Origin of the sequence: Kitasatospora sp. NPDC057738 (assembly GCF_042798815.1) — a bacterium.
Lineage (GTDB): Bacteria > Actinomycetota > Actinomycetes > Streptomycetales > Streptomycetaceae > Kitasatospora > Kitasatospora lactacystinica.
Genome location: NZ_JBHVJT010000067.1, coordinates 1 through 55,651, shown reverse-complemented (window position 1 = coordinate 55,651; position 55,651 = coordinate 1). Strand labels below are relative to the sequence as shown.

The 55,651-nt window shown below is 72.8% G+C and carries 54 protein-coding genes and 2 riboswitches; of the genes, 30 read left to right on the top strand and 24 right to left on the bottom strand.

What is annotated here, in order from left to right; translation table 11 throughout:
- The 6 genes from ACFVGO_RS30085 to cobU all read right to left on the bottom strand — a co-directional run.
- On the bottom strand, positions 1–330 hold a 330-nt coding region (locus ACFVGO_RS30085; protein ID WP_380635143.1), incomplete at its 3' end, for a biotin/lipoyl-containing protein.
- An 80-nt stretch (positions 331–410) separates the two neighbouring features.
- A complete protein-coding gene (lpdA, locus tag ACFVGO_RS30080; RefSeq protein WP_359897017.1) occupies positions 411–1,817 on the bottom strand; it encodes a dihydrolipoyl dehydrogenase in 1,407 nt (468 codons plus the stop codon).
- A gap of 429 nt (positions 1,818–2,246) precedes the next feature.
- Positions 2,247–3,749, bottom strand: a complete 1,503-nt coding sequence (locus ACFVGO_RS30075) for a leucyl aminopeptidase (RefSeq protein ID WP_359897019.1) — start codon at positions 3,747–3,749, stop codon at positions 2,247–2,249.
- Positions 3,750–4,007: 258 nt separating this feature from the next.
- A complete protein-coding gene (locus ACFVGO_RS30070) occupies positions 4,008–4,799 on the bottom strand; it encodes an adenosylcobinamide-GDP ribazoletransferase (protein WP_380635140.1) in 792 nt (263 codons plus the stop codon).
- 86 nt (positions 4,800–4,885) lie between these two features.
- Positions 4,886–6,010 carry a nicotinate-nucleotide--dimethylbenzimidazole phosphoribosyltransferase gene (locus ACFVGO_RS30065; RefSeq protein ID WP_359897022.1) on the bottom strand — a complete coding sequence of 375 codons (1,125 nt, stop codon included), beginning with the start codon at positions 6,008–6,010 and terminating at the stop codon, positions 4,886–4,888.
- Between the two features lie 28 nt (positions 6,011–6,038).
- Positions 6,039–6,626, bottom strand: coding sequence for a bifunctional adenosylcobinamide kinase/adenosylcobinamide-phosphate guanylyltransferase (gene cobU / locus ACFVGO_RS30060; protein ID WP_380353207.1), 588 nt, complete (start codon positions 6,624–6,626; stop codon positions 6,039–6,041).
- Between the two features lie 122 nt (positions 6,627–6,748).
- Here cobU and ACFVGO_RS30055 point away from each other — a divergent pair, with 122 nt between their 5' ends.
- Positions 6,749–6,949 (top strand): hypothetical protein, encoded by a 201-nt coding sequence (locus ACFVGO_RS30055; protein WP_359897024.1) that lies wholly within the window; start codon positions 6,749–6,751, stop codon positions 6,947–6,949.
- A gap of 82 nt (positions 6,950–7,031) precedes the next feature.
- Here ACFVGO_RS30055 and ACFVGO_RS30050 read toward each other — a convergent pair whose 3' ends face one another.
- Both ACFVGO_RS30050 and ACFVGO_RS30045 read right to left on the bottom strand, forming a co-directional pair.
- The gene (locus tag ACFVGO_RS30050) at positions 7,032–7,772 is read right to left on the bottom strand and encodes a methyltransferase domain-containing protein (RefSeq protein ID WP_359897136.1); all 741 of its coding nucleotides are present in this window, start codon (positions 7,770–7,772) and stop codon (positions 7,032–7,034) included.
- A gap of 158 nt (positions 7,773–7,930) precedes the next feature.
- On the bottom strand, positions 7,931–8,530 hold the full coding sequence (locus tag ACFVGO_RS30045; RefSeq protein WP_359897026.1) for a DUF3043 domain-containing protein: 600 nt from the start codon (positions 8,528–8,530) through the stop codon (positions 7,931–7,933).
- A 316-nt stretch (positions 8,531–8,846) separates the two neighbouring features.
- On the opposite strand from ACFVGO_RS30045, the gene ACFVGO_RS30040 reads away from it, so the two are divergent.
- Together ACFVGO_RS30040 and ACFVGO_RS30035 are read left to right on the top strand one after the other, a co-directional pair.
- Entirely contained in the window at positions 8,847–9,635 is a 789-nt protein-coding gene (locus tag ACFVGO_RS30040; RefSeq protein WP_359897138.1) for a PspA/IM30 family protein, read from the top strand.
- Positions 9,636–9,671: 36 nt separating this feature from the next.
- Complete coding sequence (locus ACFVGO_RS30035; protein WP_359897028.1) at positions 9,672–9,965, top strand: hypothetical protein; 294 nt, start codon at positions 9,672–9,674, stop codon at positions 9,963–9,965.
- 82 nt (positions 9,966–10,047) lie between these two features.
- On the opposite strand, the gene nadA is transcribed toward ACFVGO_RS30035, so the two are convergent.
- The gene (nadA, locus tag ACFVGO_RS30030; protein ID WP_380353208.1) at positions 10,048–11,232 is read right to left on the bottom strand and encodes a quinolinate synthase NadA; all 1,185 of its coding nucleotides are present in this window, start codon (positions 11,230–11,232) and stop codon (positions 10,048–10,050) included.
- 219 nt (positions 11,233–11,451) lie between these two features.
- Here nadA and ACFVGO_RS30025 point away from each other — a divergent pair, with 219 nt between their 5' ends.
- From ACFVGO_RS30025 to ACFVGO_RS30015, 3 genes are all read left to right on the top strand, one after another.
- A complete protein-coding gene (locus ACFVGO_RS30025) occupies positions 11,452–12,375 on the top strand; it encodes an NADP-dependent oxidoreductase (protein ID WP_359897031.1) in 924 nt (307 codons plus the stop codon).
- 137 nt (positions 12,376–12,512) lie between these two features.
- Entirely contained in the window at positions 12,513–12,977 is a 465-nt protein-coding gene (locus tag ACFVGO_RS30020) for an Lrp/AsnC family transcriptional regulator (RefSeq protein WP_359897033.1), read from the top strand.
- Positions 12,978–13,218: 241 nt separating this feature from the next.
- Positions 13,219–14,586: a pyridoxal phosphate-dependent decarboxylase family protein gene (locus tag ACFVGO_RS30015; protein WP_380635133.1), complete on the top strand. Its 1,368-nt coding sequence runs from the start codon at positions 13,219–13,221 to the stop codon at positions 14,584–14,586.
- Between the two features lie 59 nt (positions 14,587–14,645).
- Here the strand turns inward: ACFVGO_RS30015 and ACFVGO_RS30010 are convergent, their stop codons facing one another.
- The gene (locus ACFVGO_RS30010) at positions 14,646–15,506 is read right to left on the bottom strand and encodes a GNAT family N-acetyltransferase (RefSeq protein WP_359897037.1); all 861 of its coding nucleotides are present in this window, start codon (positions 15,504–15,506) and stop codon (positions 14,646–14,648) included.
- A gap of 245 nt (positions 15,507–15,751) precedes the next feature.
- Here ACFVGO_RS30010 and erpA point away from each other — a divergent pair, with 245 nt between their 5' ends.
- The gene (gene erpA, locus ACFVGO_RS30005; protein WP_359897039.1) at positions 15,752–16,105 is read left to right on the top strand and encodes an iron-sulfur cluster insertion protein ErpA; all 354 of its coding nucleotides are present in this window, start codon (positions 15,752–15,754) and stop codon (positions 16,103–16,105) included.
- Positions 16,106–16,195: 90 nt separating this feature from the next.
- Here the strand turns inward: erpA and ACFVGO_RS30000 are convergent, their stop codons facing one another.
- On the bottom strand, positions 16,196–16,885 hold the full coding sequence (locus tag ACFVGO_RS30000) for a hypothetical protein (protein WP_359897041.1): 690 nt from the start codon (positions 16,883–16,885) through the stop codon (positions 16,196–16,198).
- 112 nt (positions 16,886–16,997) lie between these two features.
- Entirely contained in the window at positions 16,998–17,204 is a 207-nt protein-coding gene (locus tag ACFVGO_RS29995; protein WP_380353212.1) for a hypothetical protein, read from the bottom strand.
- Between the two features lie 273 nt (positions 17,205–17,477).
- On the opposite strand from ACFVGO_RS29995, the gene ACFVGO_RS29990 reads away from it, so the two are divergent.
- Positions 17,478–18,455 (top strand): carbohydrate kinase family protein, encoded by a 978-nt coding sequence (locus ACFVGO_RS29990; RefSeq protein ID WP_380635129.1) that lies wholly within the window; start codon positions 17,478–17,480, stop codon positions 18,453–18,455.
- A gap of 10 nt (positions 18,456–18,465) precedes the next feature.
- On the opposite strand, the gene ACFVGO_RS29985 is transcribed toward ACFVGO_RS29990, so the two are convergent.
- On the bottom strand, positions 18,466–19,878 hold the full coding sequence (locus tag ACFVGO_RS29985) for an aminotransferase class V-fold PLP-dependent enzyme (protein WP_359897046.1): 1,413 nt from the start codon (positions 19,876–19,878) through the stop codon (positions 18,466–18,468).
- A 369-nt stretch (positions 19,879–20,247) separates the two neighbouring features.
- On the opposite strand from ACFVGO_RS29985, the gene coxB reads away from it, so the two are divergent.
- The 4 genes from coxB to ACFVGO_RS29965 all read left to right on the top strand — a co-directional run bounded on the left by coxB (position 20,248) and on the right by ACFVGO_RS29965 (position 24,751).
- Positions 20,248–21,102: a cytochrome c oxidase subunit II gene (gene coxB / locus ACFVGO_RS29980; RefSeq protein ID WP_380353214.1), complete on the top strand. Its 855-nt coding sequence runs from the start codon at positions 20,248–20,250 to the stop codon at positions 21,100–21,102.
- Positions 21,099–22,874 carry a cytochrome c oxidase subunit I gene (ctaD, locus tag ACFVGO_RS29975; protein WP_380353216.1) on the top strand — a complete coding sequence of 592 codons (1,776 nt, stop codon included), beginning with the start codon at positions 21,099–21,101 and terminating at the stop codon, positions 22,872–22,874. The genes coxB and ctaD overlap by 4 nt, the downstream gene beginning before the upstream one ends.
- Complete coding sequence (locus ACFVGO_RS29970; RefSeq protein WP_359897049.1) at positions 22,874–23,290, top strand: cytochrome c oxidase subunit 4; 417 nt, start codon at positions 22,874–22,876, stop codon at positions 23,288–23,290. The genes ctaD and ACFVGO_RS29970 overlap by 1 nt, the downstream gene beginning before the upstream one ends.
- Positions 23,291–23,494: 204 nt before the next feature.
- The gene (locus ACFVGO_RS29965; protein ID WP_359897050.1) at positions 23,495–24,751 is read left to right on the top strand and encodes an Ig-like domain-containing protein; all 1,257 of its coding nucleotides are present in this window, start codon (positions 23,495–23,497) and stop codon (positions 24,749–24,751) included.
- 19 nt (positions 24,752–24,770) lie between these two features.
- On the opposite strand, the gene ACFVGO_RS29960 is transcribed toward ACFVGO_RS29965, so the two are convergent.
- From ACFVGO_RS29960 to ACFVGO_RS29940, 5 genes are all read right to left on the bottom strand, one after another.
- Positions 24,771–25,142 carry a GntR family transcriptional regulator gene (locus ACFVGO_RS29960; RefSeq protein WP_359897052.1) on the bottom strand — a complete coding sequence of 124 codons (372 nt, stop codon included), beginning with the start codon at positions 25,140–25,142 and terminating at the stop codon, positions 24,771–24,773.
- A gap of 121 nt (positions 25,143–25,263) precedes the next feature.
- Positions 25,264–26,925, bottom strand: coding sequence for a ubiquinol-cytochrome c reductase cytochrome b subunit (locus ACFVGO_RS29955; protein ID WP_359897054.1), 1,662 nt, complete (start codon positions 26,923–26,925; stop codon positions 25,264–25,266).
- On the bottom strand, positions 26,922–27,974 hold the full coding sequence (locus tag ACFVGO_RS29950) for a Rieske 2Fe-2S domain-containing protein (protein WP_359897056.1): 1,053 nt from the start codon (positions 27,972–27,974) through the stop codon (positions 26,922–26,924). Before ACFVGO_RS29950 ends, ACFVGO_RS29955 begins: the two co-directional genes overlap by 4 nt.
- Before the next feature lie 8 nt (positions 27,975–27,982).
- Positions 27,983–28,792, bottom strand: a complete 810-nt coding sequence (locus ACFVGO_RS29945; RefSeq protein WP_359897057.1) for a c-type cytochrome — start codon at positions 28,790–28,792, stop codon at positions 27,983–27,985.
- A gap of 187 nt (positions 28,793–28,979) precedes the next feature.
- Positions 28,980–29,600, bottom strand: a complete 621-nt coding sequence (locus ACFVGO_RS29940; protein WP_049651835.1) for a heme-copper oxidase subunit III — start codon at positions 29,598–29,600, stop codon at positions 28,980–28,982.
- A 396-nt stretch (positions 29,601–29,996) separates the two neighbouring features.
- Between ACFVGO_RS29940 and ACFVGO_RS29935 the strand changes: the two genes are divergently transcribed.
- The 3 genes from ACFVGO_RS29935 to ACFVGO_RS29925 all read left to right on the top strand — a co-directional run bounded on the left by ACFVGO_RS29935 (position 29,997) and on the right by ACFVGO_RS29925 (position 33,282).
- The gene (locus ACFVGO_RS29935) at positions 29,997–30,422 is read left to right on the top strand and encodes a hypothetical protein (protein WP_359897059.1); all 426 of its coding nucleotides are present in this window, start codon (positions 29,997–29,999) and stop codon (positions 30,420–30,422) included.
- Between the two features lie 119 nt (positions 30,423–30,541).
- On the top strand, positions 30,542–31,618 hold the full coding sequence (gene trpD / locus ACFVGO_RS29930; protein WP_359897061.1) for an anthranilate phosphoribosyltransferase: 1,077 nt from the start codon (positions 30,542–30,544) through the stop codon (positions 31,616–31,618).
- Positions 31,619–31,726: 108 nt separating this feature from the next.
- A riboswitch (SAM riboswitch) is annotated at positions 31,727–31,845 on the top strand.
- A gap of 51 nt (positions 31,846–31,896) precedes the next feature.
- Complete coding sequence (locus ACFVGO_RS29925) at positions 31,897–33,282, top strand: aminotransferase class V-fold PLP-dependent enzyme (RefSeq protein WP_359897063.1); 1,386 nt, start codon at positions 31,897–31,899, stop codon at positions 33,280–33,282.
- Between the two features lie 3 nt (positions 33,283–33,285).
- Here ACFVGO_RS29925 and ACFVGO_RS29920 read toward each other — a convergent pair whose 3' ends face one another.
- Together ACFVGO_RS29920 and ACFVGO_RS29915 are read right to left on the bottom strand one after the other, a co-directional pair.
- Positions 33,286–33,567 carry an Lrp/AsnC family transcriptional regulator gene (locus ACFVGO_RS29920; RefSeq protein ID WP_049651832.1) on the bottom strand — a complete coding sequence of 94 codons (282 nt, stop codon included), beginning with the start codon at positions 33,565–33,567 and terminating at the stop codon, positions 33,286–33,288.
- Positions 33,564–34,391 carry a rhomboid family intramembrane serine protease gene (locus tag ACFVGO_RS29915; protein WP_359897065.1) on the bottom strand — a complete coding sequence of 276 codons (828 nt, stop codon included), beginning with the start codon at positions 34,389–34,391 and terminating at the stop codon, positions 33,564–33,566. Before ACFVGO_RS29915 ends, ACFVGO_RS29920 begins: the two co-directional genes overlap by 4 nt.
- A 202-nt stretch (positions 34,392–34,593) precedes the next feature.
- On the opposite strand from ACFVGO_RS29915, the gene ACFVGO_RS29910 reads away from it, so the two are divergent.
- The 6 genes from ACFVGO_RS29910 to ACFVGO_RS29885 all read left to right on the top strand — a co-directional run bounded on the left by ACFVGO_RS29910 (position 34,594) and on the right by ACFVGO_RS29885 (position 41,803).
- Positions 34,594–34,857: a hypothetical protein gene (locus ACFVGO_RS29910; protein ID WP_359897066.1), complete on the top strand. Its 264-nt coding sequence runs from the start codon at positions 34,594–34,596 to the stop codon at positions 34,855–34,857.
- Positions 34,858–34,961: 104 nt separating this feature from the next.
- Positions 34,962–36,428, top strand: coding sequence for an NYN domain-containing protein (locus ACFVGO_RS29905; protein WP_380353228.1), 1,467 nt, complete (start codon positions 34,962–34,964; stop codon positions 36,426–36,428).
- Between the two features lie 198 nt (positions 36,429–36,626).
- Positions 36,627–37,664: an NlpC/P60 family protein gene (locus tag ACFVGO_RS29900; RefSeq protein WP_359897070.1), complete on the top strand. Its 1,038-nt coding sequence runs from the start codon at positions 36,627–36,629 to the stop codon at positions 37,662–37,664.
- Between the two features lie 338 nt (positions 37,665–38,002).
- Positions 38,003–38,156, top strand: a riboswitch (cyclic di-AMP (ydaO/yuaA leader).
- A 10-nt stretch (positions 38,157–38,166) separates the two neighbouring features.
- Positions 38,167–39,303 (top strand): NlpC/P60 family protein, encoded by a 1,137-nt coding sequence (locus ACFVGO_RS29895; RefSeq protein ID WP_359897073.1) that lies wholly within the window; start codon positions 38,167–38,169, stop codon positions 39,301–39,303.
- 239 nt (positions 39,304–39,542) lie between these two features.
- A complete protein-coding gene (locus ACFVGO_RS29890) occupies positions 39,543–40,589 on the top strand; it encodes an NlpC/P60 family protein (protein ID WP_359897074.1) in 1,047 nt (348 codons plus the stop codon).
- Between the two features lie 182 nt (positions 40,590–40,771).
- A complete protein-coding gene (locus tag ACFVGO_RS29885) occupies positions 40,772–41,803 on the top strand; it encodes a hypothetical protein (protein ID WP_380635120.1) in 1,032 nt (343 codons plus the stop codon).
- Here ACFVGO_RS29885 and ACFVGO_RS29880 read toward each other — a convergent pair whose 3' ends face one another.
- On the bottom strand, positions 41,804–43,174 hold the full coding sequence (locus tag ACFVGO_RS29880; RefSeq protein ID WP_359897078.1) for a glycosyltransferase 87 family protein: 1,371 nt from the start codon (positions 43,172–43,174) through the stop codon (positions 41,804–41,806).
- Positions 43,175–43,388: 214 nt separating this feature from the next.
- Here ACFVGO_RS29880 and ACFVGO_RS29875 point away from each other — a divergent pair, with 214 nt between their 5' ends.
- Positions 43,389–44,525: a glycosyltransferase family 4 protein gene (locus tag ACFVGO_RS29875; protein WP_359897079.1), complete on the top strand. Its 1,137-nt coding sequence runs from the start codon at positions 43,389–43,391 to the stop codon at positions 44,523–44,525.
- Between the two features lie 86 nt (positions 44,526–44,611).
- On the opposite strand, the gene ACFVGO_RS29870 is transcribed toward ACFVGO_RS29875, so the two are convergent.
- On the bottom strand, positions 44,612–46,405 hold the full coding sequence (locus ACFVGO_RS29870; protein WP_359897081.1) for an AMP-dependent synthetase/ligase: 1,794 nt from the start codon (positions 46,403–46,405) through the stop codon (positions 44,612–44,614).
- Positions 46,406–46,742: 337 nt separating this feature from the next.
- Between ACFVGO_RS29870 and ACFVGO_RS29865 the strand changes: the two genes are divergently transcribed.
- The 5 genes from ACFVGO_RS29865 (at position 46,743) to ACFVGO_RS29845 (ending at position 51,057) form a co-directional block, all read left to right on the top strand.
- On the top strand, positions 46,743–47,177 hold the full coding sequence (locus ACFVGO_RS29865; RefSeq protein WP_359897082.1) for an SRPBCC family protein: 435 nt from the start codon (positions 46,743–46,745) through the stop codon (positions 47,175–47,177).
- 26 nt (positions 47,178–47,203) lie between these two features.
- On the top strand, positions 47,204–48,376 hold the full coding sequence (locus tag ACFVGO_RS29860; RefSeq protein WP_380353238.1) for an ArsA family ATPase: 1,173 nt from the start codon (positions 47,204–47,206) through the stop codon (positions 48,374–48,376).
- A 128-nt stretch (positions 48,377–48,504) separates the two neighbouring features.
- On the top strand, positions 48,505–48,927 hold the full coding sequence (locus ACFVGO_RS29855; RefSeq protein WP_380635117.1) for a DUF5304 family protein: 423 nt from the start codon (positions 48,505–48,507) through the stop codon (positions 48,925–48,927).
- Between the two features lie 191 nt (positions 48,928–49,118).
- Positions 49,119–50,063 (top strand): ROK family glucokinase, encoded by a 945-nt coding sequence (locus ACFVGO_RS29850; protein WP_359897088.1) that lies wholly within the window; start codon positions 49,119–49,121, stop codon positions 50,061–50,063.
- 172 nt (positions 50,064–50,235) lie between these two features.
- Entirely contained in the window at positions 50,236–51,057 is an 822-nt protein-coding gene (locus ACFVGO_RS29845; protein ID WP_380635145.1) for an endonuclease/exonuclease/phosphatase family protein, read from the top strand.
- Here the strand turns inward: ACFVGO_RS29845 and ACFVGO_RS29840 are convergent.
- Positions 51,054–51,800 carry a hypothetical protein gene (locus ACFVGO_RS29840; RefSeq protein WP_359897092.1) on the bottom strand — a complete coding sequence of 249 codons (747 nt, stop codon included), beginning with the start codon at positions 51,798–51,800 and terminating at the stop codon, positions 51,054–51,056. The two genes, ACFVGO_RS29845 and ACFVGO_RS29840, sit on opposite strands and share 4 nt — an antisense overlap.
- A gap of 10 nt (positions 51,801–51,810) precedes the next feature.
- Positions 51,811–52,605, bottom strand: a complete 795-nt coding sequence (locus ACFVGO_RS29835) for an alpha/beta fold hydrolase (RefSeq protein WP_359897094.1) — start codon at positions 52,603–52,605, stop codon at positions 51,811–51,813.
- A gap of 201 nt (positions 52,606–52,806) precedes the next feature.
- On the opposite strand from ACFVGO_RS29835, the gene ACFVGO_RS29830 reads away from it, so the two are divergent.
- The 3 genes from ACFVGO_RS29830 to ACFVGO_RS29820 are packed head-to-tail and all read left to right on the top strand — an operon-like array spanning position 52,807 to position 55,617.
- Entirely contained in the window at positions 52,807–53,649 is an 843-nt protein-coding gene (locus tag ACFVGO_RS29830) for a lysophospholipid acyltransferase family protein (RefSeq protein WP_359897096.1), read from the top strand.
- Positions 53,650–53,698: 49 nt separating this feature from the next.
- Positions 53,699–54,925: a MacS family sensor histidine kinase gene (macS, locus tag ACFVGO_RS29825; protein ID WP_380635113.1), complete on the top strand. Its 1,227-nt coding sequence runs from the start codon at positions 53,699–53,701 to the stop codon at positions 54,923–54,925.
- On the top strand, positions 54,922–55,617 hold the full coding sequence (locus tag ACFVGO_RS29820) for a response regulator (RefSeq protein ID WP_380353246.1): 696 nt from the start codon (positions 54,922–54,924) through the stop codon (positions 55,615–55,617). The genes macS and ACFVGO_RS29820 overlap by 4 nt, the downstream gene beginning before the upstream one ends.
- Positions 55,618–55,651 lie beyond the last annotated feature (34 nt).

Below are 55,651 nucleotides of genomic sequence, written 5' to 3'. Positions count from 1 at the left end.
GGCGTCGGCGGCCGGCGCGGCGGCGACCGGGGCCGGGGCGGCGACGGGCGCGGCCTCGACGGCGGGGGCCGCGGCGGCGACCGGGGCGCCCGAGCCGTCGTCGATGATCGCCAGCTCGGCGCCCACCTCGACGGTCTCGTCCTCGGCGACCTTGATCGAGGCCAGGATGCCGGAGGCCGGGGCCGGGATCTCGGTGTCGACCTTGTCGGTCGACACCTCCAGCAGCGGCTCGTCGACCTCGACACGCTCACCCTCGGCCTTCAGCCAGCGGGTGACGGTGCCCTCGGAAACGCTCTCGCCCAGCGCGGGCAGTGTTACTGAGACCGCCATGGTTTCAGCGACTCCTATCAAGTCTTGCGTACGGGAAGTACTTGCGTACGGGAAGTACCGGGAAAGGGGGTGGGGCGTGATCAGTCGTGCGCGTGCAGCGGCTTGCCGGCCAGCGCCAGGTGCGCCTCGCCCAGGGCCTCGGACTGGGTCGGGTGCGCGTGGATGAGCTGCGCGACCTCGGCCGGGAGGGCCTCCCAGTTGTAGATCAGCTGGGCCTCTCCGACCTGCTCGCCCATGCGGGCGCCGACCATGTGGACGCCGACCACGGCGCCGTCCTTGACCTGGACGAGCTTGATCTCGCCGGCGGTCTTCAGGATCTTGCTCTTGCCGTTGCCGGCCAGGTTGTACTTCAGGGTGACGACCTTCTCCTTGCCGTACAGCTCGACGGCCTTGGCCTCGGAGATGCCGACGGAGGCCACCTCGGGGTTGGAGTAGGTCACGCGCGGAACGCCGTCGTAGTCGATCGGCACCGGCTTGAGGCCGGCCAGGCGCTCGGCGACCAGGATGCCCTCGGCGAAGCCGACGTGGGCCAGCTGGAGGGTCGGGGCGAGGTCGCCGACGGCGGAGATGGTGGGCACGTTGGTGCGCATGTACTCGTCGACCAGGACGTAGCCGCGGTCCATCGCGACGCCGTTCTCCTCGTAGCCGAGGCCGGAGGAGACCGGGCCGCGGCCGATGGCGACGAGCAGCAGGTCGGCGTCGATCTGCTTGCCGTTCTCGGTGGAGACGCGGACACCGGTCTCGGTGTACTCGACGCCCGAGAAGCGGGCCTTCAGCTCGAACTTGATGCCGCGCTTGCGGAACGCGCGCTCCAGCAGCTTGGAGGAGTTCTCGTCCTCCAGCGGGACGAGGTGCGGCAGCGCCTCGACGATGGTGACCTCGACGCCGAAGGACTTCCAGACCGAGGCGAACTCGACGCCGATGACGCCGCCGCCGAGGATGACGGCCGACTTCGGGATGAAGCCGAGCTTCAGGGCGTGGTCGGAGGAGATCACGCGGTTGCCGTCGATCTCCAGGCCCGGGATCGAGCGCGGCACGGAGCCGGTGGCCAGGACGATGTGGCGGCCCTCGATGCGCTGGCCGTTGACGTCCACCGAGGTCTGCGAGGAGAGCTTGCCCTCGCCCTGGATGAAGGTGACCTTGCGGGAGGCCACCAGGCCCTGGAGGCCCTTGTACAGGCCGGCGATGACGTCGTCCTTGTACTTGTGGACGCCGTTGATGTCGATGCCCTGGAAGGTGGCCAGAACGCCGAACTCGGCGGCCTCCTTCGTCTCGTCCGCGATCTCCGCGGCGTGCAGGAGCGCCTTGGTCGGGATGCAGCCGCGGTGCAGGCAGGTGCCGCCCAGCTCACCCTTCTCGACCAGGGCGACGCTCAGGCCCAGCTGAGCGGCGCGGAGCGCCGCGGCGTAACCGCCGCTTCCGCCTCCGAGAATGACAACGTCGAAAACGGTGCTGGCGTCGTTCGCCACGTCACGTCCTCCATGCATGGGGTGGGTCGCCGGGCCGGTCGCGGTCCGGTGGGTCGGAAGCCTTTGTGGGGCGCCCAGTCGTGCCGGAAATACATCTTCGCACTTGTTCACGGTGGCTGATGTCCGGGTCTGCCCCAGGGGTGTCCCGCGGAGCGGTCACCGGGGCGCGAACACCCCCGACGGAAGGGCATCATCGCAGCTCAGCGCGGTGTTGACAGCCGCCGGACGGGCGTCTTCCGCGTTGCCCGCCACAGCTTCTTCCGTACTGCGGAACAAAGTTTCGCCCGCAGCGAACAGAGGTGCGCCACGGCCACCGGTCCTACTCGCAGGTAACCGGGCCGGAACGACGGCGGGGCCCGGCGCACACGCGCCGGGCCCCGTCGCAGCGGGTCCTGGACCAGGGGGCGCCCCGGGTCCGGGGGGTGCCTGGTTCAGGGCATGCCTGGATCAGGCCTTGCCGTTCGCCCTCTGTTCGGCGAAGCGGACCAGGGTGCGCACCGCGCTCGCGGTGCCGCCCTTCGGGGTGTAGCCGTACGGCGCGCCCTCGTGGAACGCCGGACCGGCGATGTCCAGGTGCGCCCAGTCGATGCCCTCGGCCACGAACTCCTTCAGGAACAGGCCGGCCACCAGGCCGCCGCCCATCCGCTCGCCCATGTTGGCCAGGTCGGCGATGGTCGACTCGGTGAAGCCCTTGCGCAGGTCCGCCGGCAGCGGCATCGGCCAGGACTGCTCGCCCGCCTCGCCGGCCAGGACGTGCAGCTCCTCGCGCAGCTCGTCGCCGTTGGCCATCACGCCGAAGGTGCGGTTGCCCAGGGCCAGCACCATGGCGCCGGTCAGGGTGGCCACGTCGACGATGACGTCCGGGTTCTCCTCGCCGGCCCGCACGATCGCGTCGGCCAGCACCAGGCGGCCCTCGGCGTCCGTGTTCAGGACCTCGACGGTCTTGCCGCCGTACATCTTCAGCACGTCACCCGGGCGGGTGGCGGAGCCGGACGGCATGTTCTCGGCCAGCGCCAGCCAGCCCGTCACGTTGACGGCCAGGCCCAGGCGCTTGGCGGCCACCACGGCGGCGAACACGGCGGCGGCGCCGGCCATGTCGCACTTCATGGTCTCGTTGTGGCCGGCCGGCTTCAGCGAGATGCCGCCCGAGTCGTAGGTGATGCCCTTGCCGACGAACGCCAGGGTGGCCTTGGCCTTCGGGTGGGTGTAGGCCACCTTCACCAGGCGGGGCGGGTTCTCGGAGCCGACGCCGACGCCCAGCAGGCCGCCGAAGCCGCCCTTGGTCAGCGCCTTCTCGTCCAGCACCTCGACCTTGAGGCCGTGCTCCTTGCCGGCCGCCTGGGCGATCGCGGCGAAGCTCTTCGGGTTCAGGTCGTTCGGCGCGGTGTTGACCAGGTCGCGGGCCCGGTTCATCTCCTCGCCGACCGCGGCGGCGCGCTCCACGGCGGCCTTGGCGTCCTTGCTGCCCTTGCGGGCGGCCAGCAGGACCAGCTCGCCGACCGGCTCCTTGCCGTTGCCGTTGGCCTTGTACGTGCCGAAGGCGTACGAGCCGAGCAGGCCGCCCAGCGCGACCGCCTCGATGTCGGCGGCGGACTCGGCGGGCAGGGCCAGCGCGGCCTTCTTGGCGCCGGCCAGCGTACGGGCGGCGACACCGGCGGCGCGGCGCAGCGCCTCCAGCTGGTAGCCGTCCTCGGCGGCCTCGCCCAGGCCGACCGCGAGCACGAGCGCGGCCTTCAGGCCGGCGGGGGAGGGGACCTTGACGGCCTCGCCCTCGGCGCCGGTCGCGCCCAGGGTGCTGAGGACCTCGGTCAGCTTGCCCTCGAACGCCTCGTTGACGGCCTCGGCGCCGGGGGCCAGCACGATGCCCTTCGGGCCCTTCGCGACACCGATCACCAGGGCGTCCGCGCGCAGCGAGGCGGCGGAGGAGGTGCTCACAGACAATGCAGTCACGTAATGCGTCCTGTTCTTTCGCGGTCCACGGCCGGCCACGGCGAGGCTGCCGCACCGGCGCAGCCCGCCGTCGCAGGCCGTCCGCCGGCGGGCCTCCGGGGTCCGGGCCCCCTGGCGCGCGCGTCCGTCCGAGGCGGCCGCGCACACCAGAGGCCCCGGCTCCTCGGTGCGCGCCGGGCGGGCAGGACCTGCCACGGTGCAGGGCTGCGGTGCTCCACGCATGGTAGTCCGCATGCTGGGATCACGCGCCGCCCGGTATCAGCCGAGCAACGCCAGGGCGAACAGCGAGGCGGTCGCGGCGGTTTCGGCCATCGCGCCGAGCACGTCACCGGTGATCCCGCCGAACCTGCGCACACACCGTCCGAGCAGCAGTCGGGCGCAGCCCGTGCCGAGCACAACGGCCAACGGGAGACGGAGGGCTGACCATCCGTCGGACAGTCCCGCCGCGGCCAGGGCGAGCGCCGCGACGGCCGTCGCGGCGGCGGCTCCGACGGGCGCCACGGTGCCCGCCACCATCGCCCCCAGCCCGCCCGGCCGGGCGGCCGGCACCGACCGCAGGCAGCCCCAGGCGAGCGCGCACCGCGCGGCCGTCGCCGAGGCGAGCACCGCGAGCGCGCCGCGCAGCGGGGAGTGGGCGAACTGTCCGGCCAGCGCGGCCACCTGGGCGAGCAGGACGAGCACCAGGGTCAGCACGCCGAACGGACCGATGTCGGACTGCTTCATGATGCGCAGCGCGTCCTCGGCCGGCTTGCCGCTGCCGAGTCCGTCGGCGACGTCCGCCAGGCCGTCCAGGTGGAGTCCCCGGGTCAGCCCGGCGAGCACCCCCACCGCGGTCACCGCGCCGAGCGGCCCGCCCGCCCGCCAGGCCACCAGGGCCCCGGCCGTGGCGGCCAGTGCGCCCAGCACCAGCCCGACCAGCGGAGCCGTCAGCATCGCCCGGGCCGCCGCCGCCCGGTCCCACCGTTCCACCCGCACCCGCAGTAAGGACAGCGTCCCGAACCCGAACCGCAGGCCGTCGGCCCAGGTGGCCCGATCGGTGCCGCTGGCCATGAACACGTTCCTCTCACGGCGGGAACGCCCCTGGCAGGGGCGTTCCCGGGTTGTCGTGCCGTCGGCCGGGGGCGCGGGCCGGTTCGCTACAGCTTCCGCAGCAGGTCCGCCGCCGAGGGCAGCCTCGGCTGCTCCTTCGGCGCGCTCGGCGCCATCGGCACGAACGGCTTCGGAGCCTCGTCCGCGAGCACGTCCCCCGCGGCCTGGAGCAGGGGCAGCGCCAGCAGCGCGCCGAAGCCCTCGCCCATGGTGATGCCCTGGTCCTGCAACGGCGTCAGGGTCAGCCGGTCGTACGCCTTCGCCTGGGCCGGCTCGCCGCTGGACTGCCCGGCCCGCCACCACTCGGGTGCCCGGAAGGCGATCCGCTGCGCGACCAGCGCACAGGCCGCCGAGACCACACCGTCCAGCACCACCGGCAGCCGCCGCACGGCCGCCTGGAGCAGGAAGCCGGTGATCGCCGCGAAGTCGGCCCCGCCGGTGGCGCCGAGCAGCGCGAGCTGGTCGCCGAGCACCGGCCGGGCCCGCCGCAGCGAGTCCCGGATCGTGGCGCACTTGACCATCCACACCCGGTCGTCGATCCCGGAGCCGCGCCCGGTCACCGCCGCCGCGTCCGTCCCGCAGAGCGCGCCGACCAGCACGCCGGCCACCGTGGTGGCGCCGACCCCGAGGTCGCCGAGCAGCACCAGGTCGGTGCCGGCCTCGGCCTCCTCGTCGGCGACGGCCATGCCGGCCCGGAACGCCCGGACGGTCTCCTGCGCGGTGAGCGCGTCCTCGACGTCGATCCGCCCGGAGCCGCGCCGGATCCGGTGGGTGACCACCTCGTCCGGGAAGTCGGCCGGGTCGGCGTCCACCGCGACGTCGACGACCCGCACCCGGGCGCCGTAGCGCGCGGCCAGCCGGGACACCGGCGCGCTGCCGTCGAGCACGGCCCGCACCCGGGCCGCGGTGCCGCCCTCGGCCGGCATCCGGGACACCCCGAGCGCCGCGACGCCGTGGTCGGCGGCGAACAGCAGCACCTTGGGAGCGGAGATCGGCCGCACCGGGGAGCGCCCCTGCACGGAGGCCAGCCAACTGCCCAGCTCCTCCAGCTTGCCGAGCCCGCCGCGCGGGCGGTCGGCCGCCTGCCAGCGCTCGTCGGCGGCCCGCCGGGCGCTCTCGTCGGGGCGCTCGACGAGAGAGGAGAACGTATCGAGATCCACGGTCGTGTCCATCGTCCGGAAGGCTACACGCCGAAGGTGTTCAGCCTGCGGCTGGCTTGACGGTCAGCACCTGCCCGGCCACGACCAGCAGGACCCGCTCCGAGGCGTCCGCCACGGCCATGTTGAGCCGGCCCAGGGTGTCGCGGAAGCGGCGGCCCGCGGCGGTGGCGGGGACGACGCCCATGCCGACCTCGTTGCTCACCGCGACGACCGTGCGCCCGGTGGCCGCCCAGGCGCGTGCCAGCGCCTCGCAGCGGCGCTGGACCGCGCTTTCGCCCCGGTCCGCCCAGACCTCGTCGTCCCAGGCGTCGCACTCGTCCATGACGGAGGTCAGCCACAGCGCCAGGCAGTCGACCAGCACCGGGGCCGGGTCGGTGGGGTCGGCCAGCACGGTCTCCAGGTCGCAGGTCTCGGCGGTGCGCCAGCTCGACGGGCGGCGCTCCCGGTGCAGCGCGACCCGCTGGGCCCACTCGGCGTCGCCGTCCCGGGTGCCGCCGGTGGCCACGTACAGGACGTCCGGGTGGTCGGCGAGCAGCTGTTCGGCGCGGGTGGACTTGCCGGAGCGGGCGCCGCCGAGCAGCAGGGTGCGGGGCAGCGGGGGACGGGTGGGCTCGGAGGGGGTCGCCATGCCGCCCATCCTGCCGGACCGGGCCGCCGGACCGGGCCGCCGGACCAGGCATACGGAAGATCGGGCCGGGCAGGCTATGGTGCGCAGCAACACAGGCAGCGTGGTCAGTGGGAGGAGCCGGCATGGTCTGGACGTGGCGGTACGAGAAGGCGGACGGCAGCGCGGTGACGCCCGGCGGCGGCCAGGAGGAGTTCGCGGGCCAGGGAGACGCCGAGACCTGGATCGGGGAGACCTGGAAGCAGCTCGCGGAGGACGGTGTGGACACCGCGGTGCTGCTGGACGACGACCGCGTCGTCTATGCGATGAGCCTGCGCGAGGAGTAGGCCCGACGGGGTGGGGCGGTCGCCCGGCGGCTGCTCCGCCCCGGATCCGCTCCGGCTTCGCCCGGATCGGCCCAGCCCCGGGCTACTTCGCCCCGATCACGTGCAGGAGCGCGGCGACCTGCCGGTACGGGTCGGTGCGGCCGGCCCGGTACTCGGCTTCCAGGAGCTGGGCCAGCTGCCGCCCGTCCACCGGCGGGGCCGCGTCGTCCGGGGCGTTGTCGGTGAAGACCCGCACGCCGTACCAGTGCCGCAGCGGCACCGACACCTCGGAGAGGGTGACGGTGAGGTCGCCGAGCCGGTCGGCCCGCGCGGCCAGCCCGAGCCGGTTGTAGTACCGGTCGCTCTCGAAGGCGTGCAGGGCGGCCCGCCAGTCCCCGGCGGCGGCCGGCCGCAGGGCGAGCGCGTCGCGGTTGCGGACCAGCAGCGAGAGCAATCCGCCGGGGGCCAGCAGCCGGGCCAGCGAGGCGATCATCGGATCGGGGTCGGGCAGGTACATCAGCACGCCGTGGCAGAGCACCACGTCGAAGCTGCGCGGGCCGAACCAGCGCCCGCACTGGTGGCCGTCGCCGCTGAGCAGCTGCATCCGGCCGCGGACCTCCGGCGGCTCCTCGGCGAGCGCCCCCTGGGCGACGCCGAGCGCGACCGGGTCCGAGTCGATCCCGGTGACGTAGTGGCCGGCCCGGGCCAGCCGCAGGGCCTGGGTGCCCTGGCCGCAGCCGATGTCGAGCACCCGCTGCGCGCTGCGCCCGGCGAGCTGCTCGGCGAGCTGGCGGGCGACGAGCTCCTGGCGGACGAAGTTGCGCAGCCCGCCGAGCCGGTCCAGCCAGGCGCCGGTGCCGCCCGCGAAGGACCCGCTGCGCGAGGGCAGCCTGCGCTCCTGGGCGAGACGGTCGTGGCCGCCGTCCCCCTGCCCCGGAAGCGCGTAGAGGCCGGGCCCCTCCCAGGACGGGGGGGCCCAGCCGGAGTCGACCGGTTCGGCGGTCAGGGCTTCTCCCCGCGCCGCACCTGCGGCTTGGGCAGGCGCAGCCGGCGCATCTGGAGGGTGCGCATGATGCCGTACGCGACGGCGCCGCGGGTGTTCTGCCCGGCGAAGCGCTCGGCGAGCTGCTTGCGCAGGCCGAAGCCGAGGCGGACGAAGTCCAGGATCACGAGCACGAAGAACAGCAGGAACAGCAGGGTGGAGAGCAACTGGAGCGTCGGCACCTTGACGATGCTGAGCACCAGGATGACCACGGCCGCCGGCAGGAAGAACTCGGCGAGCGACCAGCGGGAGTCCACGTAGTCGCGGGCGAACTTGCGCACCGGGCCCTTGTCACGGGCCGGCAGGTGGCGCTCGTCGCCGTTCATCAGGGCCTGGCGCTGCTTCTCGCGCTCGGTGCGCATCCGCTCGCGCCCTTGACGGGCGGCCTCCTTGCGGTCCTTGGGCACGGTCACCCGGGTACGCCGGTTGGCCTCGGCCTCACTGCGCTTGGGGGTGGGGCGGCCCTTCTTGGCCTGCGGATCGCGGGCCTGGGTCGTCTCGTCCTGCTTCTCCAGCACGGTGGCGGAGGCGGCGGCATCATCTGAACGGCGTCGGAACACACCACCAGCGTACGGGGTGCGACGCGGCTTCCACGGGTGCCCTCGGACCCAAACGCATATCGGTACCGCCAGGTCGCCGTCCGAAGCGGGTTTCCCGGGGCCTTCCCGTAGGGGATCAGTCGGATGGACGATGGGGGGTATGAGGGGCGGATCCACCCGGGGGAGGAGGAAACGTCACTGGTCCCTGTAGCAGTCTTGTTGCAGGCAGGTGCACTGCGGCGACGGGCTCGCTGCACATACACTCGTCGTGTCTGGTAACGAGATAAAGACCGCAGGCCGGAGAAGGGGGCACCCGAGGCCCATGAGCGACGGAATCATGAAGCGTATGGGGTTGATCTTCCGCTCCAAGGCGAACAAGGCCTTGGATCGGGCGGAGGATCCCCGTGAGACGCTCGACTACTCCTACCAGAAGCAGCTCGAACTGCTGCAGAAGGTACGGCGTGGTGTCGCGGACGTCGCGACCTCGCGCAAGCGGCTCGAACTCCAGCTGACGCAGCTGCAGCAGCAGTCCGCCAAGTACGAGGACCAGGGCCGCAAGGCGCTGTCGCTCGGCCGCGAGGACCTCGCCCGCGAGGCGCTGACCCGCAAGGCCAGCATGCAGTCGCAGATCACCGACCTGGAGACGCAGTACCAGCAGCTCCAGGCCGAGGAGGAGAAGCTCACGCTCGCCTCCCAGCGACTTCAGGCCAAGGTGGACGCCTTCCGCACCAAGAAGGAGACCATCAAGGCGACGTACACGGCCGCCCAGGCGCAGACCCGCATCGCCGAGTCCTTCTCCGGGATCTCGGAGGAGATGGGCGACGTCGGCCTGGCGATCCAGCGTGCCGAGGACAAGACGGCCCAGATGCAGGCCCGGGCCGGTGCGATCGACGAGCTGCTCGCCTCGGGCGCGCTCGACGACGCGAGCGGTCTCGGCCGCAAGGACGACATCGAGGCCGAGCTGGAGCGGGTGGCCGGCGGTTCCGACGTCGAGCTGGAGCTGGCCCGGATGAAGGCCGAGCTGTCCGGCCCCTCCTCGACCGGCCCCGCCGCGATCGAGCAGGGCAAGCAGGACGCCCAGCCGCAGCCGCAGCAGGACACCCCGCGCATCAATTACAACAAGTGATCTGAGCTCGACCCACGAACCAGGGAGACGCACGGCATGATCATGAGGGTCATGGGTGAGGGGCAGTACGAGGTGGGCGACGACCACCTGAGCCTGCTCAACGAGCTCGACGCCGAGCTCGTCACTGCGGTGGATTCGGGGGACGAGACGCTCTTCCGCCAGGCCTACGGCAAGCTCATCGACGCGGTGAAGCAGTACGGCACCCCGGTGCCGCTGGATTCGCTGGAGCCGTCCGAGCTGATCCTGCCGAGCGCCGACGCGACGATCGACGAGGTCCGCGAGCTGCTGATGGCCGACGGCGAGGGCGTGATCCCGGGCTTCCCCGAGTAGCGCCAGCGGCTGCTGCCAGACGAAAGGGCGGGCCCCCTCCGGTGGGAGGGGGCCCGCCCTTCGCCGTTGTCCGCGGGACGGGCTACGGCAGGGCCAGCATCCGGTCCAGGGCCGCCTTGGCGTGCTTCTCGGTCTCCGGGTCGACGGTGATCACGTTCGGCACCCGGCCCTCGACCAGCGACTCCAGTGCCCACACCAGGTGCGGCAGGTCGATCCGGTTCATGGTGGAGCAGAAGCAGACCGCGCGGTCCAGGAAGACGACCTCCTTGTCCGGGTGCGCCTTGGCCAGGCGGCGGACGAGGTTCAGCTCGGTGCCGATGGCCCACTTGGAGCCGGGCTCGGCGGCGTCCAGCGCCTTGATGATGTACTCGGTCGAGCCCACCATGTCGGCGGCCGCGACGACCTCGTGCTTGCACTCGGGGTGCACCAGGACGTTCACGCCGGGGATCCGCTCGCGGACGTCGTTCACCGAGTCCAGGCTGAACCGGCCGTGCACCGAGCAGTGGCCGCGCCAGAGGATCATCTTCGCGTCCCGCAGCTGCTCGGCGGTCAGGCCGCCGTTCGGCCGGTGCGGGTTGTAGACGACGCAGTCGTCCAGCGAGAAGCCCATGTCCCGCACCGCGGTGTTGCGGCCGAGGTGCTGGTCGGGCAGGAACAGGACCTTCTGGCCCTGCTCGAAGGCCCACTCCAGGGCGCGCTTGGCGTTGGAGGAGGTGCAGATGAGGCCGCCGTGCCGGCCGGTGAAGGCCTTGATGTCGGCGGAGGAGTTCATGTACGAGACCGGGACGGTGACGTCGGCTATGCCGGCGTCGGTCAGCACGTCCCAGCACTCGGCGACCTGCTCGGCGGTGGCCATGTCGGCCATCGAGCAGCCGGCCGCGAGGTCCGGCAGGACGACCTGCTGCCGCTCGCTGGTGAGGATGTCCGCGGACTCGGCCATGAAGTGCACGCCGCAGAAGACGATGTACTCGGCCTCGGGGCGGGCCGCCGCGTCGCGGGCGAGCTTGAAGGAGTCGCCGGTGACGTCGGCGAACTCGATCACCTCGTCGCGCTGGTAGTGGTGGCCGAGGATGAAGACGCGGTCGCCGAGCGCGGCCTTGGCCGCGCGGGCGCGCTCGACGAGGTTCGGGTCGGAGGCCGGGGGGAGGTCACCGGGGCATTCGACGCCGCGCTCGCTGTTCGGATCGGCCTCGCGGCCGAGCAGCAGCAGAGCGAGCGGCGTCGGAGTGGGGTCGACGCCGTGGGTCTCGGTGATGGTGGTGGTCACGGGCGGGTGCCCTTCTGTGCGGCCGAGCTAGCGGTGGGGCCTTTTCGTCTAACTGACGCTATCTATTCTAACCGCTTAGCGTCAGAGTGACGATGGCCATCCTGTCGATGTGACGAGAACCGCTCGCCGAAACGGACCCCCGGCGGAGCCCGATAGCCGATTCGGGGCAGTCCGGCGTGGCCGAATCGATACTTCGAAGCCCACGGGTATGGCTGAGCCATGAAAGCAATCGCGATCAACCGCTACGGCGGCCCCGAGGTGGTCGAGTACACCGACCTGCCCGACCCCAAGGTCGGACCCGACTCCGTCCTGGTCGAGGTCCGGGCGGCCGGGGTGAACCCGGTGGACTGGAAGGTCCGGGACGGCGCCCTGGACGGCATCCTCGACGCGCACTTCCCGCTGGTCATGGGCTGGGACCTGGCCGGCGTGGTGCGCGCCGTCGGCGGCGGGATCACCGAGTTCGCCCCGGGCGACGAGGTCTACGGCTACGTCCGCAAGGACGCCGTCGAGCACGGCACCTACGCCGAGCTGGTCTCCGCCCCGGTCCGCACCCTGGCCCGCAAGCCGGCCGCGCTGGACTGGGCGCAGTCCGGCGGCCTGCCGCTGGCCGGGCTCACCGCCCTGCAGGGCCTGCGGGCGCTGCGCCTCGCCGAGGGGGAGACCGTCCTGGTGCACGCCGCCGCGGGCGGGGTGGGCCACCTGGCGGTGCAGCTGGCCCGGGCCTTCGGCGCCCGGGTGATCGGCACCGCGGCCGAGCGCAACCACGACTTCCTGCGGGGCCTCGGCGCCGAGCCGGTGGTGTACGGCGAGGGCCTGGCCGACCGGGTCCGCGCGCTCGCCCCCGACGGGGTGGACGCGGCCCTCGACCTGGTCGGCCACGGTGCCGTCCAGGTCTCGGCCGGCCTGGTGGCCGACCCGGGCCGGATCGCCTCGACCACCGACTTCGGGGTCAAGGCGCTCGGCGGCCGGTACGTCTGGGTCCGCCCGGACGCCGGCGACCTCGCCGAGCTGGCCGCGATCGCCGACGACGGCCGGCTGACGGTCACCGTCGCCTCGACCTTCCCGCTGGCCCAGGCCGCCTCCGCCCAGGCGCTCAGCGCCGAGGGCCGCACCCGGGGGAAGATCGTGCTGCTCGTTCCGTGACGGCCTCCGGCCCGTCATCCTTCGGCGGTGAACTCGTCCAGGTCATCCGCCAGAATGGTGACGAACCGTTTCGGCAGTGGCAGCCCGCCGCCGGAGCGCCCCACCGACCCCCGTACGACCCGTGGAGCCCCGCACCCATGACCAGCAGCCGAGCGCACGAGGTGGTCGGGGCCGACCTGGACGAGACCGACCGGCTCCTGCTCGCCCGGCTCGGCAGCGACGGCCGTGCCTCGTACGCCGAGATCGGCCTGCAGGTGAACCTCTCCGCCACCGCCGTGCGCCGGCGGATCGACCGGCTGCGGGCGCGCGGCGTGGTGCGGGGCTTCACCGTGGTGCTCGACCCGTCCGTGCTGGGCTGGCAGACCGAGGCCTTCGTCGAGGTCTACTGCCGCGAGCGCACCGCCCCCGAGGAGATCCTCGCCAGCCTGCGGCAGTTCCCCGAGGTGATCGCCGCCTGGACGGTCACCGGCGACCCGGACGCCCTGGTGCACCTGCGGGCCGCCGACATGCGCCACCTGGAGGCCGTCATCGAGCGCATCCGGCGCGAGCCCGGAGTCCAGCGCAGCCGCTCCTCGGTGGTCCTCTCCCAGCTCATCGGGTGACCCGGGCGGTGTCCCGCGGGCCGTCGCCGGGCCCGCCGGGACCCACCGGACGCGACCTTCCCGGCCCCCACGCAGGAATCCTGCGCGGACCGGCCCGAAGACGCCCGAAACCTGCCTGACCAGCCGCGTTCCGACGCGCGGTGAGGCGCTCGTGCTGCCTACGCTGATCACGTCCGGTCGTCGCGGTGAGGCGTCCCGCCGGTCGGACGCCCCCCGACACCCCACGCCGAGAGGGACAGCCGTGTCCGCAGCACCCGACCGCATGCACCGGCCCGACAACGAACTGGTCGACCTGGTTTTCGACTACATGCGGGAGCGGCTGCAGTACGACCCCGTCCCGCTCGACCACCCCGGGGACGGCGAGCACCTGCGCGCCCAGCTGTCCGGCCTGCTGAACCAGGACGGCAACAACCCGGTCGACGTGCTCAAGCTGTACGACCACGAGCTGTCCCGGGCGGTCATCTCCGCCGACAGCCCGCGCTACCTGTCCTTCATCCCGTGCGCCCCGACCAAGGCCGCGCTGCTGTTCGACATGGTCGTCTCCTGCGCCTCCCTGCAGGGCATCTCCTGGCTGGAGGCGGCCGGCGCGATCGCCGCCGAGAACCAGGTGCTGCGCCTGATCGCCGACCGCGCGGGCCTGCCCCAGTCGGCCGGCGGCACCTTCGTCTCCGGCGGCTCGGCCGGCAACCTCTCCGCCCTGGTGGTCGCCCGCGACACCGCCCGCCGCCGACTGGGCGTCGGACCGGAGGCGCGGCTGCGGATAGCCGTCGCCGACCAGGTGCACTCCTCGGTCAAGAACACCTTCAACATCATCGGCGTCGAGGCCTTCAAGGTCCCGACCGTCGACCGCAGGTTCACCGGCGAGGCGCTGCGCGCCGCCCTGGCCGCCGACCCGAACCCGGAGACGGTGATCGGCGTCGTCGGCACCGCCGGCACCACCAACGAGGGCATCGTCGACGACCTCAAGGGCCTGGCCGAGGTCGCCCGCGAGCGCGACCTGTGGTTCCACGTGGACGGCGCCTACGGCGGCGCGGGCCTGTTCGCCCCCTCGGTGCGGGAGCGCTACGAGGGCATCGAGCACGCCGACTCCTTCGTGGTCGACCCGCACAAGTGGCTGTTCGCCCCCTTCGACTGCGCCGCGCTGATCTACCGCAACCCGCAGCTCGCCCGCGCCGTGCACACCCAGGACGCCTCCTACCTGGACGTCCTGCACACCGAGGGCGACGAGTGGAACCCCACCGACTACGCCTACCACCTGACCCGGCGCGCCCGCGGCCTGCCGCTCTGGTTCTCGCTGGCCGTGCACGGCGTCCAGGCCTACACCGACGCCATCGAGGCCGGCCTCACCCTGGCCCGCGAGACCGCGCAGCTGATCCGCGAGACCGAGCACCTGGAACTGCTGTTCGACCCGCAGCTCTCGGCGGTCTGCTTCAAGCGCAAGGGCTGGACCAACGACGACTACTACCGCTGGTCGCAGCAGCTGCTCGCGGACCAGATCGGCTTCGTCACCCCCACCGGCTGGGACGGCGAGACCGTCGCCCGGTTCGCCTTCCTGCACCCGGGCACCACCATGGAGATGGTCCGGGAGATCCTGGACACCATGGCCTGAGCCCGCTCCCGTCACGGCCCCGTCGGCAGTCCCGGCGGGGCCGTACGCGTGCCCGCGCCCTACAGGAACGCCCCGCTCGGCAGGTACGGCGCCGGCGGCCGCATCCCGCGGACCCCGACGAAGCCTGCGGCCCGCGGCGTCAGCCCGACCTCCAGCCCGACGTCCAGCGCCCACTCCTGCTCCGCGGTCAGGTGCTCCACCCGCGCCTCGGTCCCCTCCGGCACCCGGGACAGCGCCTCGCGCAGCAGCCGGGCGGCGATCCGCTTGCTGGTGGCCGCGAGCAGCCGCACCACGCCGCCGTCCCGGTAGCAGTAGCCGCTGCCGGCCAGCGCGTCGGCGATCAGCAGCTCCTCGAAGTGGCCCAGCATCAGCTCGTGGTCCGGCCCGTGCGCGGACCCGCGCAGCCGCCGGTCCACCGAGTCCAGCAGGTGCAGGTGGGTGGCGTTGCCGCGGTGCACCGGGATGTCCCCCGGGTCGAGCAGCCCCTCCCGGTCCACCCGCCCGGCCAGCCGCATCGCCGGGTGCAGGGTGAAGCCGGCCAGCCGGTAGCGGCGGGCCGCCGCCGGGGAGTCCGCCGCGCAGACCATCCCGCGCAGACAGCCCCGGGAGTGCGCCGCCGCCCGTTCCAGCAGCAGCCGCCCGACGCCCCTGCCCTGCGCGGACGGCCGGACGGCGTACAGCGACGGCGCCCACAGGCCCTCCCGGCGGATCGACAGCACCGCCCCGACCGGCTCGCCGGCGCTCTCCGCCAGCCAGCAGCCGCCGGGATCGGTGCGCGCCAGGTGTCTGGTCCGGGCCAGTCGCAGCGGCGTCGGCCCCGGCGCCGCCGCGGCCGGGGAGGCGTCGGCGAACGCGGCGTCGGCGAGCTCCTGGACGGCCTCCGCGTCCGCGGCGGTGTCCCTGACCGGGCGAAGGATCATGGGAACCATCCTGGCGTCCGGCGGCCCGCCGCGGGGCCGGTTCGCCCGGATCCGCACCTCGCGCGGTGACCCGTCCCGCGGGGGTGTGCGAGCATGGGGAGCGTAGGGGACGCGGGTGGCACACCCGGCCCACGGATATTCGGTCGCGAACAGGCCGCAGAAATCAATCGCCGTCCGGGAAATGAAACCGGACGGCTGTTGGTTGGCACTGGCGGCAGACCGTCGTCAAGACCGGGAGAAAGCAGATGACCGTCCAGGACGAGACCACCGTCGAGAGTGGCATCCTCCTCACCGATGCCGCCGCGGGCAAGGTCAAGGCCCTGCTGGAGCAGGAGGGCCGCGAGGACCTCGCGCTGCGCGTCGCCGTCCAGCCCGGTGGCTGCTCCGGCCTGCGTTACCAGCTGTTCTTCGACGAGCGCTCGCTCGACGGCGACGTGATCAAGGACTTCGACGGCGTCAAGGTCGTCACCGACCGGATGAGCGCCCCGTACCTGGGCGGCGCCACCGTCGACTTCGTCGACACCATCGAGAAGCAGGGCTTCACCATCGACAACCCGAACGCCACCGGCTCCTGCGCCTGCGGCGACTCGTTCAGCTAGGCCCGCTGCGGAAGGCGGCCCCGGGGATCACCCCGGGGCCGCCTTCTCGTTTCCCGCCCGCGCGGGGCCGCCCGGCGCCCGCGGGGACGGCTACCGTCCGGCGACGTCCGGGCTCACCGGGTCCGGCCCCATGTGCGGGTCGCCCTCCAGCGGCAGCTCCTGGCCGCTGGTCCGGTCGACGACGGTCCGCCCGGCCAGCGGCGAGCGCAGGTCGGCCGAGACCGACTGCCGCTTGGCCAGCGCGTTGCACACCTGCCCGGGCTGGACGGTGGGCGGGCCCGGCACGACCAGCACGTCCACCCGGCCCGGCTGGGACTCGTCCGCCTTCAGCGTGTACGTGGTGCAGACCCCGCCGAAGAAGTAGACGGTCAGCTTGGTGGTGCCGTCCACCCGGTAGGCGACCGGCGGACGGACGGGCGCGCCAGAACCGTTCGGGTTCGGCTCGCCCACCGCGATCCCGTTGCCCGGGGGAGTGCCGGGGGCCGGCTGCCCGGGCGCGGGCGAGGCCGGGGTGGGCGTGAAGCCGCCCGGCGGCCGGGCCGGCTGCGAGGCGCCGGAGGAACTCCCGGTCGGCGCCGCCGAGGACGGGCTCGCGGAGTCCGTCGGGGCCTGCGGGGAGGCACTCTCCGAGGCCGACGCGGCGGCCGAGCCGCTCGCCGCGGCGTCCGAGGCGGGCTTGCCGCCCCCGCCGCAGCCGGCCACCGTCATCACCGCCGCCAGCGCCAGACCCGCCAGGGCCACCGCCCGCCGACCGCGCCGGGGCATCGTCTCCGGTTCCATCTGCACATCCTCCCGAGGGTTCAGCGGTGCCGCTTCCTCGCCGCTCCGCGCGGATGTGACGTGCTCCGGTCGGATCCGGTTCCGTACCGGTCGGATCCGTTCCGGCGCGGGCTCAGAAGCCGTACTCGGCCATCCCGGCCACCATCCGCTGCGCCCCGGACGGGACCCGGAAGCCGGTCGGCGCGGGGGCGGCGGGCTGCGGACCGGCCGCGAGCTGCGGCCAGAACCGGCGCAGCCGCCGGGAGGAGTCCACCAGGGCGTCGAGCGTCTCGCCGTCCTCGGTCCGCAGGACGGGCGGGGAGCAGTGGTCGGTCATCATCGGGCATCGCTCCGATCCAGGGCCGTGGCCACGCTGCCACGGTCGACGGCGGGGCCCGCGCGACGGGCCCCCACGGCCGACCCTAGGCAGGGGCCCGGCCGCCCACCAGTGCTACCGGGAGGTAGTACACGTTCGAGGGCCACGGGTGCCACCATGGCCGTGCGGGCGGCAACTTGCGGCACTCTTGCCTGGGCGCTCCCCGGGGCCGGGTACCGTGGGTGGGTTCATCCCCGCCTGCCCGTTGGCCCCGCAGCCATCCTGAGGAGACCTTCCGTGCGTATCGCCGTTGCCGGCTCGATCGCCACCGACCACCTGATGACGTTCCCCGGCCGGTTCGCCGACCAGCTCGTCGCCGAGCAGCTGCACACCGTGTCGCTGTCCTTCCTGGTCGACACCCTGGACATCCGCCGCGGCGGCGTCGCGCCGAACATCACCTTCGGCATGGGTGTGCTCGGCCTGCGCCCGGTCCTGGTCGGCGCCGCCGGCGCGGACTTCGCCGAGTACCGCAGCTGGCTGGAGCGCAACAACGTGGACTGCGACTCCGTCCACATCTCCGAGACCCGGCACACCGCGCGCTTCATGTGCACCACGGACGAGGACCACAACCAGATCGCCTCGTTCTACACCGGTGCCATGGCCGAGGCCCGCAACATCGAGCTGAAGCCGATCGCCGACCGCGTCGGCGGCCTGGACCTCGTCCTGATCGGCGCCGACGACCCGCAGGGCATGGTCCGCCACACCCAGGAGTGCCGCACCCGCGGCTACGCCTTCGCCGCCGACCCCTCCCAGCAGCTGGCCCGCCTGGAGGGCGACGACATCCGCGAGATCGTGGACGGCGCCGCGTACCTCTTCACCAACGAGTACGAGGCCGCGCTGATCGAGAGCAAGACCGGCTGGGGCGCCGAGGAGCTGCTCACCCGCGTCGGCACCCGGATCACCACCCTGGGCAGCAAGGGCGTCCGGATCGAGCGCAAGGGCGAGGCGCCGATCCTGGTCGGCTGCGCCAAGGAGGAGGCCAAGGTCGACCCGACCGGCGTCGGCGACGCCTTCCGCGCCGGCTTCCTGGCCGGCCTGTCCTGGGACCTCGACCTGGAGCGCTCCGCCCAGCTCGGCTGCATGCTCGCCACCCTGGTGATCGAGACCGTCGGCACCCAGGAGTACGAGCTGCGCCCGGCCGCCTTCCTGAAGCGCTTCGAGGAGGCCTACGGCGCCGAGGCGGTCGCCGAGATCAGCGCGCACCTGGTCAAGTAGTCCGCCCCGCTCAGGAGCGACGCAGCACGAGGTAGGCCGAGCCCCGGTCGCCGCCGTACTCGGCGGCCGGGGCCTCGCCCGCGTACTCCTGCCCGCGCATCCCGCACCAGGCCGGGATGTCCAGCCGGGCCGCCTCGTCGTCCGCCAGCACCGCGACCGTGCCGCCCCGCGGCACCTCGCCGATCCGCTTCGCCAGCTCGATCACCGGCAGCGGGCAGCGCTTGCCCAGCGCGTCGATGACCAGCAGCGACTCCCGGGCCGCCGGCTCGGGTTCGGGCGCGGGCCCGGGCGCCGGCAGGTCCAGCCCGAGCGGCGCCCGGACGCCGGCCACCAGCTCCGGCAGCACCGCGAGGAAGCGCTCCACGTCGGCCTCGGCCGTCCCGTACGGCAGCGAGACCCGCACGTTCCCCTCGGTGAGCACGCCCATCGCCGCCAGCACGTGGCTGGGCGTCAGCGTGGACGAGGTGCAGGAGGAGCCGGAGGAGACCGCGAAGCCCGCCCGGTCCAGCTCGGTCAGCAGCACCTCCCCGTCCACGTACAGGCAGGAGAAGGTGACGATGTGCGGCAGCCGCCGCACCGGGTCGCCGACCACCTCGACCTCGGGCACCAGCTGCGGCACCCGGGTGCGGATCCGCTCCACCAGCGCGTGCAGCCGGCTGTTCTCCCGCTCGGCCTCGGCGCGTACGGCGCGCAGCGAGGCGGCCGCGGCCACGATCGCGGGGACGTTGACGTAGCCGGGCACCCGGCCGCCCTCGCGCTCGTCGGCCGGCAGCGGCGAGGCGTACCGGACGCCCTTGCGCACCGCCAGCACCCCGACCCCGGGCGGGCCGCCCCACTTGTGGGCGCTCGCGGTCAGCAGCGACCAGCCCGCCGGGACGTCCATCCGCCCGGCGCTCTGCGCGGCGTCCACCAGCAGCGGGACGCCGGCCGCGGCGCACAGTTCGGCGACCTCGCCGACCGGCTGGACCGTGCCGACCTCGTGGTTGGCGCTCTGCAGCGCGGCCAGCGCGGTGTCCGGGCGCAGCAGCGCGCCGAAGGCCGCCGGGTCGGCCCGGCCGCCGCGGTCCACCGGCGCCACCGAGACCTCGCCCCCGCCCGCCAGGTGGCGTTCCGCGACGTGCAGCACGCTGGAGTGCTCCACCGCGGAGTGCGCGAAGTGGCCGCCGCGCCGCCGGTTCCCGGTCAGCGCGCCCAGCAGGCCGAGTTGGACGGCCTGGGTGCCGCTCGCGGTGAAGGCGATCTCGTCCGCCCGGGTGCCCAGCACCGCGGCCACCGTCTCGCGGGCGGCGTCCAGCAGCATCCGGGCCTGTCGGCCGGAGCGGTAGAGCCGGGCCGGATCGGCCCAGCCCTCGTCCAGGGCGGCGGTCAGAGCCTGCCGCGCGACGGGGTGCAGAGGGGCCGTCGAGGCCGCGTCGAAGTACACGGTGACATTTAACGACACACCCGGCCGGAGTCAGGGGCCCCTCGCACGGCTCACCCGCCGTCAGTCGATCATCCCGAATGTCCGCTTCGTCCGCGTCCGACGGGCCGTCACGGGCGTCGTCCGAGGTCATCCCCCGATCGGGCGTACGGACCTCGAATGCCTACGATGACCTGCGACGCAGCCCCCACCGGGCCTGATCGGGCTAGCGGGCGGCGCGTTACCGGGGGCTGCCCGTCAGGAGCGCATAAGGCTGGAGTAGGGTTTGGCCCGCATAAGCATTCAAACCGTGCCCGTGGACGGGTCGCCGGGGAGGCTCACACTCCTCCCCGGGGCGACGCGAAGGCGGGCGAGACTTCGGGAAGGCGCTACGTGAGTCCCAACGGCTCCGACCGCTCGCCGCGGCGCACGATGCGGCGGAAGCTGCCTCAGGCGCTGGCACTGGGCCTCGTCATCGCGACCGCCACCGGCTGCTCGGCCAACGACCTCCCCAGGCTTGGCCTCCCGAGTCCCGTCACCCAGGAAGGGCCCTTGGTCCTCCGGATGTGGCAGGGCTCCTGGATCGCGGCGCTGGTGGTCGGCGTACTGATGTGGGGTCTGATCATCTGGAGCGTGATCTTCCACCGGCGCAAGCGCACCGGTGTGGAGGTCCCTCCGCAGACCCGGTACAACGTGCCCATCGAGGCGCTCTACACCGCGGTCCCCATCATCATCGTCTCGGTCCTCTTCTACTTCGTCGCCCGCGACGAGGCGAAGCTGACCGCCACCTCCGAGAAGCCGCAGCACTACGTCAACGTGGTCGGTTTCCAGTGGAGCTGGGCGTTCAACTACGAGAACACCGAGACTCCCGACCCGGCCAACCGGGACGCCGCGTACGAGGTCGGTACGCCCAAGGACGCTCCGACGCTCTGGCTGCCGGTCAACGAGTCGGTTCAGTTCCGCCTCACCTCGCGTGACGTCATCCACGACTTCTGGCCCGTCAACTTCCTGATGAAGATGGACGTCGTGCCGGGCGTGGTGAACAAGTTCGAGGTCACGCCGACCGTCAAGGGCGAGTACATGGGCAAGTGCGCCGAGCTCTGCGGCGTCGACCACTCGCGCATGCTGTTCAACGTCAAGGTCGTCGACCGCGCCGACTACGACAAGCACCTGGCCGAGCTTCGTGCCAAGGGCCAGAACGGTGCGGTGCCCTCCGGCCTGATCACCATGGGAAGTGAAGAGAAGTGACAATCCTCAACGAGCCCGCCGCGGCCGGCGGGGGCGCCGAGGCCGTCACGGTCGGGGCGCAGCGGACCCGCAAGCCGGGTTCGACCATCATCAAGTGGTTGACCACCACTGACCACAAGACGATCGGCACGCTGTACCTGGGCACGTCGTTCGCCTTCTTCCTGATCGGTGGCATCCTCGCCCTGGTCATGCGTGCCGAGCTGGCTCGTCCCGGGACCCAGATCCTGTCGAACGAGCAGTTCAACCAGGCGTTCACGATGCACGGCACGATCATGCTGCTGATGTTCGCGACGCCGCTCTTCGCCGGCTTCGCGAACTGGATCATGCCGCTCCAGATCGGCGCCCCGGACGTGGCGTTCCCGCGTCTGAACATGTTCGCGTACTGGCTGTACCTCTTCGGCTCGACCATCGCGGTGGCGGGCTTCCTGACCCCGAACGGCGCCGCGAACTTCGGTTGGTTCGCCTACTCCCCGCTGTCCGACGCGGTGCACTCGCCCGGCATCGGCGGCGACATGTGGATCATGGGTCTGGCCTTCTCCGGCTTCGGCACGATCCTCGGCGCGGTCAACTTCATCACCACGATCATCTGCATGCGCGCTCCGGGCATGACGATGTTCCGGATGTCGATCTTCGTCTGGAACGTCCTGCTGACCTCGGTGCTGGTCCTGCTGGCCTTCCCGGTGCTGGCCGCCGCGCTGTTCGCCCTGGAGGCGGACCGCAAGTTCGGTGCCCACGTCTTCGACCCGGCCAACGGCGGTGCCCTGCTGTGGCAGCACCTCTTCTGGTTCTTCGGCCACCCCGAGGTGTACATCATCGCGCTGCCGTTCTTCGGCATCGTGTCGGAGATCATCCCGGTCTTCAGCCGCAAGCCGATGTTCGGTTACTCCGGTCTGGTCGCGGCCACCATCGCGATCGCCGGTCTGTCCGTGACGGTGTGGGCGCACCACATGTACGTCACCGGGCAGGTGTTGCTGCCGTTCTTCTCGTTCATGACCTTCCTGATCGCGGTCCCGACCGGTGTGAAGTTCTTCAACTGGGTCGGCACCATGTGGAAGGGCTCGCTGAGCTTCGAGACCCCGATGCTCTGGACGGTCGGCTTCCTGGTCACCTTCCTCTTCGGTGGTCTGACCGGTGTTCTGCTGGCCTCCCCGCCGATCGACTTCCACGTCTCGGACTCGTACTTCGTCGTCGCCCACTTCCACTACGTGGTCTTCGGCACCGTCGTGTTCGCGATGTTCGCCGGCTTCCACTTCTGGTGGCCGAAGATGACCGGCAAGATGCTGGACGAGCGCCTCGGCAAGATCACCTTCTGGACGCTGTTCTTCGGCTTCCACACCACCTTCCTGGTGCAGCACTGGCTCGGCGCGGAGGGCATGCCCCGCCGCTACGCCGACTACCTGGCCTCGGACGGCTTCACCACCCTGAACACCGTCTCGACCATCGGCTCCTTCGTGCTCGGCCTGTCGATCCTGCCGTTCCTCTACAACGTCTGGAAGACCGCCAAGTACGGCGAGAAGGTCACCGCGGACGACCCGTGGGGCTTCGGCCGCTCGCTGGAGTGGGCGACCTCCTGCCCGCCGCCGCGGCACAACTTCCTCACCCTCCCGCGGATCCGCTCCGAATCCCCGGCCTTCGACCTCCACCACCCGGAGATCGCCGCGCTGGACTACCTGGAGAACCACGGCGAGCCGGCCAAGCACCTCGCCGGTGTGACCCCGGCGAAGTACGACGCCCCGAAGCTGGGCAAGGGCAACAAGGAGGGCGACGCCTGATGAAGGAACAGGGAAAGATCTTCCTTGGCCTGTCGGTCTTCGTGCTGGCCATGGCCGTGACCTACGGCCTGTGGACCAACCACTCGGACAAGGGCATCGAGGCGGCCGGTACCACCGCGCTGTTCCTGGCCTTCGGCCTGTGTGCCTTCATCGGGTACTACCTCGCCTTCACCGCCCGCCGGGTGGACAGCGGCGCGGGTGACAACCCCGAGGCCGAGGTCGCGGACGACTCCGGCGAGCTGGGCTTCTTCGCCCCGCACAGCTGGCAGCCGCTCTCGCTGGCGCTCGGTGGCGCGCTCGCCTTCCTGGGCGTGATCTTCGGCTGGTGGCTGATGTTCTGGGCCGCCCCGATCATCATGATCGGCATCTTCGGATGGGTCTTCGAGTTCTACCGGGGCGAGAACCAGAACCAGTAGGTTCCCGCCTCCGCACCAGGGCCGGTCCTCCCGCACGGGGGGCCGGCCCTGCTGCGTCCCCCGGCGTTGCCGCGTTCCCCGGTCCTGCTGCGTCCCCGGGATGACGGCCTCACTCCGGTGGGTGAACGGGAAGTCCCTCGGATGTCGCTTCACCGGGGGGCGTTCCTACGATCTGATCAATCGTGCGAACCCTCGGAGGCGGTCATGGCCGACAGGCGTGGAATCGCAGCTCTAGGCGGCATCTCGCTGGCCCTCGCAGTGCTGGCCCCGCTGGCCGCCTGCACGGCCGGGGTCGACGAGCCCGCCGGGCCGCACCGGATCGACGCGGCCCCGCTGGTCCACCTCTCGGCGGACGGCACGGCCGATCCCTCCCAGCCGGTCACCGTGAGCGCCGTCCAGGGCAGCACGCTCACCGACGTCACCGTGGTCGGCCCGGACGGCCGGGTGGTCGCCGGGAAGCTCGCGGAGGACCAGCGCAGCTGGCAGACCACCGGCCGGCTGAAGGCCTCGACCGCGTACACGGTGCGGATCTCCGCCGACGACGGCAGGGGCGGCCGCGGCGACACCACCGCGAGCTTCAGCACCGTCGCCGCCCAGCGCCTGCTGACCGCCAAGCTCGGCCCGGACTCCTCCGGCACCGGCGTCTACGGGGTGGGCCAGCCGCTCACCGTGCAGCTCTCCGAGGCGGTGACGGACCCGCAGGCCCGCCAGGAGGTCGAGCGGGCCCTGACGGTCGGCTCCCAGCCCGTCGTCACCGGGGCCTGGTACTGGGTGGACGACAAGAACCTGCACTTCCGCCCGGAGTCCTACTGGCCGGCCGGCACGGCCGTCTCGCTGGCTTTCGACGGCACCGGCAGCCGGATCGCGGACGGCCTCTACGGCGGCGACCGCAGCTCGCTGAAGCTGCGGATCGGCGAGCGGGTGGAGTCGGTGATCGACGCGGCCGCCCACGAGCTCACCCTGAAGCGCGACGGCGAGGTGCTGAAGACCATCCCGGTCACCACCGGCAAGCCCGGCTTCGACACCCGCAACGGCGTCAAGGTGGTGCTCGGCCAGGAGCGGTCGGTCCGGATGAACGGCGAGACCATCGGCATAGCCGCTGGCAGCACGGAGTCGTACGACCTCGACGTGAAGTGGGCCACCCGGGTGACCTGGAGCGGCGAGTACGTCCACGCGGCGCCCTGGTCGGTCGGCTCGCAGGGCATCGAGAACGTCAGCCACGGCTGCACCGGCATGAGCACCGGCAACGCCGAGTGGTTCTACCAGCACACCCGGGTCGGGGACCTGGTGACGGTGGTGAACAGCCGGGGCGGCGCGATGGAGTCCTTCGGCAACGGCTTCGGGGACTGGAACGTCGCCTGGACGGACTGGGTCAAGCACAGCGCCTCGGGACAGCCCGTCAGCACCACCGCACCGCCCTCCCAGGCCCCCGCCGCGGGGATGATCCGCCCCGACCTCTGACGGGCCCGGGAGGGGCCCGTCAGCCCTCCGGGAAGGCCAGCCGCAGAGCGGTGTCCACGGCGGCCAGGGCGTCCGAGCGGGAGACGCCCAGGCGGCTCGCCCGGGCGGCGAACTCGGCGGCGGCCTCGGCGGTCAGCCGGTGGGCGGCGTCCCCGGTGGCGGCGATCAGCGTGCCGCGCCGGCCGTGGGTCTCCACCACGCCGTCCGCCTCCAGCTCGCGGTAGGCCCGGGCGACGGTGCCGGCGGCCAGCCCCAGCTCCTCGGCCAGGGCCCGGACGGTGGGCAGCCGCAGCCCGGTCGGCAGCTCGCCGGAGCGGGCCCGGTCGGCGATCTGGGCGCGGATCTGCTCGTACGGGGGAGTGGCCGAGGCGGGGTCGACGGACAGCTGCACGGGGGCTCCTGGTGGCGCGGCGGGCGGGTACGGGACTGGCAGACCTGGGAAAGCCCGAGGGCCGCCGACCAGAAGAACTCTGGTCAGCGGCCCTCGGGGTGGCGCTGTGGCGCTTACGGGATCAGTGGTGGCCGTGGCCGCTGGTGATCTCGTGGTGCTCCTCGGCGGTCGGCTTGGGGATCTGGCTGCCCTCGCCGTAGAAGCCGCGGGAGAGCTTGGCCCGGGTGCGGGTGAGGACGCCGGCCTTGCGGGCCACGCCGTTCTCGTCCGTCTGGGCCGGCAGCTCGACCGGCTGGTTCTGGTCGTGCGCGGTGAGCTTGAACAGGTCCTTCTGCGGCAGCTGGGCGTGCACCTCGATGAACTCGCCGTGCGGCAGGCGCTTGATGACGCCCGTCTCGCGGCCGTGCAGCACCTTCTCCTTGTCACGGCGCTGGAGGCCGAGGCACCAGCGCTTGGTGATGATGAAGACGACGACCGGGACGACGAAGAAGCCGACGCGGACGAAGTAGGTGATCGAGTTGATCGACAGGTGCAGGTGGGTGGCGAACAGGTCGTTGCCACCACCCATCAGCAGCACCAGGTAGAGGCTGATCCAGGCGGCACCCAGGGCGGTGCGGACCGGAGCGTTGCGCGGGCGGTCCAGGATGTGGTGCTCGCGCTTGTCGCCGGTGATCCAGCTCTCGATGAACGGGTAGACCGCGATCGAGACCAGGACCAGCGGGAAGATCGCCAGCGGGATCATGACACCCAGGTTGAGGGTGTGGCCGCCCCAGACGCTGATCTCCCAGCCCGGCATGACACGGATCAGGCCCTCGGAGAAGCCCATGTACCAGTCGGGCTGGGCGTCCGTGGAGACCTGGTCCGGACGGTACGGGCCGTACGCCCAGATCGGGTTGATCGTGGCGATCGCCGAGACGACGGCGATGAGGCCGAACACCAGGAAGAAGAAGCCACCGGCCTTGGCCATGTAGACCGGCATCAGCGGCATGCCGACGACGTTCTTCTCGGTCTTGCCCGGGCCCGCCCACTGGGTGTGCTTGTGGTAGAAGACCAGGATCAGGTGCGCCACCAGCAGGCCGAGCATGATGCCCGGGATCAGCAGCACGTGGATCGTGAAGAAGCGCGGCACGATGTCGTGGCCGGGGAACTCGCCCCCGAACAGGAACATCTGGACGTAGGTGCCGATCAGCGGGACGGCGAGGATCGCGCCTTCCATGAAGCGGATACCGGTGCCCGACAGCAGGTCGTCCGGCAGGGAGTAGCCGAAGAAGCCGTCGAACATGCCCAGGACCAGCAGCAGGAAGCCGAAGACCCAGTTGATCTCACGCGGCTTGCGGAACGCGCCGGTGAAGAACACGCGCATCATGTGCACGAGCATCGCGGCCACGAAGACCAGGGCGGCCCAGTGGTGGATCTGACGGATCAGCAGACCGCCGCGGACCTCGAAGCTGATGTCCACCGTGGAGGCGTAGGCCTCCGACATCGGGATGCCCTTGAGCGGCACGTACGAGCCGTCGTAGACGACCTCGGCCATCGAGGGCTTGAAGAACAGCGTCAGGTAGACGCCGGTCAGGATGATGATGACGAACGTGTAGAGGCAGATCTCGCCCAGCATGAAGGACCAGTGGTCCGGGAAGATCTTCCGCAGGTTGGCCTTGGCGAGGGAGTAGATCCCCAGCCGGCCGTCCGTCCAGTCAGCCGCGGCTTCCCACTTGTTGGCGGGCTTCTCACGCGTGCTGGAGGGCTTGGCGGCACCGGTCGTGGTGCTGCTCGCGCTACTCATCGAGCACGCTCCCAGTAGCTCGGGCCGACGGGCTCATCGAAGTCGCCGGTGGCGACCAGGTTGCCCTTCTCGTCAGTGATGATCTTCAGCTGCGGCAGCGGGTGACCGGCCGGGCCGAAGATGACGCGGGCGCCGTCCGCCAGGTCGAAGGTCGACTGGTGGCAGGGGCAGAGCGCGTGGTGGGTCTGCTGCTCGTACAGGCTGATCGGGCAGCCGACGTGGGTGCAGATCTTGGAGTAGGCGAGGATGCCCTCGAATCCGAGCTCCTTGGACTTCTCGTCCTTGATGTCCTCGGGCGCGATGCGGACCAGCATCAGGGCGTCCTTGGCGATCCGCTGCTGGAAGTCCTCGCTGTGCGTGGACAGGCCCTCCGGCATGGCGAAGGTGAGCGAGCCGATGACGATGTCCTCGGGCTTCATCGGCTGCAGCGTGTTCATGTTGATCAGCGGCAGCGGCTTGGCCTCGGTCGCCTCCTTCCAACCGGTCTCCTTGAGCTTCTTCTCGGGAAGCGGGCCAAGGTCACGGAGCAGGACCACGCCGGAGAGCGGGACCAGCGCCATGGAGCCGATCAGGGTGTTGCGGATCATCTTGCGGCGGCCGAAGCCGGACTCGGCGGCGCCGGTCTTGAACTGCTCGATGACGTCCGCGCGGACCTCGTCGGAAGCCTCGATCGGGTGACGCTCGGCCGGCAGCTCGACGTCCGACATCAGGGTGCGGGCCCAGTGGACCGCGCCCGCGCCGATCATGAACAGCGCGATGCCCAGGGTCAGGCCGAGCGCGAAGTTCAGCGCGCTGACGTGACCGAGCGGGAAGATGTAGACGATCTTGTCCGGGTCGATGGCCACGTACGAGGCGATGAAGCCCACGGTGGCGAGCATCGAGATCACGAACATCAGCGAGACCTGGCGCTCGGCGCGCTGGGCGGCCCGCTCGTCGATGTCGGTGCGCCGGGGCTCGTGGGCCGGCAGGCCCGGGTCGGCGAACGGGCTGCCGTGGTCGGCCACCTCGCCGGCGGAGCCGTGCGGCTCCGGGAGCTTCTCTTCTGACATGTCGTGGCTCATGACTTCTTGGCCTTGGTGGTGTGGGCGGCGACCCAGATCGCGACCGCGATGAGCGTGCCGAGGCCGAAGATCCAGCCGAACAGACCCTCGGTCACCGGACCGAGGCTGCCCAGGGTGAGACCGCCGGGGTTGGGCTCATCGTTGGTGGTGTGGCGGACGAAGGCCACGATCTGCTTCTTCTGCTCCTCGGGCATGGTGGTGTCCGGGAACGACGGCATGTTCTGCGGGCCGGTCTGCATGGCCTCGTAGATGTGCTTGGCGTCCACGCCCTCGAGCGACGGGGCGTACTTGCCCTTGGTCAGGGCACCACCCTGGCCGGCGAAGTTGTGGCACTGGGCGCAGTTGGTGCGGAACAGCTCGCCACCCTTGGAGATGTCCTCGGGGTTGGTCGAGGTGAACTGCTCCTCCGTCGGGGTCACCGGGCCGGGACCGAGCGAGGCGACGTAGGCGGCGAGCTGGTCGATCTCGGCCTGCGAGTAGATGTTCTTCTTGCGCGGGACCTGGGCGCCGGGCTGCTGGGCGGGCATGCGGCCGGTGCCGACCTGGAAGTCGACAGCGGCGGAGCCGACGCCGACCAGGCTCGGACCGTCACTGCTGCCCTGGCCGTTCATGCCGTGGCAGGAGGAGCAACCGACGGCGAAGAGCTTCTTGCCCTCATCGATCGCGAGCGACTGCGCGGCGACGTCGGCCTGCGCCTTGTCGGCGGGCGCGAACGCGGCGTACAGCCCCCCGGTTGCCGCCAGGGCGAGAAGTAGGACGACCAGCGCCGCCAATGGGTGGCGCCGTCGTGCGGAGAGCTTTTTCACGGAATAACCCCGGTGTCAGGATCTGGTCGACTGGTGGGTGCACCCGGCGGCCGGTCTGGCCGGCACGAGGCTGCCTGTCTAGGGCTGCGCGCGCGGTCGGTCGGTGGGAGCGTCGGCACCGGCAGAAGCGGCCCGTCGCCGGTGAGGGCGGGGGCCGCAGCCGGTGGCCAGCGACCTGATCAGCTGGTTACTTGATCAGGTAGATGGTCGCGAACAGGCCGATCCACACGACGTCGACGAAGTGCCAGTAGTACGACACGACGATCGCCGCGGTGGCCTGCTCGTGCGTGAAGCGCTTGGCTGCGTACGTCCGTCCCAGGACCAGCAGGAAGGCGATCAGACCACCCGTCACGTGCAGCCCGTGGAAGCCGGTGGTCAGGTAGAACACCGTGCCGTACGGGTCGGAGGACAGCGACAGGCCGTCCTTCTTGACCAGCTCGGTGTACTCGAAGACCTGGCCGCCGATGAAGACCGCGCCCATGGCGAACGTGAGGATGAACCACGCCCGGAGCTTCTTCACGTCACCGCGCTCGGCAGCGAACACGCCGAGCTGGCAGGTGAGCGAGGAGAGCACCAGGATCGTGGTGTTGACCGAGGAGAAGGGCACGTTGAGGGCGTGGGCCTTCTCGGTCCAGAACTCCGGCCCCTTGACGGAGCGGAGCGTGAAGTACATCGCGAAGAGGGCCGCGAAGAACATCAACTCGGAACTGAGCCAGACGATCGTTCCGACGCTGACCATGTTCGGCCGGTTGACCGATCCGTGCGCGTGCCCGGTTTCTACTGCTGTTGCTGTCGCCACGACGGACATTATGTCGGTCCCTTATTCCGTCTTCACGTCGGGGGGTGTCCCTCGGAGTGTCCGGTGCGTGCGGTATGCCCCCTTGGGGGGTGCCGGGGTGCCCGGACGGGGGTTGAGCAGCGGCGTGTCCCTTTTCTGATGGTTCCTCGGAGGGGCCTGCGACCCCGTTGCCCGGCGCGTCGCTGCACGGTCGGAGCAGCCGTGGGAGGTAGGGGGACGGGCCCGGGGTCGGCCGTACGGGTGGACTGGACGGGATCGGGTGACGGGCCGTCCTCCGGGCGGGTGAGCCCGGGGCGCGGCGGCTCGGGACGGATCGTGCGCGAGGGGGACTCGGCGGAGGGTGATCGGGAGTAGCATCCGGATCAGGCGAACGTGGTCCGGATCACACTTGAGGGAGCAGGGTCCATGGCGTACACGACCGATGAGACGCTCACCGTCCTCGTCTACAGCGACGACCGCAACACCCGCGAGCAGGTGCTGACGGCGCTCGGCCGTCGGCCCGCCGAGGATCTTCCGGAACTGTCCTACCTGGAGTGCGCGACCACCCCCGCGGTGCTCAAGGCACTGGAGAAGGGGGGCGTGGACCTCTGCGTGCTGGACGGCGAGGCCGTTCCGGCCGGGGGGCTGGGGCTCGGGCGCCAGCTCAAGGACGAGATCTACGGCTGCCCGCCGGTGCTGGTGCTGATCGGCCGGCCGCAGGACTCCTGGCTCGCCGCCTGGAGCCGGGCGGACGCCGCCATCTCCCGCCCGGTGGAGCCGGTGGCGCTGGCCGGGGCGGTCGCCACCCTGCTGCGGGCGCGGCTGGCGAAGCGGACTCCGGTCGTCCGCTGAATTCCCCCCCGGCAACTGGAAAAGAGAGGGGTAGAAGCGGCCCCTTCGCTCGATAGGCTGGCTCCATCCGTACGGACGTCCCCCCGGAGCGGGGAACCGACAAACAGCTGGAGTCAGCCATGGTGAACGTGAACCCTGCGAACGGCGGTAGCGACCCCGCGCAGGTGATCCGCACCTGGCCGGACCTCCTGGCCGCGCTGTTGCAGGGGGAGGACCTCGACCGCGCGTCCACCGCGTGGGCGATGGACCGGATCATGAGCGGCGAGGCGTCCCCCGTGCAGGTGGCCGGGTTCATGATCGCTCTGCGGGCCAAGGGCGAGTCGGTCGAGGAGATCGCCGGCCTGGTCGACGCGATGTACGAGCACGCCGAGCCGCTGGAGATCCCCGGACCGGCGGTGGACATCGTCGGCACCGGCGGGGACCGGGCGAAGACCGTCAACATCTCCACCATGTCGGCGATCGTCGCGGCGGCCGCCGGCGCCAAGGTGGTCAAGCACGGCAACCGGTCGGCCTCCTCCGCCAGCGGCTCCTCGGACGTGCTGGAGAAGCTCGGGGTGGCGCTGGACCTCTCCGCGCAGCGGGTCGCCGAGGTGGCCGAGGAGGTCGGTCTCACCTTCTGCTTCGCGGCCAAGTTCCACCCCTCGATGCGGCACGCCGCCACCGCGCGGCGCGACCTCGGGGTGCCGACCTCCTTCAACATCCTCGGCCCGCTCACCAACCCGGCCAGGGTCACCGCGCACGCCATCGGCTGCTTCGACACCCGGCTGGCCGGGCTGATCGCCGGGGTGCTGGCCGAACGGGGCGCGACGGCGCTGGTCTTCCGCGGCGACGACGGGCTGGACGAGCTGACCATCACCACCACCTCGCAGGTCTGGCTGGTGCGCGACGGGGTGGTCACCGAGACCACCTTCGACCCGCGGGACGTCGGCATCGAGCTGGTCGGCATCGAGGCGCTGCGCGGGGCGGACGCCTCGTACAACGCCGAGGTCGCACGGCGGCTGCTGGCGGGGGAGCACGGGCCGGTGCGGGACGCCGTCCTGCTGAACACGGCGGCGGCGCTGGTCGCGCTGGACCTCGGCGAGGCGCCGCTCGCCGAGCAGCTGGCGGCCGGCATGGAGCGGGCCGCGGAGGCGATCGACTCCGGTGCCGCGCAGGACCTGCTGCGACGCTGGTCGGAGGCCACCAGCCGGATCTGAGGCGGTAGTTGGGGGGCCCGTGCCGGAACGCCGGCACGGGCTCCCGCGCTGTCCGGATGCTGGATGCCCGTTTGACCACCCGATGGACGCGGCCTAGAGTCTTGGCCAGGTCATGAGTGACAGTGCGAAGCCCCAGCTGGCTGTCCGGCAACCCTCCGTCCGTGGCGGGGTGCCCTGGGTGAGGACCGGGTCGTCACGGCAAGCCGTCCGTGCGACAAGCGCGGACGCCCGACGACTAGCACTCCCGGGGTCCCTCACCCCTGAAGGAGTGCATCCTCATGTCCCCTCTCGCCACCACCGAGACCTGCGCCCCGCTCGCCGTCCTCGGCGCCGACGTCCAGGTCCCGCTCGCCAACGGTGAGAAGGTCGGTTACGCGGCGCTGGACTACGCGGCCAGCTCCCCGGCGCTCCAGCGGGTGTGGGACGACGTCGCCGCCTACGCGCCGTACTACGGCAGCGTCCACCGCGGGGCCGGGTACCTCTCCCAGCTGTCCACCGACCTGTTCGAGCAGAGCCGCCGCACCGTCGGCGAGTTCCTCGACCTGCGCGAGGGCGACCAGGTGGTCTTCACCCGGGCCACCACCGACTCGCTCAACCTGCTGGCCGCGGCCCTTCCGGCCGGCACCCGGGTGTTCGCCTTCGAGACCGAGCACCACGCCTCGCTGCTGCCCTGGGCGCACGCCGGACTGGGCGTCACCTACCTGCGGGCGCCGCGCTCCCGGGCCGAGGCGGTGGCCGCCCTGGACGCCGCCCTCGCCGGGGCGCCCGAGGGCCCCAAGCTGCTCTGCGTCACCGGCGCCTCCAACGTGACCGGCGAACTGTGGCCGGTCGCCGAGCTGACCCGGACCGCGCACCGGCACGGCGCCCGGGTGGTGCTGGACGCCGCCCAGCTGGCGCCGCACCACCGGGTCTCGGTCCGCGAGCTGGACGTCGACTGGATCGCCTTCTCCGGCCACAAGATCTACGCGCCGTTCGGCGCCGGGGTGCTGGCCGGCCGGGCGGACTGGCTGGACGCGGCCGAGCCGTACCTGGCCGGCGGCGGGGCGACCCGGACGGTGGCCCGGGAGAGCGACGGCTCGGTGGCCGTGCAGTGGCACACCGGCCCGGCCCGGCACGAGGCCGGCTCGCCGAACGTCATCGGCGCCTACGCGATCGCCTCGGCCTGCCGGGCCCTGACCGAGGCCGGCTTCGATGCGCTGGAGGCCCGCGAGCAGCAGCTGATCGCCCGGCTGACGGCCGGGCTGGAGCGGATCCCGCAGGTCAAGGTGCTGAACCTGTTCGGCTCCGACTCCGCCCGGGTCGGCGTGCTGTCCTTCGTCGTCCGGGGCTGGAACAGCTCGCACTTCTCGGCCGCGCTGTCCGCCGAGTACGGCATCGGGGTGCGCGACGGCCTGTTCTGTGCCCACCCGCTGGTGCGCACGCTGCTCGGGGACGAGGACGTCGCCCCGTCCGAGTGCGGCGCGCCGGAGCCCTCGCTGCCGGGCGAGCGCAGCCTGAACGCGATCCGGGTGAGCTTCGGCGCCGGGACGCCGGACGAGCACGTCGACCGCTTCCTGACCGCCGTCCGGGAGCTGGTCACGGACGGGGCGGCCTGGAACTACCGCAACGAGGGCGGGCGCTGCGTCGCGACCGTGCAGATCGACCGGGGGCGGCGCGAGGGCTGAGCGTTACTCGTCCAGGCCGAGGGCGAAGGCGGCTTCCAGGTCGTGCTGGGAGTAGGTGCGGAAGGCGATCTGGGTCTCGGTGTGGGCCACGCCCGGGACCTTGTTGAGCCGGCCCGGGATGACCTCGGCCAGGTCGTCGTGCCGGCGCACCCGCACCATCGCCACCAGGTTGTAGCCCCCGGTCACCGAGTAGACCTCGCTGACGCCGTCGATGGCGGCGATGGATTCGGCGATCTCCGGGATGCGGTCGACACTGGTCTTGATCAGGACGATGGCGGTGATCACAGTTCGGGCTCCTTTGTGGGGTGCCGCCAGCGTATCGGGCGTCGGCCGGGTCGTCGCGGGGGGTGGCGAACCACGGTGCAGGCGTAGAGGAACCCGGCCGAGAAGCCGATCACGTGGACCAGGTACGCCACCCCGGGCCCGGCCGAGTGCACCGACCACCACTGCAGGGCGAACCAGAGGCCGAGCACCAGCCAGGCGGGGAACCGCAGCGGCAGGAAGAGCAGCAGCGGGACGAGGGTGGTGACCCGGGCCCGGGGGTGGAGGCGCAGATAGGCGCCGAGCGCGGCGGCGATCGCCCCGGAGGCCCCGATGAGCACCCGGGTGGAGTTCGGCGAGTGCGCCTCGGCGAGCGCGAAGCCGTACGTGGTCAGGCTGCCGGCGGCCAGGTAGAAGACGGCGTACCGGGCCCGGCCCAGCCGCCGTTCGACGGTGGGGCCGAAGACCTGGAGGAAGAGCAGGTTCCCCAGCAGGTGGAGCCAGCCGGCGTGCAGGAAGAGCCCGGTGAGGACGGACAGGGCCGGGTGCTTGCCCGGGGTCGGGGCGGCCGGGCAGCCGGGGACCGGGTCGGGGGCCTCGGCCAGCTGCGCGGCGGTCAGCGGCCGCCCGGCCAGCACCTCGGCCGGGACGGCGCCCCAGCGCTGCTCGTACCGCTGCTCCGCGCAGACCCGGGCCAGGCCGGTGCCGTACAGCGGGTTGAGCCCGGCGGCCGGGCCGAGCAGGAAGACCAGGGTGTTGAGTGCGATCAGGGCGTAGCTGACCGCCGGGACGGTCGCGGCCGGGCGGCCGCCCCGGGCGGCGGTGTCGTCGGGGACCGCGAGCGCCATGCGGCCAAGCATCCCTCCGGGCGCCGCAGGTGACACGGCGGTTTACGGCAGGTGGACCAGTGCGGGTGTTCGGGCGACCGGTGGCCGCGATGGTTGCCCCAGGCAATAGGCTTGGGGCGGGCATTCCCGCCTCCCGCCGCCGATGCCGGGGCTCCGGGGGGAGCGCCTGGCCCACGAAGGGACCACCCGAGAGGACCCCCCGATGACCGTCCCCGCCCTGACCGCCGAGACGCGCTGGCGCTGCACCCTGTGCGGCAACCTCACCCGCTTCGACGTGACCCGCACCGCGCGGGTGACCGAGTTCCTGCATTTCGACCTGGCCGGCGAGTCCAAGGTCGAGGAGACCGAGGTGCTGAGCGAGACCATCGAGTCGGTGCGCTGCCGCTGGTGCAACGCGGTGGACCAGGTCGAGCTGGTGGCCCGCCCGGGTGCCGAGGGGGCGCAGGCCCCCACCGAGCAGGGCTGATCCCCGCCGCCGCGGCGGGTGGGTGCGCGGCGCACCCACCCGCGCCGCACGGGACAATGCAGAACAAGACGCACGGAGCGTGACGACAGGGGGAGGTCGCGGCCGTGCCCCGCTGGACCAGGATCGGAGCCGAGGACGTGGTGGACGCAGCGAAGGAGCCCGGCGAAGCCCAGGGGCTTCAGCCCGCTGCGGCCGAGGCCCGGGCCGGGGCGGCGGCCGGGGCGGCGAACGACTCCTCCGAGCCCGCGGCGGAGCACGCCGTCGAGAAGCTCGACCGGCCGCTGCCCGAGGGCGTGCGCCGGCGCGTGGTCGGGCTGGCCTCGGACGCGCTCGGCGGGCTTCCGGCGGGCGAGCTCCCGCAGAGCCTGCGTCAGTACGTGAAGTTCACCCCGGCGCGGCGGGCCAAGTACGCGGCCACCGCGCTGGCGGCGGCCCTGGAGGCGGAGCCGGCCTTCCGGGTGCGGATAGCGGAGCGGCTGCGCCTCGGGCAGCCGGACCTGGTGAAGGCGCTGGAGTCGGGCACCGTCCCGAGCGCCGCCGATCCGATGGACGTCGCGGCCGCCGCCTACCTGGTGCGTTCGGCGGGCTGGAGCCGGCTGGTGGCCGAGGCCGGCGAGGAGGCCGAGCGGGCCGGTGCCGAGGACGCGGCCGCGGAGTCGGCCCGGCTGGTGGAGAAGCTGCACGCCGAGCTGGCCGAGGTGCGGGCCTCCGCGCGGGCGGACGTGGACCGGCAGCGGGCCGAGTCGGACGGCGTCCGCAAGGAGGCCGAGTCGCTGCGCAAGAAGGTGCGGTCGCTGGAGAGCGACACCCGCCGGGCGCAGGCCGAGACCCGCCGGGTGGCCGGCGAGCTGGAAGCGCTGAAGGCGCAGTCCGCGGCCGAGCGCGGTGCGGCCGAGACCGAGGCGCGCAGGCTCAGGCACCGGGTCTCGGAGCTGGAGAACGCGGTCGAGCAGGGCCGCCGGTCGGCCCGTGAGGGGCGCAGCGTCGAGGACATGCGGCTGCGGCTGCTGCTGGACACCGTGCTGCAGTCGGCCCAGGGGCTCCAGCGGGAGCTGGCGCTGCCGGTCTCCCAGATCCGCCCGGCGGACCTGGTGGAGGCGGTGGTGCCGGGGGCGGCCTCGCCCCACGACGTGGCCCGGCGCGGGCTGGCCGAGGACGATCCGGCGCTGCTGGACCAGCTGCTGGCGATCCCCCAGGTGCACCTGGTGGTGGACGGCTACAACGTGACCAAGACCGGTTATCCGACGCTGCCGCTGGAGCAGCAGCGGATCCGGCTGCTGGGCGGGCTGGCGATGCTGGCGCAGCGCACCCAGGCGGAGGTCACCTGCGTGTTCGACGGGCAGGACCTGGACGTCCCGGTGATCATGGCGCCGCCGCGCGGGGTCCGGGTGCGGTTCAGCCGGACCGGGGAGACGGCCGACGAGCTGATCCGCCGTCTGGTGCGGGCCGAGCCGCAGGGCCGTCCGGTGGTGGTGGTGTCCACCGACCGGGAGGTCGCGGACGGCGTGCGGAAGGCGGGCGCGCGCCCCGTGGCCTCGGTGCTGCTGCTGAACCGGCTGGCGCGCCCCTGACCCCGAGCGGCCGTGCGATGCCTGGTCAGGAGTGGTTCCGGGATGGTGTGCGGGTCCCGTGTCGTCAGTGTGCGGACCGGAGTTCACACCTTCGGGGGAGTGGCAAAACGGATAGATCTTCACTAGGGTCTGGCGTCAAACCTATTTTCCGGAATCTCATCCCATCAGGTGAGTCCGTTGGAAGAAGGAGCAGGACCCTTGGCCTCCCACCGCCGTCCCAAGCAGCCGAGCCGCGCGCGGATCTCCGTGCTCACCGCTGCTGCTGCGACCGCGGTCGCCCTCTCCGCCCAGGTGGCCGCGCACGCCGCGCCGCAGCCGAACAAAACGGACGTCAAGGCGCAGATCGACCAGCTCCAGGAGGAGCAGGAGCAGGCGGCGGAGAAGTACAACGGCGCCAAGGAGCGGGCCGACCAGCTGCGCAAGCAGGCCGACCAGCTGCAGGACCAGGTGGCCCGCAGCCAGGAGCAGATGACCCAGCTCCAGGGCGGCCTCGCCGAGGTGGCGGGCGAGCAGTACCGCACCGGCGGCATCGACCCGTCCGTCCAGCTGATGCTCACCTCCGACCCGTCCGGCTACCTGGAGAAGGCCTCCACCGTCCAGCAGGCCAGCAGCAGCCAGGCCGAGGCGCTCAAGGGGCTGCTGGACCAGCAGCGCCGGCTGGACCAGGAGAAGGTCGAGGCCTCCGCCGTGCTCGCCTCGCTGGACACCACCACCAAGGACCTGAACCAGGCCAAGGCGGACGTCAACACCAAGCTGAAGGCCGCCCAGGACCTGCTGAACTCGCTGAGCGCCACCGACCGCGCCGCGCTGAAGGCCCAGCAGGCGCAGGACGACCGCGCCTCGCGCGGCAGCGACCGGGTCGACCTCAGCAGCCTGCCGCCGGCCAGCGGCTACGCGGCCGTGGCGATGGCCAAGGCGATGAGCAAGCAGGGCTCGCCGTACGTGTGGGGCGCCACCGGCTCGACCACCTTCGACTGCTCGGGCCTGATGGTCTGGGCGTACGGGCAGGCGGGCGTCTCGCTGCCGCGCACCTCGCAGGAGCAGGGCCACTACGGCACCCGGGTGCCCTCGCTGGACCAGGCCCAGCCGGGCGACCTGGTGGTCTACGGCAACGACATGCACCACGTCGGGATGTACATCGGCAACGGCATGGTGGTCCACGCGCCGCACACCGGTGACGTGGTGAAGGTGATGAAGGCCGACGCGATGTCGATCAACACCATCCGCCGGGTCTGACGGCCCGACACGCCCGCGGGGCCCTTCCGGGGGCTGTGAAAAGCGCCACCCCTCGTTCGGGGGTGGCGTTCGGCTTTCCGTCCCTTCGCGACCACATGCTGAGAACTGATCAGCCATCTGTGTGCCAGTGGTCACCATCGGTCATTTTCACAGAAGAACTTGGGAAATCTTTGGTCTTTTTTCTGACAAGGATTTGAACCGATCACGGTTCAGTTACTAGGGTCGTGCCCTGAACCACCGCACTGTCGATCGCCCAGCCAGGGTGGCGGCGGTGGTTACCGTCGAGTTCGTGAGGCAGCGGGGCAGGTCGAAGCGACTGCCCGACAGGGGAGCCCAGTGTTTTGGGGGCGCTGCGGAGCGGAGCCGGGGAACCACGTTCCTCCGGGGTGAATCGACGCCAGGTCGGCCGATGGAACGGCCGTGAGGCGTCGTAGGGCATGCTTCCGGCCCGAACCCGTCAGCTCACCCGGTAGGCGGACGTAGGAAGAAGGAGTCCGCCTTCGTGGCGTCCCATCGTCGTCCCAAGCCCGCAGGCCGCGCCCGGGTCTCGATCCTGACCGGTGTCGCCGCGGCAGCCGTCGTCCTCTCCGCGCAAGGCGCCCACGCCGACCCGCAGCCGACCAAGGAACAGGTCAAGGGGCAGGTCGACCAGCTCAACGAGCAGGCCGAGATCGCGACCGAGAACTACAACGCGGCCCAGGCCAAGCAGCAGGAGCTGGAGAAGCAGGTCTCCGGCATGCAGGACCAGGTGGCCCGTCAGCAGGCCCAGGTCACCGAGCTCCAGGGCGGCCTGGCCGAGATCGCCGGCGAGCAGTACCGCAACGGGGGCATATCCCCGACCGTCCAGCTGATGTTCTCCTCCAGCCCGGACACCTTCCTCAGCCAGGCCGACGCGCTGAACCAGGCCGGCAGCACCCAGAAGGGTCAGCTGAAGGAGCTCCAGGAGCAGCAGCGCAAGCTCGACCAGGACCGCAACGAGGCCCAGGGCAAGCTCGCCGAGCTGGAGTCGACCACCCAGCAGCTGAAGGCCTCCAAGGAGGAGGTCCAGGGCAAGCTGAAGGCGGCCCAGGACCTGCTCAACACGCTGACCGAGCAGGAGCGCCAGGCGCTGCGCCAGGCCGAGGAGAAGGCCGCGGCCGACGCCAAGGCCAAGGCCGACGCCGCCCAGGCCCAGCAGCAGCAGGCCGACCGCGCCTCCCGCGACAACAGCCGCGGCGACCTCGCGGCCGGCTCGACCGCCTCGGCCGGCTCGACCGCCTCCTCCCCGGTGAAGGTGGCCCCGGGCAGCTCGCGCGGCGCCGCCGCGCTCTCGGCCGCCGCCTCCAAGATCGGCAGCCCGTACGTCTGGGGCGCCACCGGCCCGGGCTCCTTCGACTGCTCCGGCCTGATGGTCTGGGCGTTCAACCAGGCGGGCGTGTCGCTGCCGCGCACCTCGCAGGCGCAGGCCTCGGCCGGCACCCGGATCGGCTCGGACATCTCCCAGGCCCAGCCCGGCGACCTGCTGATCTTCTACACCGACGCCCACCACGTCGGCATCTACGCGGGCAACGGCCAGGTGCTGCACGCGCCCAAGCCGGGCGCGTCGGTGCGCTACGAGGCCGTCACCAACATGCCGCTGGCCTCCATCGTGCGGGTCTGATCACCGCTCGGACGTTTCCAGGCCCGGCCTCCCCCAGGGGAGGCCGGGCCTGCGGTTTTTCCTGCGGCTTTTCCCGAGGGCCGATCAAATGTCCGACAACAGCCTGAATATTCGGGTTGGCAGGGGTTTGGACTCGCTTGCCCTGACTCGCTAACGTCTGCCACCGGACTCCCGCTCGACGGCCGCCCGTCCCGGTGCGGCGGCGGGAGCCGCGCCGCAGGATTGGAGCCGCTGCCGCCATGCCCGTGCACCGCCGTTCCCAACTGCTCGCCCGGGCGCTGGTGCTGACCGCGGCCGCCGCCACCGCCCTGGGTGTGGCTGCCGGAGGCAGCGCCCAGGCCGCCCCCGGCAGCCCCGACCCGGGCGACCGCCAGGACGTCAAGACGCAGGTGGAACAGCTGTACGACGAGGCCGAGCAGGCGTCCGAGAAGGCCAACGCGGCGCAGGAGGCCCAGCGGCGGCTCCAGGGCGAGACCACGATCCTCCAGGGCGAGATCGCCGTGGCCCAGGACCAGCTCAACGGGCTGCGGGGCGACCTCGCGACGGTGGCCGGGGCCGAGTACCGCGGCGGCGGGATGACCCAGACCGCCCAGCTCATCCTCTCGCCCGACCCGGAGGGCTACCTGTCCCGCGCCCGCGCCCTGGGCCAGGCCGCCGCGCGCCAGCAGGAGACCCTGCACGAGCTGGTCGCCCGGCAGCGCCGGCTCGACCAGCGCCGGACCGAGGCGGCCGGCAAGCTCGACGAGCTGGACCGGACCCGCCGCTCGCTCGCCGACAGCAAGCAGCAGATCCAGCAGCGGCTGGCCAGGGCGCAGAAGCTGCTGAACGGTCTGGGCGCCGCCGAGCGGGCCCGGCTGACGGTCCAGGACGCCCGGGACGCCGAGCAGCGCGCCACCCGGGGCACCGACCGGCTGGACCTCGGCACCGCCCCGCCCGCCTCCGAGCGCGGGGCCGCCGCGCTGGCCGCCGCGGTGCGGATGATCGGCTCCCCGTACGTCTACGGGGCCACCGGCCCGCACGCGTTCGACTGCTCCGGTCTGATGTACTACAGCTGGCGGCAGGCCGGAGTGACCCTGCCGCGCACCTCGCAGGCCCAGGCGTACGCCGGGCAGCGGGTCAGCCTGTCCGAAGCGCGACCGGGAGACCTGGTGATCTTCTACCGGGACATGCACCACGTCGGCATGTACGCCGGCGGCGGCGTGATCGTGCACGCCCCCCGCCCGGGCGCCAAGGTCCGCTACGAGAGCGTCACCGCCATGCCGGTCTCCGGGGTGGTCCGGCTCTGAACGCCCCGCCGTCCGGCCCCGCCGACCCCACTGGCCCCGCCGGTATATCCGGCTCCCGCCCCCGCCGGACGCTGTCCCGGCGGGGCGCGCTGCTGCTCGCGGCCGGTGGGCTGGCCCAGCTGTCGCTGCCTCCGGCCGCCCCGGCGGCGCCCGCGGCCCGCTCGGCGGACCGGCACGCCGAGGTGGCCGCCGCGCTGGCGGAACGGGCGCGCTCGGCGCCGCCGTGGGCCGGGCTGCCGGTGGCCGGGGCGGGGTACCGCAACCTGGTGCTCGCCGCCTCCGGCGGGCCGGAGCGGCTGACCGCCGCCGCCGAACTGGCGGTTCGGATCGCCGGGTACGACGAGTACCCGGTGGTGTACCCGCGCCGGATCGAGCTGGTCCGGGCCGGCGACGGCTGGCGGGTCGAGCGCGAGGAGAGCGCGGGCGGCCCGCCCGCGCCGTGGGACTTCGGGCCGCTCCGGTCGGCTCCGGGAGCGAACTGCCTGGTGGTCGGGCCGGCCGCCGGGCCCGACCCGGCCGAGCTGGCCGCGGTGGGGGACCGGGCGGTGCCCGCCGTCACCGAGGTCTGGGGCGGCGTCTGGCCGGAGCGGCTGCTGCTGGAGCGGCCCGCCACCGGGGAGCAGTTCGCCCGGCTGCTGGAGGGCGACCCGGACGGCTGGACGGGCATGGCGGCGGTCACCGTGGCCGCCCCCGGCGCACCGTGGCACACCCCGGCGGACCGGGTGCTGGTCAACCCGGAGGTGTACGGGCGGCTCAGCGACTTCGGCCGCCAGGTGGTGATCACCCACGAGGCCACCCACGTCGCGACCAGGGCCGACACCCGGGCCTGGACCCCGCTGTGGCTCTCCGAGGGCGTCGCCGACTGGACGGCGTACCGCGACTCGGGCCGCAGCCCGCAGCAGGTCGCCCCCGAGCTGGCCCGGGACGTCGCCGCCGGGAGGACGCCCACCGCGCTGCCCGCCGACCGGGACTTCGCCGCCGGGGCCACCGGCATCGCCCAGGCCTACGAGCAGTCCTGGCTGGCCTGCGAGCTGATCGCCCGCACCCACGGGCCGCAGCGGCTGGTCGCCTTCTACCGCGCGATCGGCGCGGCCGACGGGCAGGGCGAGGACCGGGAGCGCCGCACCGACCGGCTGATGCGCCGCGAGCTGGGCGTCGGGCTGGAGGAGTTCACCCGGCAGTGGCTGGCGCGGATGGCGGAGCTGAGGGGCTGATCAGCGGCGCTGCTCGGCCGGGGCGCCCGGGTGGTCGATCCCGTCCAGCAGGTCCTGCTCGTAGGCGATGCCCGGGCGCACCGGGTAGCCGGCGGACGGCAGCGCGGCGGGCTCGCGGTCCAGCACCACGGTCGGCGGCAGCGGCGCCTCGCCGCGGGTCGAGCGCCAGAGCCGGACGCAGGAGAGCACGGCCGCGGCCAGCAGCAGCAGGTTGCGCGCGGCCAGCACGGTGACCGCCACCGGGTCGCTGGCCAGCACCTGGGTGAACATGGTCGGGAACTCGACCAGGGTCAGCGGGCAGGCGAGCAGGATCAGCACCGCCACCGGCCGCTGGCTGCTGTTGCGCACGGTCAGGCAGACCGCCGCGACGCCGACCAGCCAGACCAGGTACTGCGGGCTGATCACCCGGCTGGTCACCACGAAGATCAGCAGCGCGCACAGCGCCGCGTCGTACATGGTGGCCGCGCTGCGGCGCTTGGAGGTGTAGCGCCACAGCAGCAGCCAGGCGAAGCCCAGCACGGTGCCGGCCATCATCACCTTGCTGATCACGCTCACCCACGGCCCGAGCATCTCGGGGGAGCCGTAGTTCATCGTGACCCGGCCGTCCCAGCCGCCGGCGAGCCGGGCGAAGTGCAGCGGCAGCGCGCCGAGCGACTCGACCTCGATGCCGCGGTCCTTCTGGAAGGCCAGGAAGTCGAAGGCGCCGTTCATCCCGGCGGCCAGCAGGAAGCCGATCGAGACGGCGGTGGCGCCGGCCAGCGTCCAGGAACGGCGGGTGCGGCGGCCGGAGGGGGTGCCGATCAGGCCGAGCAGCGGCCAGATCTTGACGATGCCGCCCAGGCCCAGCAGCAGCCCGCCGACCGCCGGGCGGCGGATCAGCGCCAGCAGACCGGCCAGGGCGACCGCGGTGACGATGACGTCGAAGCGGTTGTAGATCATCGGGCCGAGCAGCGGGACGCCCACCACCCACATCCAGGCGCCGGTCAGCGCCCGGCCCCGGCGCAGGCCGGTGCGCACCAGCAGCGCGGCCGCGGCGGCGTCGGCGATCCCGCAGATCACCCAGAACGAGACCAGGTACGACCAGGGCAGCAGGCCCGGCAGCAGGATCACCAGGGCGGCGCCCGGCGGGTACTGCCAGGTGACGTCGTCGAAGGGGAAGGTGCCGGTCTGGAGCACGCCGTACCAGGCGTGGTAGATCATCCAGACGTCCGCCGTGACGTCGCCGCCGGGCGCCTTCAGCACGCCCGTCGCCAGCAGCACCAGCAGCGCGCGGGTGGCGATCCAGGTGGCGCCGAGCGCGGCGAGCGCCCCGAGCGGGCGGCCGAGGCGGCCGCGTGAAGAACCGGGCTCGGTGGCCGGGGCCAATTCCACTGCGCTCCCTCGTTCGTCTCGGACGTCCCCACCGGAGGCGTCGTGGAGACGGACGCCCGGGCCGCGTCGCACTGCGGCCTAGGTACTAGGACTGACCCGGGGGTCAAACGGTTGCCGTGCGCGGTTCCGTTCCCGGCGGGTCATGGTGTTGACCTATCGTACGGATCACCCAGCGGTACACCGCGCACCCCCCGACCGAGCGAGCCGTGGCCTGATGCACAGAACCTTGATCGTCACCAATGACTTCCCGCCGCGCCCCGGTGGCATCCAGGCCTTCGTGCACAACATGGCCGTCCGTCAGCCCGCAGGCAGTGTCGTGGTGTACGCCTCGACCTGGCGGGACGGCAGCGAGGTGGCCCGCTTCGACGCCGAGCAGCCGTTCCCGGTGATCCGGGACCGGACGAAGGTGATGGTTCCCACACCGCGGGTCACCCGGCGGGCCGCCGAGATCCTGCGCGCGGAGAAGTGCGACTCGGTCTGGTTCGGCGCCGCCGCGCCGCTCGGGCTGATGGCGCCCACGCTGCGCCGGGCCGGGGCCGGGCGGCTGCTCGGCATGACCCACGGCCACGAGGCCGCCTGGGCCCAGCTGCCGGTCTCCCGGCAGCTGCTGCGCCGGATCGGCGCCGGCACCGACGTGCTGACCTACCTGGGCGAGTACACCCGCTCCCGGATCGCCGCCGCGGTCGGGCCGCAGGCCGCGGCCCGGATGGTCCAGCTGCCGCCGGGCGTGGACGAGACGACCTTCCACCCGGGCTCCGGGGGCGCCGAGGTGCGCCGCCGGCTCGGGCTGGCGGACCGGCCGGTGGTGGTCTGCGTCTCCCGGCTGGTGCCGCGCAAGGGCCAGGACACCCTGATCGAGGCGATGCCGCAGATCCTCGCCGACGTGCCGGACGCGGTGCTGCTGATCGTCGGCGGCGGCCCGTACCGGGCGGACCTGGAGAAGCTCGCCGACGCCACGGGCGTGCGGGACTCGGTGCGGTTCACCGGCTCGGTGCCGTGGGAGGAGCTGCCCGCCCACTACGGGGCCGGGGACGTCTTCGCGATGCCGTGCCGCACCCGGCGCGGGGGGCTGGACGTCGAGGGCCTGGGCATCGTCTACCTGGAGGCCTCGGCGACCGGCCTGCCGGTGGTCGCGGGGGACTCCGGCGGCGCGCCGGACGCGGTGCTGGAGGGCGAGACCGGGTACGTGGTGCCCGGCGGCTCGGCCCCGGCGGCGGCCGAGCGGATCGTGCGGCTGCTGCGCGACGAGGAGCTGCGGCGGCGGATGGGCGAGGCCGGGCGGCGCTGGGTGGAGCGCTCCTGGCGCTGGGACCTGCTGGCCGGGCGGCTGACCTCGCTGCTGGCCGGGTGACGCCGACGGGCCCCGCCACTTTCCTGGAGTGGCGGGGCCCGTCCGGCGCCCGCGGTCGGGCCGCGTCGGGCGGCCGCTTCCGGCGGCTACTTCCGGTAGAGGGCCTCGATGTCGGCCGCGTAGTCCTTCAGCACGACGTTGCGCTTGAGCTTGAGCGAGGGCGTCAGGTGGCCGCTCTCCTCGGAGAACTCGGTGTCCAGCAGCCGGAACTTCTTGACCGCCTCGGCGTGCGAGACGGCGGCGTTGCCGTCGTCCACCGCGCTCTGGAGGGCGGCCAGCAGGTCCGGGTCGTCGGCGAGGTCGGCGACGGTGGCGCCGGCGGGCTTGCCGTTGAGCTCCTTCCACTTCGGGAAGAAGTCCGGGTCGACGGTGATCAGGCAGGCGATGAAGGGCTTGCGGTCGCCGACCACCATGACCTCGCCGACCAGGGCGTGGGCCCGGATCCGGTCCTCGATCACGGCGGGGGCGACGTTCTTGCCGCCGGCCGTGACGATGATCTCCTTCTTGCGGCCGGTGATGGTCAGGTAGCCGTCGGAGTCCAGCGAGCCGAGGTCGCCGGTGGCGATCCAGCCGTCCTTGAGGGTGTCGGCGGTGGCCTTCGGGTTGTTCCAGTAGCCGGTGAAGACGTGCGGGCCCTTGAAGAAGACCTCGCCGTCCTCGGCGATCCGCACGGAGGAGCCGGGCACCGGCTGGCCGACCGTACCGATCTTCGGCTTGTCCCACGGGTTGAAGGCGGTGGCCGCGCAGGTCTCCGTCAGGCCGTAGCCCTCCAGGACGGTGAAGCCGATGCCCCGGTAGAAGTGGCCCAGGCGCTCGCCGAGCGGGGCGCCGCCCGAGATGGCGTAGCTGGCCCGGCCGCCGAGGGCGGCGCGCAGCTTGCCGTAGACCAGCTTGTCGAAGACCGCGTGCTTGAGCCGCAGCACCAGGCCGGGGCCACCGGCGTCCAGCGCCCGGCTGTAGGCGATCGCGGTGTCGGAGGCCTTGTCGAAGATCTTGCCCTTGCCGTCGGCCTGGGCCTTGGAGCGGGCGGTGTTGTAGACCTTCTCGAACACTCTGGGCACGCCCAGGATCAGGGTCGGCTTGAAGGAGGCCAGCTCGGCGGTGACGTCCCGGATGTCGGAGACGTGGCCGAGCTTGATCGGGGCCATCGCCGGGGCGATCTCGACGAGCCGGGCGAAGACGTGGGCCAGCGGCAGGAAGAGCAGGACCGAACTCTCGCCGGTGTTGAACATCGGGGCCAGGCGCTCGACGACGTTGCCGCACTCGGCCAGGAAGTTGCCGTGGGTCAGCTGACAGCCCTTCGGGCGGCCGGTGGTGCCCGAGGTGTAGACGATGGTGGCGATGTCGTCGGGGCCGGCGATCCGGCGGCGCTCCTCGATCGTCGCGTCCGGGACGTCCTGTCCGGCCTCGGCCAGGGCGGCGATCGCCCCGGCCTCGATCTGCCAGGTGTGCTTCAACTCCGGCAGCCGCTCGCGGACCGTGCCGACCACCCGGACGTGCTGGTCGGTCTCGGTGATCACGGCGACCGCGCCGGAGTCGCCGAGGATCCACTCGACCTGCTCGGCGGAGGAGGTCTCGTACACCGGCACGGTGATCGCGCCGGCCGTCCAGATCGCGAAGTCCAGCAGCGTCCACTCGTACCGGGTACGGGACATGATGGCGACCCGGTCACCCGCCTCGATACCGGCGGCGATCAGGCCCTTGGCGGTGGCGTGCACCTCGGCCAGGAACTGGACCGACGTCAACTCCTGCCACTGGCCGTCCACCTTCCGGCTGAGCACGGCGAGATCCGGGTGCATCTCGGCGTTCCGGTGCACCGGGTCGGCGAGGTTGCCGTTGCTCGGTACCTGGTAGAGGGCCGGAAGGCTGAAGTCGAGCAAGACTGCTCCTCGTACGCGACGCTGCGGGACGGCAGGACGTTACTGCCCGGTAGGCAGCTTCGACCAGAGGGGTCGGCTCCGGTGTTCGAAGTGTCACACCCGGCCGGGTCGGACCAGGCCGTGACCGGGTCGTTCGAATGGCACCCTACGACAGAGCAGGGCGACCGGCCGGTAACATGCCCGGCCGCCCGGCGCCCGCCCGCACCACGGCCGCCCGCCGGGCACGGCCCGCGCCGCCGCGCCGCCCGCCGGGCGCGATAGCCTGCTCCGGGCGGACCGGGCCGAGCGCGCCCCGGCCGGACCGGCAGGCAGAGGGACGAGGCGGAGGGCCATTCCAATGGCGGAGCACACCAGGTCGAGCATCACCATCGACGCGACCCCGGCCACGGTCATGGCCGTGATCGCCGACTTCGCCGCCTACCCGGCCTGGACCGGGGAGGTCAAGGAGATCGAGGTCCTCAAGGCCGGCGAGGACGGCCGCGCCGCCGAGGTCCGGCTGCTGCTCGACGCCGGCGCCATCCGCGACGAGCACGTCCTCGCCTACACCTGGGACGGCGACCGCGAGGTCTCCTGGACCCTCGTCCGCAGCCAGATGCTCCGCTCGCTGGACGGCTCCTACACCCTCGCCCCGCTGGCCGGCGGCCGCACCGAGGTGACGTACCAGCTCGCCGTGGACGTCAAGATCCCGATGCTCGGCATGATCAAGCGCAAGGCCGAGAAGGTCATCATCGACCGCGCCCTGGCCGGTCTGAAGAAGCGCGTCGAAGGCTGACACGACCGAACGGGGGGCCGGACGGCATGACGGCGACACGCACCATCCTGATCAGCGGTGACTCGGGGGCTCCCACGGTGGCCGCCGCCACCGCCCTGCACGCCGCCCGGCGCGGCCACCGCACCTGGCTGCTGGCCGCCGACGACCCGCACCGCGCCCTGGACTCCGCCCTCGGCACCCGGCTGGAGCCCGAACCGCTCCTCCACGCACCGGGCCTGACCGTCTCCCGGATCGACGAGCAGGCCGCCTTCCGCTACGCCGTCGGCGAGCTCACCGGCCGGCTCAAGCCCGCCCTCGACCTGCTCGGCGCCGAACAGCTCGACCCCGAGGAGCTCACCGCCCTCCCCGGCATCGCCCGGCTCGCCCTGCTGCGCGCCCTGCCCGCCGCCGACCAGGACGTCCTGGTCGTGCTCGCCCCGCCGCCCGCCGAGCTGATCGCCACCCTCGCCCTGCCCGAACAGCTCGCCCGCTACCTGGACCGGCTCGTCCCCGAGCAGCGGCAGGCCGCCCGGGCGCTGCGCCCGCTGCTGGCCGGGCTGGCCGGCGTCCCGATGCCCGCCGACTGGCTGTACGAGGGGCGCACCAAGGCCGTCGCGGCGCTCGCCGAGTCCCGCGCCGCGATCACCGGCCCCGGCACCAGCGTCCGGCTGGTCGTCCCGGCCGACGGCCACCCGTACCGCGAGCTGCGCCGGATCCGGGCCGGACTCGCGCTGCACGGGCACCGGCCGGACGCCGTGGTGGTGCACGGAGCGCTGCCCGGGGCCGCCGTCTCCTCGCCCGACTCCTGGCTGGCCGCCCTGGCCCGCCGCCGGCAGGAGGAGCTGACCGCGCTCGCCGCCGAGACCGACGCCCCGGTGCTGGTCACCGGCCTGGCCGACGCCACCCTGGAAGCCGTCGCCGACCGGCTCTACGGGGACGGGGACGGGCCCGAGCGGCTCGCCCCCGGGCCCTGGCCGGTCGAGGACCGGCTCGCCGAGGAGGGCCTGCTGGTCTGGCACCTCGACCTGCCCGGCGCCGACCGCTCCGAACTGGACCTGGTCCGCCGGGGTGACGACCTGGTGGTCGGAATCGGCACCCACCGCCGGGTGCTCACCCTCCCGTCCGCGCTGCGCCGCTGCACGGTGGCCGGGGCGGGGCTGCACGACGGGGTGCTCTCGGTGCGGTTCGCCCCCGACCCGGCGCTCTGGCCCCGGGGCTGACGGGGGTTCGGCGGCGCTCCAGCGGCGCTCCGGCGGGGGTCCGGCGGCTTTTCGGGCCGCCCGGCCGGTCGGGTAGCGTCGGGCCCAAGGGGCCGCGGGGTGCGGCCACGGCTGAGGAGGCGCCCGCGATGACCAGCACCGACGACCGCACCGAGCCCGGAGGCCGGCCGGACGGCGAGCAGGGCGGCCAGGGGCACCCGTTCGGGCCGGAGCTGGGCCCGCTGGTGGACGAGGTGCGCCGGTTCGCCGGTGCGCTCGGCGACAAGGCCCAGGAGGCGAGCGCCACCACCCTGATCACCCTGTCCGGGCTGGCCGACCGGCTGCGCACCCAGCAGCCGGAGGTCTACTCCCACCTCGCCGCGGCCGGCACCGGGCTCGCCGCCGCGGGCGCCGAGCTGCTGGCCGCCTACCGCGCCGCCGTGGCCGGGCACGAGAGCCGCTGGACCGCCGGGCAGGGCGCGCCGACCGAGAAGATCGACCTCGACCTCGACCTCGACGGCGACCTCGGCGGCGATGTTGACGACGCTGACGGGTCGTCCGTCAAGCAGTGAAACCGTGACTTTCGGAGGGTGATCGCGTTGCTCTCGTACGTCACGAAGAAGGAGATTAGATACGACTTTTGAAGCGTCACGGCCAGGCTGTCCCAGGATTGTCTTCGGATAATGTATGCGAGGCTGTGTACGGGGGCCGGGTTGGGCGGTAGCGTTCCGTCCAGCGGAACGAGTGAATAGCTGAGGGACACATGGCTCTGACCATCGGCGTCGATGTCGGCGGGACCAAGATCGCGGCAGGCGTGGTCGACGAGGCGGGCGCCATCCTGGCCCGGACCAGGGTGCCCACCCCGGCCGACCCGCAGTGGGCGGTCGACGCCATCGCGCAGGCCGTGCGCGAGCTCAAGGAGGAGCACCCCGGTGTCACGGCGGTGGGCGTCGGCGCCCCCGGGTTCGTCGACAGCAACCGCTCGACCGTGATCTTCGCTCCCAACATCGACTGGGAGAACGAGCCGCTGCGCGGCCGGATCGAGGAGCTCACCGGCCTGTCCACCGTCGTCGAGAACGACGCCAACTGCGCGGCCTGGGCCGAGTTCCGCTTCGGCGCGGCCGCCGACCACCGCGACATGCTGCTGATCACCGTCGGCACCGGCATCGGCGGCGGCATCGTCCTGGACAACCGGCTGCACCGCGGCCGCTTCGGCGTGGCCGGCGAGATCGGCCACCTCAACATGGTGCCCGACGGCCTGCTCTGCGGCTGCGGCGGCAAGGGCTGCTGGGAGCAGTACGGCTCCGGGCGCGCGCTGCGCCGCTACGGCCGGGAGAAGGCGGCCGCCGACCCGCAGCGCGGCCACCGGATGCTGGAACTCAACGACGGCGTGGCCGAGACCATCCGCGGCATCCACATCACCCAGGCCGCGGAGGAGGGCGACCCGCTCGCCCTGGAGTGCTACGCCGAACTGGCCGACTGGCTGGGCCGCGGCATGGCCGACCTCGCCGCGCTGTTCGACCCGGGCGTCTTCGTGCTCGGCGGCGGCGTCTCCGACTCCGGCCGACTGCTGCTCGACCCGGTCGCCAAGGCGTTCGAGCACTACCTGACCGGCGGGGTGCACCGCCCGCGCGCCGAGGTCGTGCTGGCCTCGATGGGCTCCGCCGCCGGCATCGTCGGCGCGGCGGACCTCGCCCGCACCGCCTGACCCCCTCCGAGCCCGCCGGCGGGGGTGCGACCGGGCCCCGACCGATCCCGGACGCACCGCCGCCGTCGCACGTCCCGGCCCGGCCGCGTACGGTCGGATCGATCCGGTGACCGCCCAGGGGAGGACCATGAGCGCCGCGACCACGACCACCGCCATGACCGGGACCACCGCCATGACCGGGACCGCCGCCGCGACCACGACCGCCGCGCGGGCCGAACCGCTGCCGCCGCCCGGCCCGGGCCGGCTGCGGCTGCTCAGCTACAACATCCGCTCGCTGCGCGACGACCGGCGGGCGCTGGCCCGGGTGATCCGGGCCTGCGAGCCGGACGTGGTCTGCGTCCAGGAGTCCCCGCGCTACTGGCGGCCCGAGGGCCAGGCCGCCTGGCTGGCCCGGAACACCGGCACGGCCGTGCTCGCCGGCGGCGGCCGCACCGCCGCCGGCCCGCTGCTGCTCGGCCGGCCCGGCGCGGTGGAACTGCTGGAGGTGCACGACCGGCTGCTGCCCAAGACCCGCGGCCTGCACGCCCGGGGCTTCGCCGGTGCGCTGCTGCGACTGCCCGGCACGGCGCCGTTCAGCGTCACCAGTTGCCACCTCAGCCTGGACCAGGAGGAGCGGCACGGGCAGTTCGAGCTGCTCCTCGACCAGCTCGCAATCGCCGAACTCGGCGTCGTGGCAGGGGACTTCAACGAGCACCCGGACGGGCCGGGCTGGCGGCTGCTGGCCTCACGGCTCCAGGACGGGTACCCGACCGCGCCCTGGGGAGGCGAGTTCACCTCCGTGCCGGAGCGCCCCTACCAGCGGATCGACGCCGTGTTCGCCACACCCGGGATCACCGTCCTCGGCTGCGGGGTGCCGCACGGGCTGCCCGGCGTCACCGAGGCCGACCTGCGGGCCGCGACCGACCACCTGCCGGTGCTCGCCGTCCTCGAACTGCCGACGACCCGGCCGGGCGGCCGGCCGGTCGGTCAGCAGGTCGGTCAGCGGGTCCGCTAGACGACCGCGCCGTGGTCCGGGTCCTCCGGCTCGTCCTCGTCGCGGTCCTTCATCCGCGCGACCAGGGTCACGAAGCCGCCGAGGAAGGCGGTGATCCCGACCCAGGCGGGCCAGCCGGAGATCTCTCGCCAGACCACCGCGTCGACCAGCAGCAGCGCCGGGCCGCCGAGCACCGCCAGCCAGGCGAACTTGGCGGTCACGTCGGCGGCCGGCAGCGGCGGGGGCTCCGGCGGGACGAAGTGCCCCTCGTCGGTCTCCTCGGCCAGTTCGAAGTCGCGCGGGCCCGCGCCGCCCGCCGGCATCACCGGCCGGCCGGAGCGGGGGCGGGGCTGCGGGGCGAGGTCGGCCAGGTCGTCCTGGTCGCCGCGGCCGCCGGCGCCGCCTTCCTTGTAGCCGCCCTTGAGCTCGTTCTGCGCCCGGAGGTTCTCGACCTCGGGCCAGTTCGGGTTGTTGAGGTCGACCGGGTCGTCGAACTGTGCCACCAGGGCGGCGAAGATCGCGTCCTGCTCGGCCTGGCTGCGCTCGGGCGCACGGCGCGGACGGCGTTCGGCGGTGTCGCCCGCGGCCTCTCCCGCGGAGCCGGCGGCGGCGTCCCGGCCGGGTGGGGGCGTCGCCGTGCCCTCCGGGCCGGTACGGTCCGTCGGCGCACCGCCCGGGGTGGCGGCGTCCGTCCCGCCGTCCTTGGTCGCGCCGTCCTCGCGGGGAGTCTCGTCCCCGCCGCCCGCCGTGCTGCTCTCGTGCACTTCCGGCCCTTCAGCCATGGTGATCGTCGGATTCGACCCGGGTGACGCCCGCCGCGTGCGCGGGGGCCAGCCGTTGGATGAAGTCCTGGCCGGCCGCGAATATTTCCGCCGCGTCGTGGTCCAGCGTCGCGACGTGGAAACTGCGCTGGCACAACCGCTCCGTCACGTCCGTCGAGGATATCCGGGCCAGTACCAGTTCCGAGTTGGCCGGCGAGACGACGTGGTCCTGCGGGCTGTGGAAGAGCAGCACCGGCTGGGTCACCTCCGGCAGCAGCCGCTGGACCTCCCGCCACAGCCGGCTCAGCGACCAGGCGGCGTGCAGCGGGGTGCGGTCGTAGCCGACCTCGACCGCACCGGCCCGGGCGATGTCGTTGGCGACCCCGGGCAGGCTGGGCAGCAGGTGGCGCAGCACCGGCAGCAGCACGCTCGCGGGGGTGTCCGAGCGCACCGACGGGTTGACCAGCACCAGCCCGGAGACCGTCGGCCCGTGCAGCGCGGCGAGCCGCAGCGCCAGCGCGCCGCCCATCGACAGGGCACAGACGAAGACCTGCTCGCACTCGTCGGCGAGCGCCAGCAGCTCGCGCTCGACCTCCGCGTACCAGTCCTCCCAGCGGGTGAGCTGCATGTCCTGCCAGCGGGTGCCGTGCCCGGGCAGCAGCGGCAGCGAGACGGTGAAGCCGGCCGCGGCCAGTTCGTCGGCCCACGGCCGCAGCGACTGCGGCGACCCGGTGAAGCCGTGGCAGAGCAGCACTCCCACCGGCCCGCCGGTGTGGCGGTACGGCTCGGCACCGGGCAGCAACGGCATGGCGGACTCCTTCGCGGGCGGGTGGCGCTGGGGGAGAGGACGCTGGAGGGGGAAGTGCTGCGAAATCGCATCGTCCCACGCTCCGCGCCGGGTCGTACACCCCCTGCGAAGGGGCCGGGCGCGGTCCGTACGGCGGGGGCGGGCACAGCGGACGGCCGCGGGGCATTAGGATCGACCGGTCCGCATAACAGGAGGCCCGGGTTGTTCTACCGACTGATGAAGATGATCGTCGCGCCACTGCTTCGGATCTTCTTCCGGCCCTGGATCGAGGGCGAGGAGAACATCCCCACCGAGGGTGCGGCGATCATCGCGAGCAACCACCTGTCCTTCTCGGACTCGTTCTTCTTCCCCGCCCTGATCAGGCGCCGGGTCACCTTCATCGCGAAGGCCGAGTACTTCAACACCCCGGGCCTCAAGGGCCGGCTGACCGCCGCGTTCTTCAAGGGCGTCGGCCAGCTGCCGGTGGACCGCTCGGGCGTGCGCGGCGCCGGTGAGGCCGCGATCCGCAGCGCCATCGCGGTGCTGGACAGCGGCGAGCTGTTCGGCGTCTACCCGGAGGGCACCCGGTCGCCCGACGGCAAGCTGTACCGCGGCAAGGTCGGCGGCCTGGCCCGCGTCGCGCTGGCCACCGGCGCCCCGGTGATCCCGGTCGCCATGATCGACACCGAGAAGGTGCAGCCGCCCGGCCAGGTGATCCCCAACTTCGGCATCCGCCCCGGCATCCGGATCGGCCGCCCGCTGGACTTCTCCCGCTACCACGGCATGGAGAACGACCGCTTCATCCTCCGTTCGGTGACGGACGAGGTGATGTACGAGATCATGCGGCTCTCCGGCCAGGAGTACGTGGACATCTACGCGACCGCCGCCAAGCGGCAGATCGCGGACGACAAGAAGAAGGCCGACGCCGAGCGCCGGGCCGCCGCCAAGGCGGAGAAGGCGGAGGCCGCCGAGGCCGAGAAGGCGGAGAAGGCGGAGAAGGCCGCCGAAGCGGAGAAGGCTGCCGAGGCGGGCACCTCGGAGAAGCAGCAGGAGAAGCCGGAGTAGGCGTCCGGACGGCCGCTCGGCCGCCCGGACGGGCCCAGGGGAGGGGCGGATGACGGACGACGGGGGCAGAGCCGGCGCGGTCGGCGGCACGGTGGCGGCCGGCGGCATGTCCGTCGAACTCCCGCTGTGGAAGGCGATCTCCTACTTCCGGGTGCTGGCCCTGTGCTACGCCCTGCTGCGGTACTTCAACTCGTACCTGCACTTCCTGCACCCGGTGGCCGGCTGGATCTTCCTCGGCGCGCTGACCCTGTGGACCCTGGCCAGCACCCGGGCCTTCGCCAACCCGCAGCGCTGCACCTGGTACGTCCTGGGCGCCGACCTCACCCTCGCCGTCACCGGCATCGTGATGAGCGGCATGACCGACTCCCCGGCCCGGATCAGCCACGGCGCGCCCACCCTGCCGACGATCTGGGCGGCCGGCACGGTGCTGGGCTTCGCCGCGAAGGGCGGCTGGCGCCCGGCGGCGGCCTCGGGCTCGGTGATCGGCGTCGCCAACATCCTCGGCCACGGCGGGCCGACCGGCGACAACATCCACAACATCGTGCTGCTGATGGTGGCCGGCTGCGCGATCGGCTACGTGATCGAGCTGGCCCGGGCCAGCGAGGCCACCCTCACCCGGGCGCTCCAGGTCGAGGCGGCCACCCGGGAGCGCGAGCGGCTCTCCCGGGACATCCACGACGGCGTGCTCCAGGTGCTCGCCCTGGTCCAGCGGCGCGGCGCGGAGCTGAGCGAGCGGACGGCCTCCGGCGCGGACTTCGCCGAGCTCGGCCGGCTGGCCGGTGAGCAGGAGCGCGCGCTGCGGGCGCTGATGACGGGCGGTCCGCTGCCGGCGCGGCGCGCGTCGCGGTCCGACGCCGCCGAGCCGACGGACCCGCACGCGCCGTGCGACCTGACCGTGCTGCTGCGCCCGTACGCGGACGAGCGGATCACGCTCTCCGCCCCCGGTACCCCGGTGCTGCTGCCCGGTCAGGCGGCGGGCGAGCTCGCGGCGGCCGTCGGCGCGGCCGTCGACAACGTGCGCAAGCACGCGGGGGAGCGGGCCCGGGCCTGGATCCTGGTCGAGGACGAGCCGGAGGCCGTCACGGTCGGCATCCGCGACGACGGGCCCGGCTACGCCCCGGGCCGGCTGGGCGAGGCCGAACAGGCGGGCCGGCTCGGCGTCTCCCAGTCCATCCGCGGCCGGCTGCTGGACCTCGGCGGCACGGCCGAGCTGTACTCGGCGCCCGGGGAGGGCGTCGAGGTCGAACTGCGCGTCCCGAGGAAGGCCACTCAATGACCAGCCAGCCGATGACCGATCAGCCGACCGCCGACCGGCCGGTGCGGGTGATGGTGGTGGACGACCACCCGATGTGGCGGGACGCCGTCTCGCGTGACCTCGCCGAGGCCGGACTGGACGTGGTGGCCACCGCGGGCGACGGCGAGGAGGCCGTGCGCCGGGCCCGCGCCTGCACGCCGCAGGTGGTCGTGCTGGACCTCAACCTGCCCGGCCTGCCCGGTGCCGAGGTGTGCCGCCAGGTGGTCGCGCACGACCCGGCGGTGCGGGTGCTGGTGCTGTCGGCCAGCGGAGAGCACCAGGACGTGCTGGAGGCGGTGAAGTCCGGCGCGACCGGCTACCTGGTGAAGTCGGCCGGGCGGGAGGAGTTGCTGGACGCGGTGCGCCGCACGGCCGTCGGCGACGCGGTGTTCACCCCGGGCCTGGCCGGCCTGGTGCTCGGCGAGTTCCGCCGGCTGGCCGCCGAGCCGGCCCCGGCCTCGGCGCCGGCCGCCCCGCGGCTGACCGCCCGGGAGACCGAGGTGCTGCGGCTGGTGGCCAAGGGGCTGTCGTACCGGCAGATCGCCGACCGCCTGGTGCTGTCCCACCGGACGGTGCAGAACCACGTGCAGAACACGCTCGGGAAGCTGCAGCTGCACAACCGGGTGGAGCTGGTCCGGTACGCCATCGAGCAGGGCCTGGACGACGAGATCTGAGGGTCCGGCAGCGGCTGCGGCGCGGCCCCGGGCG

Coding starts and splice junctions, on each gene's coding strand:
- lpdA (WP_359897017.1), bottom strand. CDS start 1,817: ATGCATGGAGGACGTGACGTGGCGAACGACGCCAGCACCGTTTTCGAC.
- ACFVGO_RS30070 (WP_380635140.1), bottom strand. CDS start 4,799: ATGGCCAGCGGCACCGATCGGGCCACCTGGGCCGACGGCCTGCGGTTC.
- ACFVGO_RS30065 (WP_359897022.1), bottom strand. CDS start 6,010: ATGGACACGACCGTGGATCTCGATACGTTCTCCTCTCTCGTCGAGCGC.
- cobU (WP_380353207.1), bottom strand. CDS start 6,626: ATGGCGACCCCCTCCGAGCCCACCCGTCCCCCGCTGCCCCGCACCCTG.
- ACFVGO_RS30055 (WP_359897024.1), top strand. CDS start 6,749: ATGGTCTGGACGTGGCGGTACGAGAAGGCGGACGGCAGCGCGGTGACG.
- ACFVGO_RS30040 (WP_359897138.1), top strand. CDS start 8,847: ATGAAGCGTATGGGGTTGATCTTCCGCTCCAAGGCGAACAAGGCCTTG.
- ACFVGO_RS30035 (WP_359897028.1), top strand. CDS start 9,672: ATGATCATGAGGGTCATGGGTGAGGGGCAGTACGAGGTGGGCGACGAC.
- ACFVGO_RS30025 (WP_359897031.1), top strand. CDS start 11,452: ATGAAAGCAATCGCGATCAACCGCTACGGCGGCCCCGAGGTGGTCGAG.
- ACFVGO_RS30020 (WP_359897033.1), top strand. CDS start 12,513: ATGACCAGCAGCCGAGCGCACGAGGTGGTCGGGGCCGACCTGGACGAG.
- ACFVGO_RS30010 (WP_359897037.1), bottom strand. CDS start 15,506: ATGATCCTTCGCCCGGTCAGGGACACCGCCGCGGACGCGGAGGCCGTC.
- erpA (WP_359897039.1), top strand. CDS start 15,752: ATGACCGTCCAGGACGAGACCACCGTCGAGAGTGGCATCCTCCTCACC.
- ACFVGO_RS30000 (WP_359897041.1), bottom strand. CDS start 16,885: ATGGAACCGGAGACGATGCCCCGGCGCGGTCGGCGGGCGGTGGCCCTG.
- ACFVGO_RS29995 (WP_380353212.1), bottom strand. CDS start 17,204: ATGATGACCGACCACTGCTCCCCGCCCGTCCTGCGGACCGAGGACGGC.
- ACFVGO_RS29970 (WP_359897049.1), top strand. CDS start 22,874: ATGAAGGAACAGGGAAAGATCTTCCTTGGCCTGTCGGTCTTCGTGCTG.
- ACFVGO_RS29965 (WP_359897050.1), top strand. CDS start 23,495: ATGGCCGACAGGCGTGGAATCGCAGCTCTAGGCGGCATCTCGCTGGCC.
- ACFVGO_RS29955 (WP_359897054.1), bottom strand. CDS start 26,925: ATGAGTAGCGCGAGCAGCACCACGACCGGTGCCGCCAAGCCCTCCAGC.
- ACFVGO_RS29950 (WP_359897056.1), bottom strand. CDS start 27,974: ATGTCAGAAGAGAAGCTCCCGGAGCCGCACGGCTCCGCCGGCGAGGTG.
- ACFVGO_RS29940 (WP_049651835.1), bottom strand. CDS start 29,600: ATGTCCGTCGTGGCGACAGCAACAGCAGTAGAAACCGGGCACGCGCAC.
- ACFVGO_RS29935 (WP_359897059.1), top strand. CDS start 29,997: ATGGCGTACACGACCGATGAGACGCTCACCGTCCTCGTCTACAGCGAC.
- trpD (WP_359897061.1), top strand. CDS start 30,542: ATGGTGAACGTGAACCCTGCGAACGGCGGTAGCGACCCCGCGCAGGTG.
- ACFVGO_RS29925 (WP_359897063.1), top strand. CDS start 31,897: ATGTCCCCTCTCGCCACCACCGAGACCTGCGCCCCGCTCGCCGTCCTC.
- ACFVGO_RS29915 (WP_359897065.1), bottom strand. CDS start 34,391: ATGGCGCTCGCGGTCCCCGACGACACCGCCGCCCGGGGCGGCCGCCCG.
- ACFVGO_RS29910 (WP_359897066.1), top strand. CDS start 34,594: ATGACCGTCCCCGCCCTGACCGCCGAGACGCGCTGGCGCTGCACCCTG.
- ACFVGO_RS29890 (WP_359897074.1), top strand. CDS start 39,543: ATGCCCGTGCACCGCCGTTCCCAACTGCTCGCCCGGGCGCTGGTGCTG.
- ACFVGO_RS29875 (WP_359897079.1), top strand. CDS start 43,389: ATGCACAGAACCTTGATCGTCACCAATGACTTCCCGCCGCGCCCCGGT.
- ACFVGO_RS29865 (WP_359897082.1), top strand. CDS start 46,743: ATGGCGGAGCACACCAGGTCGAGCATCACCATCGACGCGACCCCGGCC.
- ACFVGO_RS29860 (WP_380353238.1), top strand. CDS start 47,204: ATGACGGCGACACGCACCATCCTGATCAGCGGTGACTCGGGGGCTCCC.
- ACFVGO_RS29855 (WP_380635117.1), top strand. CDS start 48,505: ATGACCAGCACCGACGACCGCACCGAGCCCGGAGGCCGGCCGGACGGC.
- ACFVGO_RS29850 (WP_359897088.1), top strand. CDS start 49,119: ATGGCTCTGACCATCGGCGTCGATGTCGGCGGGACCAAGATCGCGGCA.
- ACFVGO_RS29845 (WP_380635145.1), top strand. CDS start 50,236: ATGACCGGGACCGCCGCCGCGACCACGACCGCCGCGCGGGCCGAACCG.
- ACFVGO_RS29835 (WP_359897094.1), bottom strand. CDS start 52,605: ATGCCGTTGCTGCCCGGTGCCGAGCCGTACCGCCACACCGGCGGGCCG.
- macS (WP_380635113.1), top strand. CDS start 53,699: ATGACGGACGACGGGGGCAGAGCCGGCGCGGTCGGCGGCACGGTGGCG.
- ACFVGO_RS29820 (WP_380353246.1), top strand. CDS start 54,922: ATGACCAGCCAGCCGATGACCGATCAGCCGACCGCCGACCGGCCGGTG.